General features: G+C 44.5%; 56 protein-coding genes, 2 pseudogenes and 1 other annotated feature (2 of these 59 only partly in view). Of the genes and pseudogenes, 4 read left to right on the top strand and 54 right to left on the bottom strand.

Going from position 1 to position 57,671, the window contains the following annotated elements; all coding sequences use genetic code 11:
* The 31 genes and pseudogenes from STRDD12_RS01885 to miaA form a co-directional block, all read right to left on the bottom strand.
* Positions 1 to 2,334: the 5' portion of a DNA polymerase III subunit alpha gene (locus STRDD12_RS01885; protein WP_066914407.1), read on the bottom strand. The gene continues 771 nt to the left of window position 1, outside the view; only the first 2,334 of its 3,105 coding nucleotides appear in the window; its start codon is at positions 2,332 to 2,334; its stop codon lies beyond the left edge, outside the window.
* 154 nt (positions 2,335 to 2,488) lie between these two features.
* Complete coding sequence (locus STRDD12_RS01880) at positions 2,489 to 3,184, bottom strand: LrgB family protein (protein WP_066914405.1); 696 nt, start codon at positions 3,182 to 3,184, stop codon at positions 2,489 to 2,491.
* Entirely contained in the window at positions 3,177 to 3,557 is a 381-nt protein-coding gene (locus tag STRDD12_RS01875) for a CidA/LrgA family protein (protein ID WP_066914403.1), read from the bottom strand. Before STRDD12_RS01875 ends, STRDD12_RS01880 begins: the two co-directional genes overlap by 8 nt.
* 94 nt (positions 3,558 to 3,651) lie before the next feature.
* Complete coding sequence (locus tag STRDD12_RS01870; protein WP_066914401.1) at positions 3,652 to 4,887, bottom strand: ABC transporter permease; 1,236 nt, start codon at positions 4,885 to 4,887, stop codon at positions 3,652 to 3,654.
* Positions 4,888 to 4,895: 8 nt separating this feature from the next.
* Positions 4,896 to 5,603 carry an ABC transporter ATP-binding protein gene (locus STRDD12_RS01865; RefSeq protein ID WP_066914399.1) on the bottom strand — a complete coding sequence of 236 codons (708 nt, stop codon included), beginning with the start codon at positions 5,601 to 5,603 and terminating at the stop codon, positions 4,896 to 4,898.
* A 2-nt stretch (positions 5,604 to 5,605) separates the two neighbouring features.
* Entirely contained in the window at positions 5,606 to 6,937 is a 1,332-nt protein-coding gene (locus tag STRDD12_RS01860; RefSeq protein ID WP_082753039.1) for an efflux RND transporter periplasmic adaptor subunit, read from the bottom strand.
* 201 nt (positions 6,938 to 7,138) lie between these two features.
* Entirely contained in the window at positions 7,139 to 10,318 is a 3,180-nt protein-coding gene (carB, locus tag STRDD12_RS01855) for a carbamoyl-phosphate synthase large subunit (RefSeq protein WP_066914397.1), read from the bottom strand.
* 64 nt (positions 10,319 to 10,382) lie between these two features.
* Complete coding sequence (locus tag STRDD12_RS01850; RefSeq protein WP_066914395.1) at positions 10,383 to 11,465, bottom strand: carbamoyl phosphate synthase small subunit; 1,083 nt, start codon at positions 11,463 to 11,465, stop codon at positions 10,383 to 10,385.
* A gap of 15 nt (positions 11,466 to 11,480) precedes the next feature.
* Entirely contained in the window at positions 11,481 to 12,425 is a 945-nt protein-coding gene (locus STRDD12_RS01845) for an aspartate carbamoyltransferase catalytic subunit (protein ID WP_066914393.1), read from the bottom strand.
* 13 nt (positions 12,426 to 12,438) lie between these two features.
* Positions 12,439 to 12,966, bottom strand: a complete 528-nt coding sequence (pyrR, locus tag STRDD12_RS01840; protein WP_066914391.1) for a bifunctional pyr operon transcriptional regulator/uracil phosphoribosyltransferase PyrR — start codon at positions 12,964 to 12,966, stop codon at positions 12,439 to 12,441.
* A 290-nt stretch (positions 12,967 to 13,256) separates the two neighbouring features.
* Positions 13,257 to 14,519: a uracil-xanthine permease family protein gene (locus STRDD12_RS01835; protein ID WP_066914389.1), complete on the bottom strand. Its 1,263-nt coding sequence runs from the start codon at positions 14,517 to 14,519 to the stop codon at positions 13,257 to 13,259.
* A gap of 160 nt (positions 14,520 to 14,679) precedes the next feature.
* Positions 14,680 to 15,585, bottom strand: a complete 906-nt coding sequence (locus tag STRDD12_RS01830; RefSeq protein ID WP_066914387.1) for an RluA family pseudouridine synthase — start codon at positions 15,583 to 15,585, stop codon at positions 14,680 to 14,682.
* The gene (gene lspA / locus STRDD12_RS01825) at positions 15,569 to 16,063 is read right to left on the bottom strand and encodes a signal peptidase II (protein ID WP_066914385.1); all 495 of its coding nucleotides are present in this window, start codon (positions 16,061 to 16,063) and stop codon (positions 15,569 to 15,571) included. The genes STRDD12_RS01830 and lspA overlap by 17 nt, the downstream gene beginning before the upstream one ends.
* Positions 16,047 to 16,952 (bottom strand): LysR family transcriptional regulator, encoded by a 906-nt coding sequence (locus STRDD12_RS01820; RefSeq protein ID WP_066914383.1) that lies wholly within the window; start codon positions 16,950 to 16,952, stop codon positions 16,047 to 16,049. The genes lspA and STRDD12_RS01820 overlap by 17 nt, the downstream gene beginning before the upstream one ends.
* A gap of 99 nt (positions 16,953 to 17,051) precedes the next feature.
* Positions 17,052 to 17,252 (bottom strand): annotated as a pseudogene (locus STRDD12_RS01815) (terminase); the annotation flags it as partial.
* 81 nt (positions 17,253 to 17,333) lie between these two features.
* The gene (locus STRDD12_RS01810) at positions 17,334 to 17,576 is read right to left on the bottom strand and encodes a hypothetical protein (protein WP_156471429.1); all 243 of its coding nucleotides are present in this window, start codon (positions 17,574 to 17,576) and stop codon (positions 17,334 to 17,336) included.
* A gap of 16 nt (positions 17,577 to 17,592) precedes the next feature.
* A complete protein-coding gene (locus STRDD12_RS01805; RefSeq protein WP_066914377.1) occupies positions 17,593 to 17,844 on the bottom strand; it encodes a hypothetical protein in 252 nt (83 codons plus the stop codon).
* An 87-nt stretch (positions 17,845 to 17,931) separates the two neighbouring features.
* Positions 17,932 to 18,129, bottom strand: a complete 198-nt coding sequence (locus tag STRDD12_RS01800) for a hypothetical protein (RefSeq protein ID WP_066914375.1) — start codon at positions 18,127 to 18,129, stop codon at positions 17,932 to 17,934.
* 148 nt (positions 18,130 to 18,277) lie between these two features.
* Entirely contained in the window at positions 18,278 to 18,457 is a 180-nt protein-coding gene (locus tag STRDD12_RS01795) for a CPCC family cysteine-rich protein (RefSeq protein ID WP_197456658.1), read from the bottom strand.
* 242 nt (positions 18,458 to 18,699) lie between these two features.
* Positions 18,700 to 18,888 (bottom strand): hypothetical protein, encoded by a 189-nt coding sequence (locus tag STRDD12_RS01790; RefSeq protein WP_066914373.1) that lies wholly within the window; start codon positions 18,886 to 18,888, stop codon positions 18,700 to 18,702.
* Positions 18,889 to 18,921: 33 nt separating this feature from the next.
* Positions 18,922 to 19,125 carry a CPCC family cysteine-rich protein gene (locus STRDD12_RS01785; RefSeq protein WP_156471452.1) on the bottom strand — a complete coding sequence of 68 codons (204 nt, stop codon included), beginning with the start codon at positions 19,123 to 19,125 and terminating at the stop codon, positions 18,922 to 18,924.
* Positions 19,094 to 19,414: pseudogene (locus STRDD12_RS08545) on the bottom strand (hypothetical protein); the annotation flags it as partial. The gene STRDD12_RS01785 and the pseudogene STRDD12_RS08545, both read right to left, overlap by 32 nt.
* Before the next feature lie 510 nt (positions 19,415 to 19,924).
* On the bottom strand, positions 19,925 to 20,488 hold the full coding sequence (locus STRDD12_RS01775) for a CdiA C-terminal domain-containing protein (RefSeq protein ID WP_156471428.1): 564 nt from the start codon (positions 20,486 to 20,488) through the stop codon (positions 19,925 to 19,927).
* 365 nt (positions 20,489 to 20,853) lie between these two features.
* The gene (locus tag STRDD12_RS01770) at positions 20,854 to 21,081 is read right to left on the bottom strand and encodes a hypothetical protein (protein WP_066914367.1); all 228 of its coding nucleotides are present in this window, start codon (positions 21,079 to 21,081) and stop codon (positions 20,854 to 20,856) included.
* Complete coding sequence (locus STRDD12_RS08160) at positions 21,068 to 21,223, bottom strand: hypothetical protein (protein WP_156471427.1); 156 nt, start codon at positions 21,221 to 21,223, stop codon at positions 21,068 to 21,070. Before STRDD12_RS08160 ends, STRDD12_RS01770 begins: the two co-directional genes overlap by 14 nt.
* A 57-nt stretch (positions 21,224 to 21,280) precedes the next feature.
* Positions 21,281 to 21,601: a hypothetical protein gene (locus tag STRDD12_RS01765; protein WP_066914365.1), complete on the bottom strand. Its 321-nt coding sequence runs from the start codon at positions 21,599 to 21,601 to the stop codon at positions 21,281 to 21,283.
* Between the two features lie 226 nt (positions 21,602 to 21,827).
* On the bottom strand, positions 21,828 to 22,787 hold the full coding sequence (locus STRDD12_RS01760) for a CdiA C-terminal domain-containing protein (protein WP_066914363.1): 960 nt from the start codon (positions 22,785 to 22,787) through the stop codon (positions 21,828 to 21,830).
* Positions 22,788 to 22,899: 112 nt separating this feature from the next.
* The gene (gene rpmA / locus STRDD12_RS01755) at positions 22,900 to 23,193 is read right to left on the bottom strand and encodes a 50S ribosomal protein L27 (RefSeq protein WP_066914361.1); all 294 of its coding nucleotides are present in this window, start codon (positions 23,191 to 23,193) and stop codon (positions 22,900 to 22,902) included.
* Between the two features lie 17 nt (positions 23,194 to 23,210).
* Positions 23,211 to 23,540: a ribosomal-processing cysteine protease Prp gene (locus tag STRDD12_RS01750; RefSeq protein ID WP_066914359.1), complete on the bottom strand. Its 330-nt coding sequence runs from the start codon at positions 23,538 to 23,540 to the stop codon at positions 23,211 to 23,213.
* A gap of 5 nt (positions 23,541 to 23,545) precedes the next feature.
* Positions 23,546 to 23,860, bottom strand: a complete 315-nt coding sequence (gene rplU / locus STRDD12_RS01745; RefSeq protein ID WP_066914357.1) for a 50S ribosomal protein L21 — start codon at positions 23,858 to 23,860, stop codon at positions 23,546 to 23,548.
* A 33-nt stretch (positions 23,861 to 23,893) separates the two neighbouring features.
* Positions 23,894 to 23,967 (bottom strand) — a sequence feature (ribosomal protein L21 leader region).
* A 31-nt stretch (positions 23,968 to 23,998) separates the two neighbouring features.
* Complete coding sequence (gene miaA, locus STRDD12_RS01740; RefSeq protein ID WP_066914355.1) at positions 23,999 to 24,892, bottom strand: tRNA (adenosine(37)-N6)-dimethylallyltransferase MiaA; 894 nt, start codon at positions 24,890 to 24,892, stop codon at positions 23,999 to 24,001.
* A gap of 70 nt (positions 24,893 to 24,962) precedes the next feature.
* Between miaA and STRDD12_RS08040 the strand changes: the two genes are divergently transcribed.
* Complete coding sequence (locus STRDD12_RS08040; protein WP_082753036.1) at positions 24,963 to 25,139, top strand: DUF3042 family protein; 177 nt, start codon at positions 24,963 to 24,965, stop codon at positions 25,137 to 25,139.
* Positions 25,140 to 25,256: 117 nt separating this feature from the next.
* Here the strand turns inward: STRDD12_RS08040 and addA are convergent, their stop codons facing one another.
* From addA to trpE, 12 genes are all read right to left on the bottom strand, one after another.
* Positions 25,257 to 28,931, bottom strand: coding sequence for a helicase-exonuclease AddAB subunit AddA (gene addA / locus STRDD12_RS01735; protein WP_066914353.1), 3,675 nt, complete (start codon positions 28,929 to 28,931; stop codon positions 25,257 to 25,259).
* A complete protein-coding gene (gene rexB / locus STRDD12_RS01730) occupies positions 28,924 to 32,145 on the bottom strand; it encodes an ATP-dependent nuclease subunit B (protein WP_066914351.1) in 3,222 nt (1,073 codons plus the stop codon). The genes addA and rexB overlap by 8 nt, the downstream gene beginning before the upstream one ends.
* Positions 32,146 to 32,225: 80 nt before the next feature.
* The gene (rpsU, locus tag STRDD12_RS01725; RefSeq protein WP_000048058.1) at positions 32,226 to 32,402 is read right to left on the bottom strand and encodes a 30S ribosomal protein S21; all 177 of its coding nucleotides are present in this window, start codon (positions 32,400 to 32,402) and stop codon (positions 32,226 to 32,228) included.
* 82 nt (positions 32,403 to 32,484) lie between these two features.
* Positions 32,485 to 33,327 carry a transporter substrate-binding domain-containing protein gene (locus STRDD12_RS01720; RefSeq protein WP_066914348.1) on the bottom strand — a complete coding sequence of 281 codons (843 nt, stop codon included), beginning with the start codon at positions 33,325 to 33,327 and terminating at the stop codon, positions 32,485 to 32,487.
* 57 nt (positions 33,328 to 33,384) lie between these two features.
* Positions 33,385 to 35,298, bottom strand: coding sequence for an ABC transporter ATP-binding protein (locus tag STRDD12_RS01715; protein ID WP_066914346.1), 1,914 nt, complete (start codon positions 35,296 to 35,298; stop codon positions 33,385 to 33,387).
* A gap of 224 nt (positions 35,299 to 35,522) precedes the next feature.
* A complete protein-coding gene (trpA, locus tag STRDD12_RS01710; RefSeq protein WP_066914344.1) occupies positions 35,523 to 36,305 on the bottom strand; it encodes a tryptophan synthase subunit alpha in 783 nt (260 codons plus the stop codon).
* Positions 36,302 to 37,513: a tryptophan synthase subunit beta gene (trpB, locus tag STRDD12_RS01705; RefSeq protein ID WP_066914342.1), complete on the bottom strand. Its 1,212-nt coding sequence runs from the start codon at positions 37,511 to 37,513 to the stop codon at positions 36,302 to 36,304. Before trpB ends, trpA begins: the two co-directional genes overlap by 4 nt.
* Positions 37,510 to 38,091 (bottom strand): phosphoribosylanthranilate isomerase, encoded by a 582-nt coding sequence (locus tag STRDD12_RS01700; RefSeq protein WP_066914340.1) that lies wholly within the window; start codon positions 38,089 to 38,091, stop codon positions 37,510 to 37,512. The genes trpB and STRDD12_RS01700 overlap by 4 nt, the downstream gene beginning before the upstream one ends.
* Positions 38,078 to 38,845: an indole-3-glycerol phosphate synthase TrpC gene (gene trpC / locus STRDD12_RS01695; RefSeq protein WP_066914339.1), complete on the bottom strand. Its 768-nt coding sequence runs from the start codon at positions 38,843 to 38,845 to the stop codon at positions 38,078 to 38,080. Before trpC ends, STRDD12_RS01700 begins: the two co-directional genes overlap by 14 nt.
* Complete coding sequence (gene trpD / locus STRDD12_RS01690) at positions 38,842 to 39,846, bottom strand: anthranilate phosphoribosyltransferase (protein ID WP_066914337.1); 1,005 nt, start codon at positions 39,844 to 39,846, stop codon at positions 38,842 to 38,844. Before trpD ends, trpC begins: the two co-directional genes overlap by 4 nt.
* Positions 39,843 to 40,421, bottom strand: coding sequence for an aminodeoxychorismate/anthranilate synthase component II (locus tag STRDD12_RS01685; protein ID WP_066914336.1), 579 nt, complete (start codon positions 40,419 to 40,421; stop codon positions 39,843 to 39,845). The genes trpD and STRDD12_RS01685 overlap by 4 nt, the downstream gene beginning before the upstream one ends.
* A complete protein-coding gene (gene trpE, locus STRDD12_RS01680) occupies positions 40,418 to 41,773 on the bottom strand; it encodes an anthranilate synthase component I (RefSeq protein WP_066914334.1) in 1,356 nt (451 codons plus the stop codon). Before trpE ends, STRDD12_RS01685 begins: the two co-directional genes overlap by 4 nt.
* Before the next feature lie 531 nt (positions 41,774 to 42,304).
* On the opposite strand from trpE, the gene STRDD12_RS01675 reads away from it, so the two are divergent.
* Positions 42,305 to 42,541, top strand: coding sequence for a GlsB/YeaQ/YmgE family stress response membrane protein (locus tag STRDD12_RS01675; RefSeq protein ID WP_066914332.1), 237 nt, complete (start codon positions 42,305 to 42,307; stop codon positions 42,539 to 42,541).
* A gap of 113 nt (positions 42,542 to 42,654) precedes the next feature.
* Here the strand turns inward: STRDD12_RS01675 and icd are convergent, their stop codons facing one another.
* From icd to STRDD12_RS01625, 10 genes are all read right to left on the bottom strand, one after another.
* Positions 42,655 to 43,830: an NADP-dependent isocitrate dehydrogenase gene (gene icd, locus STRDD12_RS01670; protein ID WP_066914330.1), complete on the bottom strand. Its 1,176-nt coding sequence runs from the start codon at positions 43,828 to 43,830 to the stop codon at positions 42,655 to 42,657.
* A gap of 13 nt (positions 43,831 to 43,843) precedes the next feature.
* A complete protein-coding gene (locus STRDD12_RS01665; RefSeq protein WP_066914328.1) occupies positions 43,844 to 44,968 on the bottom strand; it encodes a citrate synthase in 1,125 nt (374 codons plus the stop codon).
* Positions 44,965 to 47,634, bottom strand: a complete 2,670-nt coding sequence (acnA, locus tag STRDD12_RS01660) for an aconitate hydratase AcnA (protein WP_066914326.1) — start codon at positions 47,632 to 47,634, stop codon at positions 44,965 to 44,967. The genes STRDD12_RS01665 and acnA overlap by 4 nt, the downstream gene beginning before the upstream one ends.
* 219 nt (positions 47,635 to 47,853) lie before the next feature.
* Complete coding sequence (locus STRDD12_RS01655) at positions 47,854 to 49,092, bottom strand: NAD(P)H-dependent oxidoreductase (RefSeq protein WP_066914325.1); 1,239 nt, start codon at positions 49,090 to 49,092, stop codon at positions 47,854 to 47,856.
* Between the two features lie 16 nt (positions 49,093 to 49,108).
* Positions 49,109 to 49,714, bottom strand: coding sequence for an NADPH-dependent FMN reductase (locus STRDD12_RS01650; RefSeq protein WP_066914324.1), 606 nt, complete (start codon positions 49,712 to 49,714; stop codon positions 49,109 to 49,111).
* Positions 49,715 to 49,745: 31 nt separating this feature from the next.
* Positions 49,746 to 50,711, bottom strand: a complete 966-nt coding sequence (locus tag STRDD12_RS01645) for an FAD:protein FMN transferase (protein WP_066914323.1) — start codon at positions 50,709 to 50,711, stop codon at positions 49,746 to 49,748.
* Between the two features lie 96 nt (positions 50,712 to 50,807).
* Positions 50,808 to 51,407 carry a ribosome biogenesis GTP-binding protein YihA/YsxC gene (gene yihA, locus STRDD12_RS01640; protein ID WP_066914322.1) on the bottom strand — a complete coding sequence of 200 codons (600 nt, stop codon included), beginning with the start codon at positions 51,405 to 51,407 and terminating at the stop codon, positions 50,808 to 50,810.
* Complete coding sequence (gene clpX / locus STRDD12_RS01635) at positions 51,407 to 52,633, bottom strand: ATP-dependent Clp protease ATP-binding subunit ClpX (protein WP_066914321.1); 1,227 nt, start codon at positions 52,631 to 52,633, stop codon at positions 51,407 to 51,409. Before clpX ends, yihA begins: the two co-directional genes overlap by 1 nt.
* A 203-nt stretch (positions 52,634 to 52,836) precedes the next feature.
* Positions 52,837 to 53,346 (bottom strand): dihydrofolate reductase, encoded by a 510-nt coding sequence (locus tag STRDD12_RS01630; RefSeq protein WP_066914319.1) that lies wholly within the window; start codon positions 53,344 to 53,346, stop codon positions 52,837 to 52,839.
* Between the two features lie 68 nt (positions 53,347 to 53,414).
* A complete protein-coding gene (locus tag STRDD12_RS01625; RefSeq protein ID WP_066914317.1) occupies positions 53,415 to 54,254 on the bottom strand; it encodes a thymidylate synthase in 840 nt (279 codons plus the stop codon).
* A 160-nt stretch (positions 54,255 to 54,414) separates the two neighbouring features.
* Here STRDD12_RS01625 and STRDD12_RS01620 point away from each other — a divergent pair, with 160 nt between their 5' ends.
* Entirely contained in the window at positions 54,415 to 55,599 is a 1,185-nt protein-coding gene (locus tag STRDD12_RS01620) for a hydroxymethylglutaryl-CoA synthase (RefSeq protein WP_066914316.1), read from the top strand.
* On the top strand, positions 55,592 to 56,875 hold the full coding sequence (locus STRDD12_RS01615) for a hydroxymethylglutaryl-CoA reductase, degradative (protein ID WP_066914314.1): 1,284 nt from the start codon (positions 55,592 to 55,594) through the stop codon (positions 56,873 to 56,875). Before STRDD12_RS01620 ends, STRDD12_RS01615 begins: the two co-directional genes overlap by 8 nt.
* A 33-nt stretch (positions 56,876 to 56,908) precedes the next feature.
* On the opposite strand, the gene mmuM is transcribed toward STRDD12_RS01615, so the two are convergent.
* Positions 56,909 to 57,671, bottom strand: the 3' portion of a protein-coding gene (gene mmuM / locus STRDD12_RS01610; protein WP_066914311.1) for a homocysteine S-methyltransferase. 209 nt of this gene lie beyond the right edge of the window; 763 of the gene's 972 nt are visible here — the last part of the coding sequence; the start codon falls outside the window, past its right edge; the stop codon is at positions 56,909 to 56,911.

Here is a 57,671-nt window from a genome sequence, read left to right as displayed (position 1 = left end):
AAAGTCTTCTAAATTAGAAAAAGGCCTGTGGTCTATAATCCAAACTGCCAGGGCATTAGAGATACCATGGACCCGTCTTAAACCGAGGGATATGGTTTTGTCAGCAATTTTGTCATAATAAGACACACGATTGAGCGACAGTTTTTGAAGCTGGAACCCATTAGCCAAGGCATCTGATACATAGTCACCTGATGTCTCATTGAGCATGACAGCATAAAAGACAGCTGGATAATGAGCCTTGAAATAGGCCAGCTGAAAGGCTAAGGCAGAATAGGCATAAGCGTGACTGCGGTTAAAGCCGTAACCGGCAAATTTGGCCATCATCTTAAAGAGCCTTTGCGCTTTATTTGGGTCTCGCCCTAAAGTCTGTGCGCCAAGTAGAAAGTCCGCTTCCATTTCTTGCATTTTTTGGCCATCCTTCTTGGACATAGCCCGTCTAAGGAGATCGGCTTTTCCCAAACTAAAGCCAGCAAAAACCTGTGCAATTTGCATGACTTGTTCCTGGTAGAGCATAATCCCATAAGTCGGCTCCAAAATGGATGCCACGCTAGGGTCAACCAGATCAATGGCCTCTTGCCCATTTTTACGGCGGATAAAATTCTCTAGATAATCGCTGGCACCAGGTCGGTTCAAACTGGTTGTAGCGACGATTTCTTCGAAATGCTGAGGTTTGATGCGTCGCAGTAGGTTGATAGCACCTGTCGCCTCAAACTGGAAGATTCCTTTGGTATTACCACTTGCAAACAGGTCAAGTGTGGGTTTGTCTTCCAAGTTGATGGCAGCAATGTCAATGGCTGGCCCGCCTGCTGCAACTAAACTTTCCTGCATGAGTTGGAGATAAGTCAAATTGCGCAAACCCAGAAAGTCCATTTTTAAAAGCCCATTGGCTTCGACAGCTGGTGCATCATACTGGGTGACCATCATGTCTTCGCCTGCCTTGAGTGGAATATATTGTGTCAAAGGGGCATCACTCATGACGATACCCGCTGCATGAATGGAGGTCTGGCGGGGTTTCCCCTCTAGGGCTAGCGCAATGGCAAAGGCTTTTTCAAAGGCTGGTTTAGTCGTAATCAACTGGCGAAAATTGATATTATTGGCATAGACATCGCTAAGGCGGTCCTTAAAACCAATCCGTTTAGTCAGCTCGCTGAGCTCAAAATCTCTGGCCCCAAAGCGCTTAAAAACATCTCGTATGGCCTGTTTCGCTCCGAAGGTCGAAAAGGTCACAATTTGTGCCACATGGCCATTGCCATAACGATTTTGAACGTATCGCAAGAAGTCTGACCGATGACGGTCAGGCATATCGATATCAATATCTGGCATGCTGTAGCGTTCTTTGTTAAGAAACCGTTCAAACAAAAGCCCATTGGCGATAGGGTCGATTCCTGTAATGTCTAAGGCGAAGGCTACCAGACTACCTGCGGCAGACCCCCTACCCATCCCCATGTAGTAACCCTGTCGGCGACCAAAAGCGAGGATGTCCCAGACAATCAAAAAGTAATCGTCAAAGCCCATACTGTGAATGGTTTCAAGTTCCAGCGTCATTCGTTTAATATAGGAGGAGGTCCAAAGATTTTTAGCTTTTAAACCTGCTTCTACTTCTTGGCGTAACTGTTCATCTGCTGGTTGGCTACGGTTAAAGCGAGGCAACTTGAGCTCTGTGCTAAAATCATAGGAAACATGCTTAAGAACCGCTTCCATATGCGCTAAGGCCTGAGGGAAACGTTGTGCAAATAAAGCTTCAACGGTCGCTCTATCTTCAAAGCTTTCATCTTGAGAAGGGATGGCAACATCCTTTAACAAAACATTTTCACGGATAGCCGACAGAACCTGCAAGGTTTCCCTGTCTTTTTCCGCAAATTGACGGACTGTTTTTAAGGGAAAAAGCGGTCTATCCGTTTGAAAATGAGGCGTTGTCGGATTAACGCCAATACTGTAGTCAAAAGGAAAATCTTCCAAAAACGCCATGTGGCTGTGCGGAAAAATAATCTCTAATCCCGCTTGATTGTCTATCAGGTCTTGGAGCTGGATACCCGTAGACATCGCCAATGTCGATAGTTTGAGTAAATGGTGATAGCCTTTGGTTGTGACCGCAATCAAGTAGAGAGGCAATTGCTGGTCCTTCACTTGCAAGTGGGTCTCAAGGCCAATAATAGCCGTCAGCCCCTTTGCCTGCGCCAATTGATAAAAACGAAAAGCAGCGTATAAGTTGTCCTTATCCATGATACCAATTTGCTGATACCCCAATGACTTGGCGCGCTCAACATAGGTTTCTAGATCGATAGTGCTTTCTAAAAAACTATAAACACTTTTGGTGTTGACCTGTGCAAACATCTGCCCCCTCCTTTGACGCATAATACCTTTATTATACACTAAAAGTAAACGATAAAAAAACGAAACCCTTCGGCTTCGTCTCTCTTTCAGTTGAGGCTTGCTTATTAGTAGGTGACTTCTTGTGTCCTAAAAAAGAGCACATGCAGGTCTTGTATTAGCGGAGAATTAATTGCGCAACTATCGGACTGATGACGACATACATGACACCAGTAACCCCAATGGCTAAGCCAGCTAAAGCACCTTCTACTTGCCCATAGGTAAGGGCAGTCCCAGTACCAATAGCATGCCCTGTGCCACCCAATGATAAACCGATGGCGACAGGGTCATCAATGTGAAACAGTTTTAGCAAGGGTGGACCAAAAACACTGGTTAAAATTCCCGTTATGACAACAACAACCAGAGTCACTGTGGTCAGGCCTCCCATTTTGTCACTGATTCCCATGGCCATAGCAGTTGTCACCGATTTTGGAAATAGGGAAATGGCCAAAAAATATTTCATGCCAAAAAGTTTGGCCACTACTGCCGTATAAAGGGTGTTTAGTAAGGTAGCAGTCAAGGTGCCTAGTAGGATAGATCGCGCATGGTGGCGCATCAGGTGAAAAGTCCGATAGAGTGGAATACCCAGCACCACAGTAGAAGGGACAATCAAGGTGGTCAAGTAGGCCCCACCAACATTGTATGCCCGATAAGGAATCCCTGTCAGGGATAGAAAAAGGATTAATAGGACAGTGGCTACCAAAAGTGGCGTCGTCAGTGGGTGCGGGAAACGTCTAAAAACAAGGAGACCAATCAAATAGGCTAAAATGCTCAGCATGAGGCCAAACATCGGATTATTAAAAACGTCAGTCATCTTGCTTTCCTCCTGTCTCGTAATCCCCTTCGTAACGACGCTTGACCCACTGGACTACCCAACCAATCGTAAAGATATTCAGGACAAAAGCGCCGGCAACAATCAGGACAATGCCTAAAAGATTGGGAGCAACCACATCAAAATGATCCATAATGCCTACCGCTGCGGGTAAAAATAAAATCGTCATATTGGCTAAAAGGAACTGCCCGACTTGATTGATGTGCCGTAAGCGGATGACTTTAAATTGCAAGGCTAAAAAGAGCAAGATAAGGCCAATAATGCTTCCAGGAACTGGGAGATGCAAAAGACTAGACAGGGTCTCTCCAAGTACAGAAAAGACCAAAATAATCATCAACTGGACATAGATTTTCACAGCATTTCCTCCGAAACCAGTATACTCTTTCAAGAAAGAAAAAACCAGCCTTTCAGAAAATTTATCACATTTTCTGAAAAAACTAGTTCTCAAATTATTCGTAGCGTAGAGCTTCAATCGGATTGAGTTTGCTGGCTTTATTGGCCGGTAAGAGACCAAAAATCATTCCCACACTAGCTGAGAAAATCAAGCTGGTCACGACTACCGATAGGGAGATACTTGGCAGGATATTTTGGGTTTTTAGGATGGGCGTCAAGGCACTGACACCTAGACTAGCTATGAGTAAGCCAATCAAACCGCCTATCAAGGTTAAAACCATGGACTCAATAAGAAATTGTCCTAAAATCTTACCACGTGTCGCTCCCAGAGCCTTACGCAGACCGATTTCCCTAGTCCGCTCGGTCACAGAAACCAACATGATATTCATGACCCCAATCCCACCGACAAGAAGGGAAATACCGGCAATGACACCAAAAGCAATGGTATACATGCTGGCTAGCTCGTTGGCTTGGGCAATGACACTGTCCATATTGTAGTTTTCATAAAAACCATCAGTCGCACCTGAAAGTTTGGTCAAGGTTTGTCCGGCCTGTTTACCGATGCTATTAGCCTGAGAAACATCATCGATATGGAAATAGACCTGAGCCACTTCTTTAGCCCCAAACTCACTGGCAACTTGTGTATTCGTCATCATAGCCGAATATTGCCCTAAACTTGTCATTGCGAGGCTGTCATCAGCTTTGTAGACACCGACAACCAAATAGGTTTTCCCGCCCACATCAACTGACTGATTGAGGGCCAATTCAGGTTTTCTAAAAAGGAATTTAGCTGTTGCCTTGTCCAGAAGGACGACCCGATTAAACTTGGTGTAATCATCTGGCACAAAGGATCGTCCCGCAATAATCTTTATCTTTTGAATGCCAATATAGGTGCGGTTAACACCAGTAATGGTGACATTCTTTGCATTGCGTTTTCCAAAACTCACTTCTTGACTGCTGGTATTGGTCACATAATAGCCAGTCACGCCAGTAGTTTCCTTTGCAGCCTGCTCGACCCATTCTTCCTTTAAAGTGGGCTCATTGAGGAGGCTATCATCGGCGACATAGTTAGGATCTTCTTCTTCCATCTTTTTGTCTTGGGCAGATTTGTAGTAGACATTGAGATTTCGCTGAATCTTGGTAACTTGTGCGGTAATCCCGGTTTTGAGCCCTTGCCCCAAGGCCATAATCATGACCACAGACGCCACACCGATAATAATGCCTAACATGGTCAAAAACGACCGTAGCTTGTGCCCTAAAATCGAACCAATGGCAAATTTCCAGTTTTCCATAAATCCTCCTAGTCTATCCGAACACTAGCCGTGGTATCCCGTGTGATTTCACCATCTCGGATAACCAATTTGCGATGGGCATAATCTGCGATTTCAGGTTCGTGAGTAACCATGATGATGGTCTTTCCTTCAGCATTGAGCTGGGTCAAAAGAGCCATGATTTGCTTGCCGGTCTTGGTATCTAAAGCGCCTGTCGGTTCATCGGCTAGGATGATACTGGGATTGTTGACCAAGGCGCGTGCAATGGCAACCCGCTGCTTTTGCCCCCCAGATAGCTCGGACGGCAGATGGTGCATGCGTTCAGATAATTCCACCTTTTCAAGATAATCTTTTGAAAGTTGCTTGCGTTTTGTCCCGGAAACACCCGCGTAAATCAAAGGAAGTTCGACATTTTGCTGAGCATTGAGTTTGGAGAGGAGGAAAAACTGCTGAAAGACAAAACCAATCTTTTGATTTCGAACATAGGCTAGCTCTTTTTCTGTCAACTCTTCAACAGCCACCCCTTCTAAATCATAGCTTCCTGAACTTTGGCGGTCCAGAAGGCCTATGATATTCATGAGGGTAGATTTTCCTGAACCTGACGGCCCCATAATCGCCACAAACTCTCCCTCGTGGATAGTCAAATCAATCCCTTTTAAAACTTGTAACTCTTCATCACCATTTCGGAAACTCTTGCTAATGCCATTGAGATGCATTAATACCTTTTTGTCCGTCATGATTACTCTCCTTGTGCAGTTTCTTGGCTGTCACTTGCTTGGGGACTACTACTTTCAGTAGCATCCGAAGCGGAGGAGGCACTTGAGCTAGTTGCCGACTGAGCCGTCTCTTTTTGAGAGGTCACCAACTTTTTAGCAGCATCAGACAGGTTGATTTTTTCACCATCTTGAAGCTGGTTGGAAGCTTTAGATAGGACGAGAGTACCAGCATCGATCCCTGTAATGATTTGATTGGTCGCATCGGCACCACCTAGGCTAACCTCACGTTTTTTAACGGTTTGTGTTTTGGTATCATATACCCACACATAAGATTTATTGCCTTCACTTGTCACAGCTCCTACTGGCACGACCAAGCCTTGGCCTTCGTTGGCAACTTCTAGAGAAACATTAAAGCCTTGCTTAAGTTCACCGATGTCACTGGTAAAGGCCACAGTATAGTTATAGGCTGCACCTGTAGAGCTGTTATCTTGGCTATTGTTGCTAGAACTTGTATTATTGGTTTGATTTGGGTAGTCAGAGACAGCCGAGATGGTTCCCGTCCATTGTTTGTCGCTATAGACCTTACTCTTGATAGTAACGTTTTGTCCGACATGGACATTTGGCAAATCAAACTCCGTCAAAGTGCCTTTAACGTCATATTGCCCCTGACTGACAACGTGTACCATGACCTGACTCTCCTTAGAAGATGGGTCAACATTATTATTAACCTCAACGACTGTCCCGTTAACATCGCTAGTAACTAGCGTTTGGTTGAGCGCATCTTGTGTTTTTGCGACTTCGGATTGAGCATCTGCTAAACTGTCATTCAAATCTGCCAATTGTTGGTTGTAAGAGGCATTTTGTTGGGCTGATGGTTGAATGGTTTGAGTCGTTGTTTCCCCAGTTTCCTCGTTCGTTGACGTTTCAGTCGTTGGGAGGTTGCCGTAAGTTTTTAGATAGGTGATTTGACGACTGATTTTATTAACATTACGCACGGCAGTATCATAGGCCGCTTGTGCTGCGGTTGCATCATATTGAACCAAGCCTTGGCCAGCACTGACTTGGTCTCCTACGGCAACTTGCACGCTAGCGCTTGAGCCCTTAGTCGTGTCAAAGTAAACATATTGTTCTTGTTGGGCTTTGACTTGACCGCTTAGTAGCGTGGAGGAAGTCACCTTGCCTTCTTGCACTGCGGTTAGATCATAGGTCACTGCAGCTTCTTGACTACTGCCACCAGAAAAGAGAAAACGCCAAATGATGAATAAAAGCACGACACCGCCCCCAGCAAATCCTAATTTGCGTTTGAGCGACCATTGGGCTTTCTTTGTTTTCGTTTGTTGCCGTCTATGAAACATACTACATCTCCTTTGATTTTTTAAGTTTATTATAAGGTATCCAACAAATTCGGTCAACCAACCTTAATAATTTCTAAACCTATCTTAACAAATTAGAGGCCATAAAGAGCTTACACCTCCTTAGAAGTTTCTTACAAAATTGTAAGTTTTCAGCATTAACACATCAAAAGCAAACAAAAAAGACCCCAAGGGTCTCTTTTATTAAATGGCTTGGGTCACAAAACCACGGCTTTCTAGAACACGAACCATCGCTTCTGCTGTGTCTAAAGCAGTAAAGAGTGGGATACCCGCTTCAATGGCTGAGCTCCGAATGGTCTGTCCGTCTTCATCTGCTGTCCGTTTGGTGCCCACGGTATTCACGATAGCCTGAATGCGACCAGCGTGTACCAAAGCAGGAATGGCATTGGCATCATTTTCACCAATCTTATCGACTAGGCTAGTTTCCAAATCATGTTTGGCGAAGTAGTCAGCCGTTCCTTTCGTCGCAAAGATGCTGTAACCAATCGCCGCAAACCGTTTGGCGAGTGAGAGGGCCTCTTCCTTACTATCGTCTGAAATCGTGAAAATAATATTACCAAAGGCTGGCAGGTGGAGATTGCTCGCTTCAAAGGCCTTGTAGAGCGCTTTTTCTAAGGTCGCATCAGACCCCATCACCTCACCTGTAGACTTCATTTCAGGCCCTAAAAGGCTGTCAACTTTGGCAAGCTTGGTGAATGAAAAGACGGGAGCCTTGACGTGAACCATCGGACTCTCTGGGAAGAGACCATCTGCATAGCCCAAATCCTTAAGGCTTTGTCCCAAAATAATCTTAGTGGCAACTTGGGCCATTGGAATACCTGTGACTTTGGACAAGAAAGGTACCGTCCGACTTGCTCGAGGGTTTACCTCGATGACATAGACTTTTTCATCCTTGATAACAAATTGAATATTCATCATCCCATAGCAGTTGAGCCCTAAAGCCAAACGTTTGGTATAGTCCGCAATGGTATCTTGCACAGCTTGGGAAAGGGATTGAGGAGGATAAACAGCCATGGAGTCCCCTGAGTGGACACCAGCCCGCTCAATGTGTTCCATAATTCCCGGGATGAGAACATCTGTGCCATCTGAGATCGCATCCACTTCGCATTCTTGCCCCACAATGTAGGAGTCAACCAGGACTGGGTGATCTGGGCTGGCCTTAACAGCTGTCCGCATGTAGGCACGTAGGTCTGTTTCGTTTTCGACAATTTCCATGGCCCGGCCACCCAAGACGTAGGATGGACGAACCAGAACTGGAAAGCCGATTTGTCGTGCCGCATGAACAGCTTCTTCTTCATTTGTTGCGGTGTGGCCTGGTGGTTGCGGAATATCCAAATCTTTCAAAGCTTGTTCAAAGAGATCGCGGTCTTCTGCTCTGTCCAGGTCGGCGACTTGTGTTCCCAAGATTGTCACGCCAGCTTGAGAAAGCGGTTCAGCCAGATTGATAGCTGTTTGCCCACCAAATTGAACGATAACACCCTTAGGTTGCTCAAGATCAATCACATTCATGACATCTTCAAATGTCAAAGGTTCAAAGTAGAGTTTATCTGAGACAGAAAAGTCTGTGGATACCGTTTCCGGGTTAGAGTTCATGATAATGGCTTCATAGCCAGCCGCTTGAATAGCCTTAACCGAGTGAACGGTAGCATAGTCAAACTCAACCCCTTGCCCGATACGAATTGGCCCAGAACCCAGTACCAAGACTGATTCTTTAGCCGTCCGCACTGATTCGTTTTCCCAGGCATAAGTCGAGTAGAAATATGGGGTAGAGGATTCAAACTCAGCCGCACAGGTATCTACCATTTTATAGACAGGGACAATCTTATTTTCTAGACGGAGCTGACGAATGGCTTCTGCCGTTTGCCCCCAAAGTTCTGCAAGCTTACGATCTGAAAATCCGTTGATTTTTGCTTCTTTGAGGAGGTCTAAATCACCTGGATGGCTGGCTAGGTCTCGTTCAATTTCTACGATATGAAGTAACTTATCAAGGAAGAAAAGGTCAATCTTGGTCAGTTCAGCCAACTCGTCAATTGTATAGCCGCGACGAATGGCTTCTGCAAGGTAAAAGAGACGGTCGTCTTGCGCCTTGACAATTTTTTCAACCAGGGCATCATCTGTCACTTCAGCAAGTTCAGGCATTTCCACATGAGAAACGCCAATTTCTAGGGAGCGACAGGCCTTAAGCAGGGATTCTTCGATATTTCTACCGATTGCCATGACTTCCCCAGTGGCCTTCATCTGGGTACCAAGGCGACGTTCCCCTTTTTCAAACTTATCAAATGGGAAGCGAGGAATCTTGGCTACCACATAGTCCAATGATGGCTCAAACATGGCAAATGTCGTACCTGTCACGGGGTTTTTAATCTCATCCAAGGTTAGCCCTACCGCAATCTTAGCTGCCAGGTTGGCAATCGGGTAACCTGTTGCTTTTGAGGCCAATGCAGAAGACCGTGAAACCCGTGGATTAACTTCGATGACATAATACTTGAAGCTATGCGGGTCTAGCGCTAACTGCACATTACAGCCCCCTTCAATTTTCAGGGCTCGAATAATGCTCAGACTCGCATCACGCAAGAGTTGCACTTCAGTATCTGACAGGGTCTGTGTCGGCGCAAAGACAATGGAGTCCCCAGTATGAATACCGACAGGGTCAAAGTTTTCCATGTTGCAGACGACCAAAGCATTGTCTGCAGCGTCACGCATCACTTCGTACTCGATTTCCTTGAAGCCTGCGATTGACCGTTCAATCAAACACTGGGTTACTGGTGACAACTTGAGGCCGTTTTCAGCAATTTCACGCAATTCCTCTTCGTTGGCACACATCCCACCACCAGTACCACCAAGGGTAAAGGCTGGTCGCACAATGACTGGGTAACCAATGCTATCTGCGAAAGCGACGGCTTCTTCCACCGTGTTAACAATTTCAGACTCAGGAATAGGTTGCCCAAGATCTTCCATCAATTTCTTAAAGAGGTCACGGTCCTCTGCCTGGTCGATGGCTGACAATTTTGTCCCTAAGAGTTCAACGCCTAGTTCATCTAAAATTCCCGCTTTCGACAACTCCATGGCCATATTCAGACCCGTTTGTCCACCTAGGGTTGGCAAAAGCGCATCCGGACGCTCCTTGCGCAAAATACGGGTCACAAACTCAAGGGTAATCGGCTCGATGTAGACATGATCCGCAATTTCACGATCGGTCATGATTGTGGCTGGATTTGAGTTAACAAGCACAACCTCATAGCCTTCTTCTTTTAGTGCTAAACAGGCTTGTGTCCCAGCATAGTCAAACTCGGCAGCCTGACCAATGATAATAGGCCCTGACCCAATCACCATGATTTTTTTAATATCCGTACGTTTTGGCATGTTTCCTACCTTTCTTCTATTTGTCAGCTCTCAGACTGACTTTAAACAGGTCATTTGACAATTCTTAAGCTTGATTTTGCTGGAAGGCATCAATCATTTCTAAGAATTCATCAAAGAGATAATCCCCATCATGCGGACCAGGTGCTGCATCTGGGTGGTATTGAACAGAGAAGGCTGGATAGCGGCGATGGCGAACGCCTTCAACCGTCTTATCGTTAATCTCCTCATGTGTCACAATCAAGTCATCTGGTAAGGTGTCTCTGTCAACAGCATAACCGTGGTTTTGACTCGTGAAATCAATCCGACCAGTCGCGATTTCCCGCACAGCATGGTTAAAGCCACGGTGACCGAATTTTAATTTAAATGTCTTAGCACCATTTGCCAAGCTAAAGAGTTGATGCCCCATACAAATACCAAAAATTGGAATGCGTCCTTGAATACCACGAATCATCTCCAAAGCTTCTGGGACATCTTCTGGGTTACCAGGACCATTTGACAGCATCACGCCATCAGGATTCAGATGCAAAATTTCTTCGGCAGTCGTGTGATAAGGAACGACAGTCACATTGCAGTTGCGTTTTGAAAACTCCCGCAAAATGGAGTGTTTCAAACCAAAATCTACCAGAACAATGTTTTTGCCCACACCAGGTGCTGGGTAAGCGGTCTTAGTAGAAACTTGCTCGATATTGTTGGTTGGTAAAACGGTAGCTCTTAACTGGTCTTGCAGGTGTTGGATAGAATCTTTACTATCCGTCAAGGTCGCTTTCATCGTTCCATGTTGGCGAATGATTTTGGTCAAGGCCCGCGTGTCAACACCAGAAATACCTGGGATATGTTTGGCCTTTAAAAACTCATCCAAACTCATCTGATTACGCCAGTTGTTGGCCAAACGGGCATTTTCAGAAACGACAACCCCTTTACAGGTTGGTGTAATCGACTCATAATCGTCTCGGTTAATTCCGTAATTGCCCACCAAAGGGTAAGTGAAAGTTAAGATTTGACCATTGTAAGATTGGTCTGTGATAGATTCTTGGTAACCGGTCATCCCTGTTGAAAAAACCAGTTCTCCTGTCACAGCCACAGGGGCCCCAAAAGCCTTTCCTTCAAAAATAGTTCCATCTTCTAAAATTAGTAAACGTTTTGTCATGATTTCCCCCAATACTTAGTGCAGGTCCTTGCGGTAGCGTAGGATGGCTTCTAATATCGCCATGCGCGTATAAACGCCATTTCGCATTTGTTGGTAAATGCGTGATTTTGGACTTTCAACCAAAGAATCAGCAATTTCAACATCTCGATTGACGGGCGCTGGATGCATGATGATAGCTGAATCCTTCAAGCGTGCATAGCGCTCTTGTGTTAGGCCGTAATTGGCATGGTAGTCTTCTTTAGAAAAGGCCTCACTCCCGTCGTGGCGCTCATGTTGAACCCGCAAGAGCATCAGCACATCCACCTGGTCAATGAGTTCATCGTAGGGAAGGTAGAGGCCGTATGCATCACAAGTTGCCGCATCATACCACTCCTTGGGACCTGAAAAATACACCTGAGCTCCTAAGCGTTTCAGCACTTCCATATTAGACTTGGCCACCCGAGAATGGCTGATATCACCGACAATAGCCACTTTTAGACCGTCGAAATGGCCAAATTCTTGTGAAATGGTCACCAAATCTAAAAGACATTGCGATGGGTGTTGTCCAGAACCATCCCCGCCGTTGACCAAGGACACCGTCAGCTGGCCAGCTTCCAGAAGTTTTTTATAGTAGGCATCCTCCGAGTGGCGGATAACACACACCGAAACCCCTATGGCTTCCAAGGTTTTAACGGTATCGTAGAGCGTTTCCCCTTTATTGACCGAGCTGGTTTTAGCATCAAACTCAATGACTTCCAAACCCAAACGTTTTTCTGCCACTTCGAAGGACTTGTGGGTCCGGGTAGAAGGTTCAAAAAAGAGGTTTGCAACGAATGTTTGCTTTTTTAATGGAGAGCTTGCTGTCGAGGCCTGCTCTTTGAATTCTTTGGCCCGATGGACTAAAGCTAGGATTTCTTCATTTGTCAAATCTTCCATCGATAACAAATGAGGCAGTGCGACCTGATTCTCAAAAACTACCATGTCTTCCCCTTTTTTAGGCTTCGTTAGGACTTACAATGAGGACATCATCCGTTCCATCGATTTCAGCAACATGCACCACGATTTTCTCATCTGTACTGGTTGGAATGTTCTTTCCAACATAGTCCGCTCGAAAAGGCAACTCACGGTGCCCGCGGTCAACTAAAACAGCCAAGCTCACGGTAGCTGGTCGGCCAACACTGACCAAATTATCAATGGCCGCGCGAATTGTCCGCCCTGTATACAGAACATCATCCACCAAAATGACATCACGGTCAGTGATATCTACTGGCACGGTTGAGGTATCCCCTTGAGCTTTGACATCATCTCGAAATGGTTTGGTATCGATTTCTGCCAAAGGCACGTCTAGGTTTTCCAATTGTTTGAGGCGTTCTTGAATCCGTTTGGCAATAGGGACACCACGGGTTTTAATCCCAGCTAGCACAATTCTCTCCAAGTCTTTATTGCGCTCGATAATTTCATAAGTGATGCGTGTGATGGCACGTTTCATGGTCACACTATCAACAACTTCCTTGCTTTTCATAAGTTTTCCTTTCCCAACAAAAAAGAATCTCCTCATGTCCAAGGAGATTCCCCAAATAAGGGTAGCACAAACTCCCCTCTTGACCGTCTCCTTGTCTGCCTCACGGGACAGAGTTAAAGGATTTATTTAGTTGTACTAATACTACCAAAAATTACTGGAGATTTCAAGTTAGAGCTGTAAATTGCCTAAGGCAGTCTAGCAGACCTTCCAGGCTTTCTTCTCACAAAAAAAGGGCTTGAAATCAAGCACCTTTTCAATCCATAAAATCATCTGTTTGGCTCTATCAAGTTTCACTGCTCATCCGGTAAAATTTGATACAAGAGAATACCGATAATCGTTGAGGTTGCCACTCCTGTGATAGCTAAACCTTGCACTTGCAAAATCAAACCACCGATACCTGTCACAAGGATGATACTTGAAACGAGGAGATTCTTTTTCTTATCAAAATCAATTTGATTTTCCACCAAAATTTTCAAACCGCTAGCAGCAATGACCCCAAAAAGCGCAATCGAAATACCACCGATAACAGGTGTCGGAATAGATTGCAAGAGGGCAGAAACCTTTCCAATGAAGCTCATGCCAACAGCAATGACAGCTGCACCAGCAATGACGTAAACACTGTAAATCTTATTGAGGGCCATCACACCGATATTTTCACCATAAGACGTAACTGGTGGGGCACCAAAAATCCCTGCAATCACTTGGGCAACACCATCCCCTGCCAATGTGTGGTCCAAACCAGGGTCTTTAAAGAAGTCCCGCCCTGTTAGGCTATTGAGGACCATGACATGACCAAAATGTTCCGTCATCGTTACAAAAGCAATCGGTGCCATGGTTAAAATGGCAGAAGGGTAAAGCTTGAAGGAATAATCCAAGAAGATAATATCCCAATCTGGCACCTGCAACCAAGGTGCAGAGACCACACCAGAAAAATCAACAATTTGATAACCAGTTACCGCACCAATCGCTACAGCAACGAGATAACCCACAATCAACCCCAGTAAAATTGGAATGACCGCCACAATCTTCTTACCAAAAATGTTAAACAAAACGACAGAAAAAAGGGTGACCAAACCAACGACAAGATAGGCCGTATTGTATTGGCCATTTTTATACATGACATCGTTGACCGCAGTTGTCGCCAAACTCAGTCCAATCACGATGATAATAGGACCGACCACAATAGGTGGTAAAACCTTATCAATCCAAGCATTACCCGCAAACCTAACAATAAGGGCTACAACCAAGTATACCAAACCACCAGCAATTGCCCCTTGGGCTACAGCCGCAATCCCGTCTGACTTCATCAGACTTTGCATGGCAGCGATATAGGCAAAACTCGACCCCATATAGGCTGGAATTTTATACCGTGTCACCGTCAGATGGGCCAGTGTTCCTAGACCACTCGAAAAAAGGGCAATCGCAGGATTGATACCAACCAGAATGGGCACCAAAACGGTTGAACCAAACATGGCGAACAAGTGTTGGAACGATAGTCCAAACAGCATGCCAGGTTTTGGCATATCCGATACATCATATTTTACGTCTTCCACAAAGACCTCCTCAAATAAAAAACGCTCTCCCTTAGGAGACCGTTAGAGGATAACACTCAGGTATCGTTTAACGGCCTCCTGTCACTCGTTTTAGTGACCTTAAAGGAACCTCAAACATTATACCATATCTCTTGACCTTGGCAAGCGCCGTTTACACCACTTAGCTCTTTTGCTTGGCGCGCAGACTTTCCAAGGTCTTTTGGAAAACATCGGGAATGGGACAAGTGAACAACAAGGCTTCTCCCGTACTTGGGTGAGTAAAGCCCAAGCTTTGTGCATGGAGAAATTGCCCATGACCTTTGAGTGTTTTCTTTGGCCCATACAAAGGGTCGCCTGCTAAAGGGTGACCGATATAAGCCAAATGGACCCGAATTTGGTGCGTGCGTCCTGTTTCCAACTGACATTCCACCAAAGTATAGTCACCAAAACGCTCAAGAACCTTAAATCGGGTCAGGGCAGGCTTGCCATTGGCGACAACCGCCTGTTTTTTGCGGTCTTTGGGACTTCGGCCAATTGGCGCCTCAATCACCCCACGGTCATTTGGAATATTGCCGTGAACCAAGGCCAGATAGTGGCGCTGAGATTTTTTTTCTTTAAGTTCTTGTGCCAGAGCTTGATGGGCTTGGTCGTTTTTGGCTACCATCAAGAGCCCAGAAGTATCTTTATCAATCCGGTGAACAATACCGGGCCGAACAACGCCATTTATCGATGATAAATCCTTGACCCGATAGAGCAAGGCATTGACCAAAGTGCCTGTCGGATGGCCCGCTGACGGGTGCACTACCATCCCCTGAGGTTTATTGACCACGACCAGGTCCTCGTCCTCATAGCGGATATCTAAGGGAATGTCCTCAGCAGTCACAGACAGTTCCGTCACCTCTGGTTCGACACATGTGATAAGATCCCCCACTTGTGTCTTGTATTTGGCTTTTTGGACCTGACCGTTGACCGTGACGTCTCCTTGAGCAATGGCTTCTTTGGCTTGTGTCCGACTGAGGGAGGTCAAATCTGCCAAAGCCTTATCTAAACGTAGTCCAACAGACTGACTGTCAATTCTTACTTCCACTTTCTTCCCTCCATAGACTGATAAATAAAAGCGCAACACCCACACTAAGACAAGCATCAGCGATATTAAAAACGGCAAACTGGATAAACTCTGGTTCAATCATATCCACCACATAGCCCTGTCTCACGCGGTCGATAAAATTGCCCAAACCACCAGCAATAATCAAGGACAGACTTAAGCCATACCACCAAGATTTGCTCAGATAAGCTAACAAGTAGTAACCAGCAACCAAGATTACCAGTAAGGTTAAAACCGCAAAAAGTCCCTGTTGATTTTGCAGAATGGAAAAAGCTGCGCCACGATTTTGCAAATAGGTGAGGCGAATAATGCCCGGAAAAAGCTTCTTAGACTCCCCCAAAGTCAAATGGTTAACCACCCAAAACTTACTCCATTGGTCTAAGCCAATCATCCCCACCATGGCCAATATAAACAAGGACAGCTTGGTCGTGTGGTTTTTGATATTAGACAGGATAATCATCAAAATACCTCGTCATCACAGCGATAAAGCGCTCTGCACACTCAGACAAATTGCTTCCCAAGCGCTTGACATAAACCATTTCATTATCCATTTTGTCCTCCAAAGGAATCACGGTAATGCCGTTAACACTCTCGCTATCTAAAAAGCCTGAACCAGTCGCATAAGCGTCAGTACGCTCTAAAATACCGTTTAGGGTTGCGCGGTCTGTGACATTAAAGAGTTGGGAGCTATCCGTTGTATCCACTAAATTCTCTGAATAATAGAGGTACTCGTCTTTTTCTTGCGTAAAACGAACCGTCGGCAGACCTACCAAATCCTCAATCTGCAAGCGTTCCTTATGCGCCAAGGGATGCCCCTTTCGCAGGTAGATATGCGTCTTAAAAGGAATCAAGCTGACGTATTCCAAATCAAGCTTTTCCATTTTCTGCATGATTCCCTTGTAGTTGGTCTTGTTGAGGTAGATAATCCCTATCTCACTGTGCCCTTTGGATACTTCGTCAAGAATTTCTACTGTGGTGCTTTCATAGAGCCGCACATCTTGGTAATCCGGATATTGCTGGTTGAAGGAAATCACAATAGGGGGTAAAAAGTCATAATGCTGACTGGCAATTGAAAACTGCTGTTTTTCAGTGGTGGGGTTGGTGTACTGATTTTCAAAACTATCAAAACTACGAACAACCTCGAGAGCCTTTTCATAAAAGCGCATCCCTTTTGTCGTGAGGACCGTCCCAGTTGTCGTACGATTGAATAATTGAAAACCCAGTTCTTCTTCTAAGTCCTTGACAGAGACAGAAAGACTCGGTTGAGAAACAAAGAGCTTGGCTGCCGCCTCTCGAAAGGTTCCCGAATTGGCAACGGCAACCACATAACGCAATTGTTGAATATTCATAGGGAATTTCTTACACTTCTTCCAAAAAAATTTACTGCCCTTAATTATACCAAAAAAGCTGAATTTCATCAGGAATCATCCATCAAAGCAGATAGACTAGCCAAACTTCTGATGCACCCAAAGCCCCTTCTTATCCACAGCCATGACGGCATTCAGCAAGTTAACCTGCCAGGAATAACAAGACAAGCCCGTCCGCTCATAGATGGACACAGCCTCGTGCGATTTTGACTTCTTCTTTGTATATGGAAGAATTACCGATTGAGTAGGCTTCTGATTGCCAAGTTTTCTTCCGCTTGCCATATCACATTCCTTTCAATCTTACTGCCTAGTTTAATGTCGTACGACAGGGCATAAGAAAAGCACCTAGAAGTTTCTAAGTGCTTAATACCAAACGAAAGTTTTTTCGTTTGGCAACTCTCCTTTATCCCACATTTGCTTCACTGCTCCACGGGCCTTGTTCGCATAGTACGGATAACCTAATTCTTCATCATAGCTTGACTTAATGGCAACTGTGACTTCCCCAGATTGCTCATCAATCTCAATCATTCCAGGATCGCGATTTTCAGGAATATACCAATACCCCTTGCTCTTAGAATTAAAAATTTTAATTAATTTCAGCATCATAGGTCTCCTTTCTACTTCATCCAAGCAACCCAAGCTTTTTATAATCGTATTTCTGATTAGTTAACTTATGAGCCTCATTATAATTCATTCCTTTTTTCATGAAATTATATTCCATGAGTTCATGGTGTAACATCACAAGGTCATGACGTTGAACGTGCTGACCACCAACTTCTGAGAGCCTCCGCCAACTTTCAGCCATATCATAGCTTGGGTCAAATCGCTTAGGACCTCCCTCTAAATCATGCTCATTAAAGAAAATGTGATTCATTATCTTTTCAACATCCGACCGTGAAAATCCACTATTTTTAGCTACCTTGACTATCTCATACTGCTTATTGCGATTTCTGACAGCATTTTAAAACGTTTGAGCATGACGGTCACGCTCTTTATTATATGGATCATTTCTGTCGTTCCAAGCACCATACACAGCACCGCTACTCTTTTCAGCCCTATTATAGCGCTTCATTTTTTGCTCGTCAACAGATTCTAGACCGATTGTTTTTCTATGGTCAACTCTGGCCTTCTTCTCATCACCCCATTTTTTAGAATGCACATTCTGCCTACGTCCACTAGACGGATGATAAGCCACAGTACACCGACAGTTCTATGGAAGAATTACCAATTGAGTAAGCTTCTGATTGCCAAGTTTATTGCCATACGACAGGGCATAAAAAAAGCACCTAGAAGTTTCTAAGTGTTTTTTATTTGATAGGCTCACCTTTAGCATAGGCCTCTTTAGCTTCTGCTAACGTCATTTTATTAGGACCTCCGTCAATATTCGTTTCACCAGTGTTTTGCCAGTGACAGGTGTCGCAGATATCAAAGGTTTCTACTAGATTGTTACAAACAGGACAGTGAACGAACTCCCACCCATCAATCATTACGATATTCTCTTTTGAAGTCATTATGATAATAATCCTCCCCGTTATCTGGTTTAAACATAGTTGTCGAGCGACTTCTTTTGTTATCGCCAAGTGCAAAAATTTTATTCTCTAAATCATACATTACACGGCGGTACTCAGTATCATACCCAAGAATCTTATCACTAATCGACTCAGCCAGAAGCGACTGACCTTGTTTCAGATATTGCGTTTGTGTAATACTTCCAAACTCATCGGCATACTTACACTACTTCAATATTCTTTATTTCATATTCAAATAACCTTGTCCATCGAAGGCCGGTCTTGACCGATAAAGCGTCAAACTCTTCGTCAAAGGTATCCTTATCTTCAAAAAGACAAATTCCCTCAACAATAAGGTTGTCAGTATCTGTGACCCTTACAACCTTATTGTTGAATGTTCCTAGCTCCATCAGTCTTTCCTTACTTCAAACTTAGTTAAGTGCTTACTTGATAGGTTCACCTTTAGCATAGGCCTCTTTAGCTTCTGCCAACGTCATTTTATTAGGACCGCCATCGATATTTATAATACCTGTGTTTTGCCAATGGCAGACATCACAGATATCATAGTCCATAACTTCATTTCCGCAAACAGGACAATGTAGCCATAGTTCTCCGTCAATTTCCCATGTCTTTTTTGAATTCTTCATCATAATACTCCTTTCCTAGGTCTGGCTTAAACATTGTTTTGATTTTGAATGTTTTTGGATTACCCAAAACATAGATATTATTATCGATATCATAGCGCACTCGTCTATGTTCCGTCAGATAACCTAATATCTTGTCCGAGGTCGGTTTTGATAACAATTCAGAGGCCATTTTTTGATATTCTTCAATGGTTATATCGCCGAACTCTATACCATGATCTTCGAAATGCCCGTTTAAAGATTTCTCGGTAGGAAATTTGGATTTTGTCCATCTTATACGGTCTTTTAACGAATTGTATCCTTCGCCATCATTATACTTCAAATCCTGAAACTTTGCTAGGGAAATGGGGGAGTTCTCAGCACCGAGTATGGCCACTACTTCTTTGTACTCTCTGATGTCTGCCTTTCGGTTGTTATCTCGAACATCAAGGTCCTGCTGCTTACGCCTTTCCATCGCCTTGGAGCTTTCCTTGGTCCATTTCTTAGACCAAGCGTTTTGCTTCTTCCCATCTCCCGGGTGATAATCCACAACACACCGACAGTTCTATGGAAGAATTACCGATTGAGTAGGCTTCTGATTGCCAAGTTTTCTTCCTCTTGCCATATCACATTCCTTTCAATCGTTCTCGCATGATAACCCTATCGCTGGGAGAAAGTAGATCACCTCCTAAACTAGTTATCCAAAAGTGCAATCATTCTTTTTCTTCTCCTTTCCTTGCTTTTTAAGCAAAATTGTTGTATACTTAACTTAATTAAGGAAGTAATCCTGTTCCCCTTGTCCACTATGTGGTCGGAATGACGGTTACTTCCTTTTTTGTACTATATCAATCAAGCTATTGCCACGTTTCATGATAACAGTATCAACATCTCTCCTGCCGCTTCTGTAGATTATTTCCAACTGCTGTAACACTTCTTTTGTGCTAATATTAGATTTTTCTAGTTCAAGCACAAAATTATTTGCTTGTCTTTTTGATTTTCGCATATTGTTATCAACAACATTTTTACCAACTCCCTCAATCTCTTTTAAGTCAAATCGTTCGCCATTGACCAAATAATCAGGAGTCGGAACTTTTAGCGGATAATTTACTTTTGGTACAATCTGGACTTTAACACCAAATTTCTTGGCTAGCCACTCTGCAACCTCTTTTTCTTTTTGTGAATAATCTAAGACAACATACTTCCCGTCAACGTGGTACTTGACCCCCTCAAGATCCCAGTAGCCCATTTCGGCAACAGAACCTTTCCCTGAGTGCTTTAGCCACTCTTTTTTTATGCTCTGATAAGGTTTACTGCCCTGCTGTTGTCCAATCATCTTTCTGCGCTTGATAGCAGTTTTCTTCTCATCACTCCATTTTTTAGAGTGCACATTCTGCCTACGTCCACTAGACGGGCGATAATCTACAGTACACCGACAATTCTATGGAAGAATTACCGATTGAGTAGGCTTCTGATTGCCAAGCTTTCTTCCTCTTGCCATATCACATTCCTTTCAATCGTTCTTGCATGATAACCCTATCGCTGGGAGAAATTGAATCACCACACAATCTATATTTTATTAGTTATCTTTCCGCATTTTTTGCAAACTGCCATTGAATGTGCCCCGAATCCCGTCCATTCGTATTCGTGGTTACATAAAATAGTTTTCATAAACCATTTTTTCAATTTAAAAAGTTGATACACATTCTACTCCTTAAAAAAGTATAATAAAAACACCTAGAAGTTCCTAAGTGCTTAATACCAAGCAACTTGCCCTGATTCTTTCAAGCTACCATCTTCATTATTTAGATTTACAATACATTTTGACACATAATCAAAACCGTATTTCAGGGGGACATTTCGTTTTACCTCACGGGTAGAAGGATTAAGTTCAAAAACCTCCCTCCTACTCACATCGCCTTCAGGAAAGACCTCGTAACGGTAAAAACCATTCACAACTTCAATCAAATTAAATTTTACCATTATTTTTCCTTTCCAAATATCGTGTCAAAGCTTTACCATAATTATAGGTTTCATCTGTTTTAGCATGAGCAGTATCATAATCCATATTCCCTCTGACGTACATATAATCATGCTCTAAACGCTCATCAAGATTATTTATCATGACTTTATCCTTTCAAAAGTAATCCAACTACTAGATGTAAGAACTCAGGATCATCAGTTATTTTTTTATGATTGGATGGTGATTTTCCAGTCCTTTGGTGAATTTACTAGAAGTAAACAATCCTTCTAGTCCCATCGTAAAAACTTCAGCTGCATCTTTATAACATTTTCCTATGTAAGGATCAATGAAGTTATCTCTCTTTACAGTTTCGTGAGCACTATAAGCCGTTTCAAGTTTTAGACTTTTTACAAAGTCATTCCATTCTGCATCTATCTCAGCGATCGTTCTGTCTTTGTTCCGTTCGTGAGCTTCCTTCAGCAATTCATCCAGATTGTCATCTTCTGCTTCAGACCATTTATAATTAAATTCTTTAACCATATCAATCAATCCTTCCGAATTTGAAATCGAACAATTCAGAAAAAACTTTAAGAGCTTTTTCCTGTGCTACAACCTCATTATATCCCAATTTCTTGAATTTTTCTCTATTCATGTTTCCTCTTGTTTTTCTTGTAAAAAATTAAAGAAAGAGTTATAATTTAGGCAGTGAGAGTTACTACCTCCTACATTAAAGGCTTCAGCTGTGGGGGGTGTGTGCTCTCTTTTTTTATTTTCTTTCAAAAATATCAATTATTTCCATATCTTTTACCAAAATGATATTTTCAAGCCAATCCCTGTGTCGGTTAAAGTAAATTCTATCAATTTTAGAGTATATCTCATCAATACCCATAAGTGTTTTAGTGACATCAATAATGAACGACCCTGCTTGTTCTTTTTTATTTACAATAGCATTGTCAATTTTATTTTTGCCTGTTTTTTCAATCTCTTTCAAATCCCAACGGACTTCGTCAATTAGATAATCTGGAGTCTTTAAAGAATTTAGATTATGGACTTCTGGAACTTGAATTACATGTTTACCAAGTGTCTTAGAGAGGATTTCTGCTACCTCAATCTCTCTATCGATAGGTTTGAAAATGACATTTCTACCGTCAATGTGGTACTTGTTTCCATCGTGCTCCCAATAGTATTGCTCGCTTACTTTCGCCTTTGATAAATCAGCAGCTGTTAGCCACTTGTCTTTCACAGAATTATAAGCGTGATGAGGAATTTGTTTCTGTCGGTTTCCTGATGTCTGCTTCACCTCCTCAGCTTGCTCTACATCTTGATTCAAAGTCGTCTCTCGGTCTAGCGTGCTACCGCCTGCCTTGTACCTCATCTCTATATGACCGTATAAAGAACAGCGACAATTCGGGTGCATCGGGTACATGTTGATACCTTTTTCTAATTCAGAAACCGGTATAGCCTTTCCATCAAGTGGCCCACAAATATCACAAGCACCAGGTTCGGCCACGAATATCATGTGAGTGAACTTATTTTCCTTGAGCATGGCCAGTTGCGTGTCAGCGTTAATCCTGGCTATTTCCGTCTTGAGCAAACGTTGAGCATTCTTCTCACTGGTACCACCATCAAGGAAACCCAAGAAAGATTGGGACACGAGAATATCCAAACAACTATGGACATCTATGCTAACGTTACCCCAAAATGCCAAAAATGAAGTGGCTAACAAGTTCGCTTCCTACATTGGTTTTTAAAATATGGGTACCACGGTGGGTACCAAAACAAAAAAAATAGGCTTTCCGATAATCTCGGAAAGCCTTATTTCATGCGGTTTCACCACATTATTTAGCAATTGGGTAAACAGAAACTTGTTTCTTGTCACGACCTTTACGCTCGAAACGTACCACACCTTCAACTTTTGCAAAAAGGGTGTCATCTCCACCACGTCCTACGTTAGCACCTGGGTAGATATGAGTTCCGCGTTGACGGTAAAGGATAGAACCGCCTGAAACAGTTTGTCCGTCAGCAGCTTTTGCGCCAAGACGTTTCGCTTGTGAGTCACGTCCATTTGACGTAGAACCCCCACCTTTTTTGTGGGCGAATAATTGCAAGTTAGTCAGATTTAATTGTAACATATGATTGTCCTCTCTTATCAGTCTGTAATGACCTGGCAACTGACAAAATCTGAAGCATTGTCAGCTAAATTAGTCATCCCCAGAAGAAATGCCTCCATCAAGAGTTGGCTTTTTTCTTCCTGAGTATCAGCCAAGGAAACTTGAATAAAGCCTCCTTCATCTTCGTTAATGGCAAAGTCAAAATTGACAGGCGTCAATAGTTCTAAGCTATTAACCGTGTTCAAAGCTAAGCTACTCGTTGCAGCACAAACGATGTCTTGGCCATAGGGACCACTGTCAGCATGACCAGTTAACTGCGCTGAAACAAGTTGGCCACTCGCCTGACGCTTAAATTGTGCTGTAATCATGTGCCTTAAGCGTTGATGGCTTTAATAACAACCTTCGTGTAAGGTTGACGGTGACCTTGTTTACGGTGGCTACCTTTTTTAGGTTTGTACTTGTAAGTCACAACCTTCTTTTGTTTTCCTTGTTTTTCAACAGTTCCAACAACAGTTGCGCCTTCAACAAGTGGTTTACCTACAACAGTTTTGTCGCCACCGACCAAGACAACTTGATCAAATGTAACTTCTGAACCAGCTTCAACGTCAATCTTTTCGACATAGATGGCTTGCTCAACTTCAACTTTAACTTGTTTACCACCAGTTTTGATGATTGCATATGTGCTCATGATGCACCTCCTGAAAAAATAATGTGAGGAAAATCCTCAGTGAAGACTCGCCTAGCATCGTGAGCTTGCGCTACTTAGAAACGATGGTCGTGCGGTTGCACCAGAATGTGCATAAGTCAACTCACATAGTATACCATATCAACTATCTCTTGACAAGAGAAAATCAGAAACCTCACTAAAAAGAGCTTCTTGCCAACCATCAGCTTGAATATCATAAAAATCAACTGCCATTCGGTTACGAAACCAAGTCAGTTGGCGTTTGGCAAAACGGCGGCTGTTGCGCTTGAGTAAATCTGTGGCTTCCTGCAAGGAAACTTGACCCTTCAGATAAGGAAAAAGCTCCTTATAACCGATAGCTCGTGCTGCTTGGGCATCAGGGAAGTTGTCGTAAAGCCAACGCGCCTCCGCCAAAAGTCCCGCATCCATCATGGCGTCCACCCGTTGGTTGATCCGTTGATAGAGTTGCTCCCGATCGGTTGTTAAACCAAGTATGAGTGGCTGGTAATCTGGTCTCGAATTTTGTTGATGAACCGCAAATTGAGCCAACTCCAAAGCCCGAATGTAACGACGCCGATTCGGTTCTTTGATGCTTATACCCGCAGTTGAAACTTTTTGCGCAAGCACTTCATCTGATAACTGCTCTAACTCACTGCGATAGGCCAATACTTGCTTTTGGTCAACCTCACCACCCAGATGATAGCCTTCCAATAGACTCTGGATATAGAGACCCGTGCCTCCCACTAGAATAGGCAATTTACCTTTCTGACAGATGGCTTCAATCGCAGCCTTGGCTTCACTGACAAAGTCATAAACCGAATAAGTCTCCCAAACATGTCGTCTGTCAATCAAATGGTGCTTGGCTTGTGCTTGTTCTTTGGGGGTGGCCTTGGCAGTCCCAATCGCTAATTCGGTATAAATCTGCTGACTATCTCCAGAGATAATCTCGCCATCAAAAGCCTGGGCCAGGGCAATCCCTAGTGCGGTTTTTCCCACCGCAGTGGGTCCAACAATAACAATTAGTGGTGTGTTCATATTTTTCCTTGAAAGCGTAATTGATTTTGCTATAATGTTTATTATACCATATAAAAAAGGAGACCTCATTATGGCAAAAAAACATGGATTTATCAAAGGTTTGGCAACAGGTGTCGCTGGCTCAGCTGCTTTGGTAGCTGGTGCTGTTTACACCATTCAAAAGAAATTCATTGAACCTGAAGAAAAAAAAGCAGCCTTCATTGAAGAAAACCGTAAAAAAGCGGCTCGCCGTCGCGTGGCTCGCTAAAAAAATAAAAAACTGGTGCTGACACCAGTTTTTTTATTTGCCTAAAAGATTTGTTAAAAAGTCGCTAGAAGGCAAGGGACTTTTAGAGAGGGCTCCTATCTCAGAATGGCGATTGCTTTAGGTTTGAATCACCCTAATTTGGTCTCCACCTAATAAAATCAAATAAGATTCCACAGGTTTGTTTTCATATGACCGTTGCAGGGCCTCACTGTAGAGAGCCATCTGACCTCTGTAGCGCTCAGCTATTTCTTGTGGGTCGCTATAACGGTCGGTTTTATAATCAAAAAGAATCAGACGGTCCTCTAAAACCAGATAGCCATCGACAATCCCCCGCACCACATATTGCTCGGTAGAAACAGGATCTGTTGCCAACATGGCAAAGGGCGCTTCACGGTGTATGTGTTGATACTGTTCTTGAATAAGTTGCCCCAGAGGGGTTTGTTCAAAAAAGTTAGCAATCATATCGATTCGAACCTTATCTTTGACGACTTGTGGCGCATCCACGCGCTCTAGTGCTTCTTGCACATTAAACAAGGTCACTTGTGAAGACAACCTCACCCGTTGCATCAATTCGTGCGTGGCAGAACCGACTGCTGCTGGAGTCGCCTGCTGGCTGGAGGACAGCTCTGGTAGGCTAAAACGGAGTTTTTCTTGAGCTTTTTGGGGCTGAATAGCATCTAACACGACACCATCGGTTTCCATAATCGGTTCATAATACTTTTTGACCTGACTGGGCGTTCGCACAGAAGGAAGTTCGATGGCAGCTTGATAGGTCTGATTGTGTTTTTCGACCGCATCAAGCCGTTTGAGGGCTTGCGAAATGTCATCTGATTGGCGATTGTTAGAAAGAGAATCTTTCACGACAAACGCTGCCGGTTCTTTTAATGGACTTAGACCAACTAAGTCTTCATCGGTGACAAATGTCAGGTCAAAGGCCAAGCCCTGACTAGCAAAAACAGTGGCCACAGCAAGTATCCAAGACTGAAAATTCTGGCTCGTTTGACGCAAATCGAGTGGCAAGACGCCTGCTTCTGCTTTGGCTTCAATTGGCTCCTGCAACTTATCTTTACTGCCTTTACCGACCAGATAGAGGCGTTTTTCAGCCCGGGTCATGGCCACATAAAGCAACCGCATCTGCTCAGACAAGTAGGCCAATTTTTCTTCTTCTTGAAACATGCGATAAGGTAGCGTCATTATCTCGACAGGGACACTCACCAGAGGGCTATCTGGGAACTCAGACTTGAGGTCAGCTGTATATTTAATCCCAATGCCCTGGTCACGATTGAGCACCAGAGCACTCTTTTGGTCGGTTTGATTAAACCGTTTTTCCGTATTGAGCACAAAGACATAAGGAAACTCTAAACCTTTACTGCTATGGATAGTCATCAAGGTCACGGCATTCTCAGGTGGGGTAACCGTTACAACGTCCAAGTCGTTTTGATTGGCAATCACCTTATCAATCATGCTGATAAAACGAGGCAGTCCCTTAAATCCTGAATTTTCATATTGTTGGGCCCGTTGAGCAAGGGCACTAAGGTTGGCTTGCCTTTGCGCGTAGTTGGGAAGACTTAAGACTGTGTCAAAATAAAACCGATCGTTGTAAATGGTCCAAATCAACTCATAGAGACTGTGATTTAAGGTATAGCTCCGCCATTTTTGAAAAGTCTGCTCAAAGGTCTGCAGTTTCTCTTTGAGCGCTTGGGTAATCAGCTGTTGCTGGTGGCCGCGACCTTGAAGCGCCCTTTGCAATTTAACATAAAAACGCCCGCCGTCCTTTTTATCTCCTTGAAGGGCAATCCTAGCCAACTGGTCTTCATCGAAAGCAAACATGGCTGATTTAAGCAAGGCAACCAGTGCATAGTCTTGCAAGGGATTATCAATCGCTCGTAAGGTATCTAGCATAACCATGACTTCGACAGACTCTAAGTAGCTACCTGACCCGCTATCAGTGACCAGAGGAATGCCTAATCGATCAAAGGTTCGACTAATACTTTCATTGCTCGAACGTGTTGGAACCAGTAAGGTAATCTCTGAAAAGGCAACTCCCTCTTCCTTGTGCAGGCGCATGATTTCCTTGGCAACCATCAGAAATTGCCCTGGTTCGGCAGTTGTGTTTGCCAGTGAGTCCTCTTGCACCGATTCGCTTGAATCGTCATAAACCAATACCTTGGTTCGGTTTTCGACTTGTTCCATTTTTTGCTCGGGACTGCCCGCAACCAGCTCGTGTCCCCCTTTATAGGCGACATCACCAATTCTTTCGTCCATAAGGTGGCAAAATAGGTCGTTGGTACTGTCTAACACCTCTTTTTGACTTCGGAAATTTTCTTTCAAGACAATCAGGCAACCTTCTTCGGGGTCTTCTTGGAAACGTTTGAAGGTTTGGTTGAAAATTTGCGGATCCGCTTGTCGAAAACGGTAGATAGACTGCTTGATATCACCAACCATAAACCGATTGTGGCCATTTGATAACAGCTCCAGCATTTTTTCTTGCGTATGGTTATTATCCTGATACTCATCGACCATGACCTCGACATAGCGCTCTTGATACAGTTGGCGAATTTCGGGATGCTCTTCTAAAATTTGAATGGCAAAGTGACTAATGTCTGAAAAGTCAAAGGCGCCTTCTTGACGCTTTTGCGCTAAATAAGCCTTAGAAAAATCTTGGACAAAACCTTGAAGGACTTTCAGCAGGGGAAGAGCTTCTTTTTGGTAAGTTTTAATCACCGAAAACGTGAAAAAATTCTGCTTAGCCTCTCCTAATTTGGCCATCCATTGGTTTTTTTCACTGTTATAACTTTCTTTAAAAAACTTAAGTTCAGGATCTTTGGGCCTTTTCTGGTTGGTTAACGCCTTCCCTCTCTCTGACTTGCCTAAGGTATAAACCCTGTCAATAACTTGGGCAAGCGTAGTGGCATCTGTGAAAGGGGTAATCGGCTCTAATAAGCTGACAAGGTCTGAAACATTGGCCAAGTAAGCCACTGGTTTTTTGTCACTAGCATATAAAGCAGTCGCTTCTTCGAGATGATGTCTAAAAAATTCACGCGCCTCTATCACCGTTGACCGAGCCTCTTCCACATGGTTCTGCAGGTAGGCTTCCTGAGCCTCTTCATCCTCAGCACCTTTCAAAAAATGCTGGGCCAACCAAGTCTTTGGGGAGGCTGTTGACTGGCTAAAGTCATAGATGGCAAATACCTGTTGGCGGAAATTTGTGGCATCCTTGCGATTGGTCGAAAAATTGTTAACCAAGCGCAGAAAATCTTCCTTATCTTCTGCCGCCATATAGCGGTCAAAGGTCTTCTCAAAAGCCCCTTGTTTGAGTAATTCTCGCTCACTGCTGGCTTCTAAAATACGAAAATGTGGCGCGATACCAATGGTGTAACCGTAGCGGTTAACAAACTGTTTGGTAAAGGCATCCATGGTACCAATATCTGCCGTCTGTATCAGGTTAGCTTGTTGGGCCAGAAAACTTCGCAGGTCCTGGTCTTGGGTCTGACTGATGACCTGACCTAATTTCTTTTCCAAGCGTTCTTTGAGTTCACGGGCTGCCTTAACCGTGAAGGTGGAGATAAAGAGGCGGTCGATACCGACTCCCCGACAAATCATGTCAATAATGCGCTCAACCATGACGAAGGTTTTCCCTGAACCGGCCGAGGCTGACACCAGAATGTTAGTCCCGTGGCGATAGATGGCTGCGATCTGTTCGGGTGTTCGTTTTTGAGAAAGATCCGATTGGGCTTCTTGAATTTGCAACTTTTCAATTTCTTGGTCTGTCAAAAAACGACCATTAGTCATGTCCTAACTCCTCTCTAATACGTTCGAAAAAGGCTTCTTTGGGTTTTCTAGGAATGGTTAACCACCGACGCGCTTGTGAAAAATGATGGTTGGCTTCAAAGTGGGTAATGGCCTTGAGTTGCGTTCCAGCTACCACTTTCCCATCCTCAGTGTAGGGATTAATCGCAAAGTGTCCTTGGCGTATGGTCGCTTCGGCCCTTTCAAACAAGTGACGATTGTAGGCTAGTAAGGTTTCGATTTCAGCCTCTTCAAAGGTGCTTTTTGAACTAATGGCATAGGGGCCCGACGTCAAATAGGGACTGGCCTCCTTTAAGAAAATACCTTGATAAAGCATATCCTTTTGCAACTCTGAAACAGCATCAGACAACTGGGATACATCCTGCAGGGCAACTTTTGGCTCCTGCATCTGCAGATACATGGCCCCAAAAACCTTGTCTAATCGCGCTTCCTCTTGAAGCAAGGCTTGAATATAAGTCACCAATTGGGGGCTTAAGCCATTGTAAAATTTCTGAATATCAAATGCTTGTTTACTGGACTTGTAATCCACAATTCCCGACCGCTCTTGGTCTTTTAGCACATCTATACGGTCAATAATCCCAGAAACAGACAAATGCTCAGACAAAGGTAAGACGAATTGTTTTTCTTCTGCCTGAGACAAAACAAAGTGGTCCTCTGCCACAACAGAACCCGTTGCACGTGCGATGGTCTCAAGCCGAGACAAACTGTATTGGCCCGACCAATCTCCCTGATAGGCATCAACAAAGGCAACTTCTTGGTTGGTGGAAGAAATCGCTTTTTCCATTTTTTGGTCAAAAGGTATTCCGCTATGGTCTTGTAAGACACGCTCAAAAACACGATGCAGGTAAACGCCGTGTTGGCGCGCATCAGGGTGAATACTGGCTCTTTCTTCTAGACCAAGCACGTACTGGAGAAAATACCTATACTGGTTATCGTAAAAGGTTGTCAAGGCTGATGCTGACAACCGCAACGGTTCATTTTCAGGGAAACGTAACCGCATCACCTCTTGACTGACTGGCTTGGTTGTCAGTTGCCCATCAAAGGCAGGGAGATGCAACTGTGCTTTTTCCAAATAACGCCTCAAATAGCGACCGGCAACTGTCCAGAAGGTCTCTTGTTCTTGACTATTTGGAACAGCCAGCTGATAATGAGCCAAGACGCGTGACAAGAGGGACTTAGCATTTCCAATATCACTCGGTTGAAGCCGTGTGAGCGACTGGGATTTATTTTGCATGGAAAGTCCAAAATCAAGCAACTCTTGCACATAGGGGGAGAGAGTTTGTTCTTCTTCTTGCTTGAAGCGTGGCTGCGAGAGCACAAGTTTTTCAGTCGCTGCATGAAAAACAGACAGGGCTGTATAGAGATTCTTTTGATTATTTTCTTGACTAGGTAGGTCTAAGCGTTTGTCACTATCAGTGCTTTCGTTAATCAACTGGCGTTCTTCGTCAGATAGCAAGCTGTCATTTTGGGCAATCTTTGGAAAGTTTTGCGCTGACATGCCCAGGGCAAAAACCAGGCGATTGGCATGCGGTTCGACCAAATCATAGGACTGCACGGTCACCGTGTCAACGGTCGCAGGGATGGTGCGATAGGTACTGTTTAACATAGCTGAGGCCAGTAGGTCCAGCAATTGTGTCATCGAAATGCTTTCTTCTGAAAACAAGAGCTGAGCCTGAGCTAAGATATCTGAAAAACTTTTAAAGACCTCTTGTGTCTTTAAAACTTCCTCTTCATCTTCACTAGCCACCATCTGATTAAGATTAGCTTCTAAGTGGCTATCCGCAAAAAAGGCCACCAATCGCTGTAAATGGCCAAGGCCATTAGAGCTTTCCTTATCATGTAACAGTTTAGCCAAGGGTTGCATGAGCTTCTCACGAATCGCATTTAACTGTTTCAGATTGTAATTTTCTTTTTTGCCAGCCGTAAACGCTTTAAAAAAAGCATCCCCCTGAATATCCGCATAGCGGACATAATCATCCCAAATATCCAAGTCCTCTTGACTTATCTGACCATACAAACCCGATTTAATGAGATTGCGCACATCATCCTGACGCAAATGGTAGCGGAAAATCCGCGAAAGGCTGTCTAAAACATGCACTAAAGGATGACTGCTCATCTTATGCGCATAAGAGAGATGATAAGGGATTTCATACTTGTCAAAGATTTGCCCCAAGCTTTGCCGGTAGGCTTCCACATCTCCTAAAAGGACGGTTATATCCTTGTAGCGGTAACCTTGATAAATATAATCACGAATGGCTGTCGCCACTCCCTCGATTTCTTCTTGTAGACTAGGCATAGTCCATAACTCAAGCGCCTGGTGCTCACTTTCTGTTAGCTTGAGGTCAGTCTGCGTGAAGGCATGCTTGGCTTCAAAGAGATGAGACAAGCGGCTAAAGGCTTCTGGGTAAGTAAGACTTGAGGTCAGGTATTCTGCTTTTACCTCAAAACGATGCGCTAAATCCTGGATAAACTGAAAACTCGCTTGGTAAACATTGCCCTCAATAAAAGAAGAACGCATCGCATCTTGACTCAGGTAAGTACCGATAACAATTTCAGCCCCCATGTCGTGCATGAGACTGACAAGGCTATCTTCTTGGGCAGAAAAACGGGTAAAGCCATCAATAATGACCGTTACAGCACTTAAGTCCTGCTCCCATGTCTTTGAGCGCATCGCTGTCAGTAGCTGACCTATCTGAGTTTCTTGTTGGTAAGCGTAGTTGGCTAGGATATCATCAACAGCAGCAAAGATTTTTTCCAAATCTGCCTGTTTTTCAGGAGGATTGAGCCCTTCTAAATCAGCCACAGTCATCTGGGCCACTTGCAGTTCTTGATACAAGGAAACCAGCTGGGCGATAAAGCCAGCCTCCAAGCGTAAACGCCCAAAAATACGAAGGTCGTCATCGGATAATTGCATCAAGGCACGGTAAAAGACCATGACTAAACCAGAGTCATCTAGCTGTTTTTGCCCTTGCACACTATCCAACACAAAGTAACGAGCCATCTGGCTAAAACGAGTCACTGTCACAGCAAAAGAAGCCTGCCCTTTAAGATGGCTCAAAACCGCTCGCTCTTTATCAAAAGACAGGGAATTTGGGGCAATATAAAAAACACGTCGCCCGTGATCTGCTGACTTCTGGGCGATCTGCGCTAAAATCTCCGTCAAATCCTCTTGTAAATCTGTATAGACCAGTCGCATGCGCTTCTCCTTATCAGTTCTTTCTGCTATTTTAGCACAATTAAGGCAATAAAAAAATAAACGGCTAATGCCGCTTATCCTTAGAATTTTTTACGTTTACGAGCTGCTTCTGATTTACGTTTACGTTTTACAGAAGGCTTTTCATAGAATTCGCGTTTACGTGATTCTTGAAGAGTACCAGCTTTAGTAACAGAACGTTTGAAGCGACGCAAAGCATCGTCCAATGATTCGTTTTTACGAACAACTGTTTTTGACATGATTTCACCTCCTCAAGAAATAGAATAACGTTTTTACGTCCCAAACTATGTTACCAAAGAGTCTTGCTCACGTCAAGACTTTTTATTCATTTTCAGCAATAGTTTTTGATGCTTCGTCGATATAGGCTTTATATTTGCCCTCTTTGACCAATTTCTTAATGACTTTATCAATGGTTTTCTTTAGGCGTTCGCTCTTTTTCCCTTTTGGCATGGCCACAACGTTTGAGCTGGTGTCACCGCTTGATTTTAAGCTCACTGAGGAAATGGCCAAATCGCTATTTTGGGCCACATAACCTGCCGCAATAGGGTATTCTGTCACAATGCCATTGAGTTTTCCAGACTTCAACTCATTGACCAACTCACTGGTAGAGGTTAGTGCAACCAGATTAGCCTGAGGCATCTGTTCTTGGGCCTGAGTATTTTGAATGGTTCCTTTTTGAGCCCCGATGGGTTGGTTGTCGAAACTCGCTATGCTTGTGTAGGTTGCAGCCTTGTCTTTTTTGACCAATAAAACGGTGGTCGCTTCATAGTAAGGTGTCGAGAACCGATAGTGTTCTGCCCGCTCAGGTGTCGCTGACAGGCCAGAAATCGCCAAATCAGCCTTACCAGAATTCAGACTATTGAGGACATTGTCAAAGGTGGTGGCTGAAATGACCAACTGAACACCTAACTCATCTGCTAAAGCTTGGGCCAACTTTATGTCTGACCCCACTACCGTATCACGACCATTAATCATGGTTCGGAATTCATAAGGGGCATAATCAGGGCTCATGGCAATCACTAACTTCCCTGATTTTTGAATAGCCGTTTGCATATCTTCATCTGAGTCACTTTTACCAGTCAAACCGATAGTTGCAAAAACGATAAGCGCTAGGACTGCTAGTGTTCCTAAAGTCCACTTCCATTGTGTTACTAATTGTTTCATAAGCTTATTTTAGTCTAAAAATTCATAAAAGTCAAGAATAATTGAATAAAAATACGATTATTCTTCAAGACTTTGCGCCAAGGTCTCCCACTCTTCCAACACAGTCATTTGTTCATCTTCGTGTTGACTCAGTTCTTCTTGAAGAGCCATAAGTTCTGCGCTATCATTGGTTGCCATCATTTGTTCGGACACTTGACTGATTAAAGTTTCCAAGGTCTCCAAACGGTTTTCAAGGTCATCTAGCTGGCGACGGAGTTTGCGGGCTTCCCTTTGATTGGCTTTTTGGGCTTGGTAGTCTTGGGCTTGAGACTCGTCTGCTTGACTAGCTTCTATAGTCTCCTCTTCCTTAGCCCTTGCTAGCGCCTCTTCTTCCGCTTTTTTACGCAGGTAATAATCATAATCTCCCAGATAGAGTTTGGCACCATCTGGTCGTATTTCCAGCACTTTGGTAGCCACACGATTGATAAAGTAACGGTCATGACTAACAAACAAGAGCGTTCCAGCGTAGTCAATCAGAGCATTTTCCAAAACTTCCTTACTATCAATGTCCAAGTGGTTGGTCGGCTCATCCAGGATGAGGTAATTGTCCCCTTGCATGGACAATTTAGCCAAAAGCAAGCGGGCACGTTCACCCCCTGACAGCATGGCAACGGTCTTTTTGACCTCATCGCCTGAAAAGAGAAAGGCCCCCAAACGGTTACGAATGTCTAGCTCAGGCAAGGTCGGAAAGGCCGACCAGAGCTCCTCCAGTACGGTTTGACGTTCAGAGAGAGTTGACTGCGACTGGTCATAGTAACCAATGCTGACTTTAGCCCCTAAACGGACACTTCCCGTTAAGGCAGGTAGGCGACCAATCACCGTTTTCACAAAGGTTGATTTCCCAATCCCATTAGGGCCTACAATGGCAATGGCATCTTCTTTGGTGACTTCTAAGTCGATAGGGCCGGCTAACTTTTCATGGTCATAGCCTATCACCAAATTCTCCACTTGCATGACTTGGTTGCCGGACGTTTCCGTGATGGCAAAGGCCATGTGCGCTGATTTCTCATCACCTTTGGGCTTGTCCAAGCGGTCCATTTTTTCCAGTTGCTTGCGACGGGCTTGGGCACGTTTGGTCGTCGACGCCCTCACGATATTTCGGTTGACAAAGTCTTCTAACTTAGCAATTTCCTTTTGTTGTTTGTCATATTGTTGCCAAAGAGAGGCCATTTTTTGCGCTTTTTGGTCGACAAATTGACTGTAATTTCCCACATAACGCTCTAAGGCATGAGGGGTCAAATCATAGGTAATAGTGGTCACTTTATCGAGGAAATAGCGGTCATGGCTAACGATAATAAGGGCACCTTGGTAATTGGATAGATAACCTTCCAACCAAGAAATGGTCTCGATATCCAAGTGGTTGGTCGGTTCGTCCAAGACAAGTAAGTCTGGCTTTTGTAAGAGCATCCGCGCCAAAGCTAAACGCGTATTTTGGCCACCAGACAGACTGGAAATTGGCATATCCCACATGCTCTCATCAAATTTAAAAGCATTCAAAATCGCCTTAATGTCCGCTTCATAGGTGAAACCGCCTAACTGACGAAAGCGCTCAGACAGCTTATCGTACTGGCTCATGATGGTTTCTAAGTCACTTGCTGAAGCTTGCCCCATTTTTGCTTCTAAGTCTCTTAGCGTCTTTTCCATATCGCGTAAGGATTGAAAAATCGCCAGCATCTCCGCCATGATGGTCTGGTCTGAATCAAACCGACTATCTTGAGCCAAATAGGCTAAGGAAACATCTTTTTTGAGAAAAACATCCCCCTGGGTGGGGGCTTCTTCGCCTACAAGGATTTTCAAGAGGGTTGATTTCCCAGCACCGTTACGCCCCACCAAGGCAATCCGATCACGGTCATTGACCTGCATGTTTATCTGATCAAAGAGCACGTCCCCAGAGAAAGACCGCTCAATAGCATTTGCTTGCAAAATTATCATTGTCTTTTCCTAACTTTTTGGCCATTAAAGACCGTCTAATCTAGTATTATAGCATAGATTAGGCACTTTGGTTGGTCGTCTTTTCCTAAAGCCTTAAAAACAGTTTTAGGCCTGCCAGCCATACCAGTTTAAAGTCCTGACCGCTGGAGTCGTCTGCCACAGAAAAAGAAGGTTAAAAACCTTCCTTTGCATCATTTTTTTAAGTGGGCTAGGCTTTAGTCCCCTTATTTTTCAATTTGGCTAGCTACCTGTGCCAAGTCTGCGACGGTCTGCTTATCGCCTTCATGAAGGGACTTGACGATTTTCGTTCCGATGATAACCCCATCAGAAACGCGATTAAAACGGACAATATCTTCAGGCGTTGACACGCCAAATCCTGTTAAGACTGGAATAGTCATTTCATCTACCAAGCGTTTTAAGTGTTCATCCAAACCGTCTCGGTAGTTCCCTGATTTACCTGTAACACCATTAACAGCAACAGCATAGATAAAGCCTTCTGCTCCCTCAGTAATCGTTTTTTGGCGCTGGACACCCGTCGTCAGACTCACTAAGGGAACCAAAGCGATATCAGAGTCAGCTAGAGCCGGACGCAGGAGGTCAGACATCTCAAAAGGCAGGTCAGGAACGATTAAGCCTTTGACGTCGGTAGAGGCCAAATCGGCCACAAAGCGCTCAATACCGTATTGGTAGATAGGGTTAATGTATGACATTATCACCAGAGGAACCGGACTATCAATCCTTTGTAGGGTTTCAATAACGGCAGTCAAGCTAGTCCCTTTGGCCAAACTTCTTTGACCAGCTAATTCAATGACGGGTCCATCAGCAACAGGGTCTGACCAAGGAATCCCCACCTCAATCGCTGAAGCGCCGTTTTCTGCCAAAAAGGTCACGGTATCTGCTAAACCTGCCAGACCATCCTCATGGTCTCCTGCCATGATGTAGGGCACAAAAATGCCTTTTTTTGCCTCTTTAATGGCTTGCAACTGTTGGGTCAACGTTTTTGTCATGCTTGTTCTCCTTTTTCTGCCTCCAAATGCGCCTTCACCTGGTTGACATCCTTGTCCCCACGACCAGACAGACAAATAATCATAGACTGGTCCTTGTCCATCGTTTTCGCCACTTTTTGCGCTAAAGCGATGGCATGACTGGATTCTAAAGCAGGGATAATACCTTCGAGTCGAGACAAGAGTTGGAAAGCTTCTAGCGCTTCTTGGTCAGTAATCGCATCATAGCTTGCCCGTCCGATACTGTTAAAGAAGGAATGTTCAGGACCGATACCCGGGTAGTCCAGACCGGCTGAAATCGAGAAGGCCTCCATGATTTGACCGTGTTGGTCTTGCAGGACATCCATTAAAGCACCGTGCAAAATTCCAGGCCGTCCCTTAGCAAAGGTAGCCGCATGTTTATCAGTGTCTAAGCCTAAACCAGCTGCCTCTGCGCCATACATAGCAACACTCTCATCTTCGACGAAAGGGTAAAAGAGGCCGATGGCATTAGAGCCCCCACCAATACAAGCCAAGACAGCGTCTGGCAAGGCCCCATCAGTTAGTTGGGCAAACTGTTGCTTGGCTTCACGACCAATCACTGATTGAAAATCGCGCACAATTTCTGGAAAAGGGGCAGGCCCTAAGGCAGAACCCATAATGTAATGGGTGTCATCAATATTGGCTACCCAAGCACGTAGGGCAGCATTGACCGCATCCTTCAACACGCGCGAACCATCCGTGACGGCATGGACTTTAGCGCCTAAGAGCTCCATGCGAAAGACATTGAGGGCTTGCCGTTTGACATCTTCTTCCCCCATATAAATGGTACATTCCATATCAAACAAGGCTGCCGCAGTGGCTGTCGCTACCCCGTGCTGCCCTGCCCCTGTCTCAGCAATAATCTTTTTCTTGCCCATGCGACGAGCCAGTAAGACTTGCCCTAAAGCATTATTGATTTTATGGGCACCCGTGTGATTAAGGTCCTCACGTTTGAGGTAGATTTTAGCCCCACCGATATAGTCTGTCAACCTCTTAGCAAAATAGAGCGGTGTCTCACGTCCGACATAATTTTTCAGCAAGTCATCTAACTCCGCTTGGAAAGTTGGGTCTTCCTTGGCCTCGCGATAAGCTTTATCGAGTTCGATGACAGCTGTCATTAAGGTTTCAGGGACAAATTGCCCTCCATATTCCCCAAAAAAGCCACGTTGATCTGGTTGTTGATAGGTCATGCTTTCACTCTTTCTATAAATGTTTTAATTTTCGTCACGTCTTTTTCACCTGCTGTTTCAACCCCTGACGAAACATCGACAGCATAGGGCGAAAAGGTTGCAATCGCTTCTTGGACATTAGCTACGGTCAAACCACCTGCGATAAAAACAGGTTGAGAAATCTGAGTCAGGTCAACCGCTTGCCAATCAAAGGTTTTCCCTGAACCAGCCTGTGGTGCATCAAACAAGACATAAGGCAACTTTTCACTTGGTGGTGTCAGCCCACCTGCCACCTGAATGGCACCTATCACAGGAACGTCAAGCGCTTCTACCATAGACTCATCCCAATCGCCATGGATTTGTACCATATCTAAGGGAACCGCAAGAATGTGTTCTTTCAGGCTGTCTAAGCTAGGATTTACAAAGACACCCACCGTTTTGACAGAAGCTGGTAGTCCTTTGACCAGCTCTTTTGCTTTAGCGATGCTGATTTGACGGCGACTCGGTGCAAAAACAAAACCGAGGTAATCTGCACCTGCCGCCACAGCAGCCTGAACCGCTTCTGGGGTTTGTAAGCCGCAAATTTTAACTTTTGTCAACTTGTAACTCCTTTATGGTGGATGCAACATCTGTGCTTTGCATAAGTGCTGTTCCAACCAAAATCGCCGAAACATAAGGAGCCACCTGATGCGCATCGTGACTGCTAAAGATACCTGATTCAGACACATAGACCCTATCGGCTTCAAACAAAGGCGCCATAGCCTTGGTATGTTCGAGAGAGACGTCAAATGTTGTCAAATTTCGGTTATTGACACCGATAATTTCCGCCCCAATTCGATGGGCAATGGCCAACTCTTCAGCTGTATGTGTTTCTACCAAGACCTCTAACCCCAAACCAGTTGCAAAGTCAAAAAGTTCTTTGAGACGGTCTTGGGTCAGAGCAGCCACTATCAATAAGATAACCGTTGCACCGGCATTGAAGCTTCGAACAATCTGTTTTTCGTCGATGATAAAATCCTTAGCCAAGGTCGGAACAGAAACAGCCTTAGAGACTTCTCGCAGGTATGAGAGATCCCCCTTGAAAAAAAGGCGGTCTGTCAAAACAGAAATCATACAAGCCCCATTAGCCTCATAGGTCTTTGCTTGCTGGATGATGTCAACATCTAGGTTAATATCTCCCATACTTGGACTCGCTTTTTTAACTTCTGCAATGACCTGCAAGCGGTCTTTTTGCGCCTTAAGGTAGTCAAAAAGACGATAGGACTTTCTCCCTTCTCCAACCGTTTCGAGAGCTAAGTCTGCCACTTCGATGGCTTTTTCTTGAAGAATTTTAGGCAAAAAAGTTTGACTCATACTTGCACCTCTTGCAATTGGTGTAATTTTTCAAGGGCTAAACCATCAGCAATGACTTGGCGAGCCAAAGCAATCCCAGCCGGTAGGTCGTCTACTTTGCCATGGGCAAAAAATCCCAAACCAGCATTTAGAACCGTTGTTTCGAGATAAGGACTGGCTTCATTGTTGAGAACGCTCAAGAGGATTTGCGCATTTTCCTGGGCATCTCCCCCACGAATGGCCTCTAGTGGCACCTCAGCCATTCCCAATTCCTGATAGGTGAACTGGTGCTGGCTAATGTGGCCATCTTGTAGCAAGGTATAGGTATTCACTCCGTAAAGCGCGGCTTCATCCATATTATCAGGGCCTGTAATCACTAAGCCACGTTTTCTGCCTAATTTTTGCATAACTTGGGCTACCGATGTTTGCAATTCTAATCGGTACAGCCCCATCATTTGACTCTTCAAATCAACTGGGTTAGCCAAAGGGCCGACAAGATTCATAATGGTCGGAATCCCTAGCGCCCGTCTAGCTGGTCCAATAAATCGCATGGCAGGGTGCATGGTTTGCGCAAAGATAAAGGCCAGACCTACTTCCTTTAGAGCGCGTGCTAAAACTTCTGGACTAGCGGAAATATTGATTCCCAATGCTTCTAAGACATCAGCCGAGCCAGATTTCGAAGAAATCGAGCGATTTCCCGCCTTTGCGACCCGAACCCCGCCTGCAGCTAAAACAAAACTGACTGTCGTTGAGATGTTAAAACTAAAGGAACGGTCGCCACCAGTTCCACAGTTGTCCATGGCATCCAAGAAAGGCTCTGGCAAGGTCACAGCGTGCGCTTTTAAAGAGGTGACGACACCAGCAATTTCATCAGGTGTTTCCCCCTTAACCGCTAAACCCATGAGCAAGGCCGCAATTTGACTCTCACTCACACCACCTTGTAAAATCGCATCAAAAACAGCAGCGACCTCTTTTTGGCTTAAGTCTTCTCTAGCGACTAACGCTTGATAAATCTCTTTCATCCTATCTCCTTTTTAGGCACCAAGGCCACAAAATTACGAATCATTTCCAAGCCTTCTGGGCTACCGATAGATTCTGGGTGATACTGTAAACCGTAGATTTGGAGTTCCTTATTTTGAATGGCCATAATCTCTTGGTCATCCTTTGTTCTGGCTACAACTTCAAAGCCCTCTGGCATCTCGTCCACTACAATAGAGTGGTAGCGCATGATGGTTAACGTTTGCGCTAGCCCATCAAATAGTGGCGAAGCCACTTCTTGAGTCATTTGGCTTTGCTTGCCGTGCATAACTTGACCAGCTAGCCCGAGTTTACCACCAAAGGTTTCCGCAATGGCCTGATGCCCTAAACAGACCCCTAAAATGGGCTTTTTACCTGCAAAATCACGAATGACATCTTCGAGACGTCCCGCATCAGCTGGCCAGCCTGGTCCTGGTGACAAGACGATGCCATCAGCCTGGCTTACCTTGTCATATAAATCAGTCGCGTCATTTCTGACAACTTCAACTTGGGTGAAGGTCCCTAAGTACTGAGCCAGATTATACGTAAAGGAATCATAGTTATCCACTAAACAAATCATTGCACATCTCCAATCCGTGTCATAGCCTTGGCCTTATTAATCGTCTCATAAAATTCATTTTCAGGCACACTGTCGTAGACGATTCCAGCTCCTGCTTGGACATAGGCCTTTTGATTTTTGAGAATCATGGTCCGTATGGCTATAGCAAAGTCCATATCCCCTGTCGCAGACAGATAGCCAATTGCCCCCGCGTAGATACCACGTTTTTCTTGCTCCAATTCGTAGATGCGTCGCATGGCACGAATCTTAGGCGCACCTGAAACTGTACCAGCTGGTAAGGTTGATTTTAGCGCATCCAAAGCAGTCAAATGGGGCAGGAGTTCTCCCTTGACCACACTGGTCAGGTGCATAACATACCGGAAATATTCAACTTCCATATACTTGGTAACGGCTACCGTGCCATTCTTGGCAATCTTTCCAATATCATTGCGCCCTAAGTCAACCAGCATGCGGTGCTCCGCTGTTTCCTTAATATCGTTCGCCAATTCATCAGCCAAAGCAACGTCCTCAGCGTCATTGGCCCCTCGAGGACGTGTTCCAGCGATGGGGTTAGTGACCACTTCGCCATTTTTGACAGATACCAGACTCTCTGGACTCGCTCCGATGACCTGGTAATCGCCAAAATCAAAAAAGTAGAGATAGTTTGAAGGGTTGGTGACTCGCAAATTGCGGTAATAGTCCAAAGGATCTCCCTCAAAATTCGCAGAGAAGCGCTGACTCAGCACACATTGAAACATATCCCCTTCACGAATGAGCTTTTTGGCTTTAGCCACCATATCCATAAAGACTTCCTTTTCGATATGGTTTGAAAATTGCAAGGCTTGCAGAGCTTGAGGAGTAAATTCGTTTGGCGCTTGCGTCTGCAGATCTGTCACCACTTGGCCCAGAGCCTGACGAACCGCATCGTTGTCACGCCCCGAGTAAATATTGTCTTCAACCACATAGACTTTTTCCTTTTTATGGTCAAAAATCAAGTAGGACTCATAGATGAAGAAGTGCATATCCGGTGTTCCAATGGTATCCTCTGGAATGTCACCAATCGTTTCATAGAGGCCAATCATATCATAACCGGCAAAACCAATGGCCCCCCCAGCAAAAGGTAAATCTGACTGAATCCCTTTTACCGTAACCTTATCCAAATACTCAAACGGGTCTTGATCAATTACCACCCCATTTTCATACAAAGTCCCTTCTTTAAAGGTCACTTCAAAGACAGGGTTATAAGCAACGATAGAAAAACGGGCGTTCTCCTTTTCACGCGGGATAGATTCAAGGATCACCTTGTGTTCTCCCTGAACACGCATGTAAGCCAAAATCGGCGTCAAGGTATCAGCTGGTAAAATTTTTCTCATGATACTTCCTTTCCATATGCTGTCTCGTTATCTCTACTCATTTTTGAAGATAGGTCTAAAAATAAACAAAAAACCTCACAGAGAAAAACTCTGTGAGGGCATTAAATCTAGTTTAACACGGTACCACCTCAGTTAATGGCCTAAAACGACAATCCGGCCATCATCTCACTCTCCTCTAACAAGGAGCTGCACGGTAAGGGGTGCCCACCGAGAAGGTTATGTCTTCCCTTCTCATCTCTTCTCATCAGCCCAATGTTCACTAGCCTTGACTGCCTGTTCGCAACACCCACAGGCTCCCTGAAAATCACTGACCAGTTACTTTCTGATTTACTTGTTATTCTACTCCTTTTTTCATAAAAGTCAAGAATTTTCTGTTAATTTCATCAAAAAGCCTCTTGAACAAATCGATCGCCTTATTTCGTAAACTCTTTCTCAGCACTGAGCCTATTCACCTGAACACAAACGTCATCATCTCTTTACGGTTTCGTTATAGTCTTGTGCTATACTGATGATCAAGCTAGGAGGTGTTTTATGATTTGGTCCTTATGTGTCGGTTTTTTTATCGGTTCGATTGCAGGTGCTTTTTTTGATTCCAACGAGCGACCTGGCTGTTTCATCACTGCCCTCGTCGGGCTTTTGGGATCAGTTATTGGGCAATTATTTTTGGGGAATTGGGGGCCTCATCTGGCTGATATGGCGCTTATTCCTTCTATTTTAGGAGCGATTCTCCTCATCGCTATCTTTGGTCGCTACCTCTACAAACACTAAATCATGTTTCAGTCAAGTAGCCAATAAGGAAAAGCATTCCTTTTTGAGGAAGGTTTTCGCAAAGTAAATACATCTAACAAGAAAATATTCTGCTACAAGAGCAGAATATTTTTTTAGAGATTTTCTAAAACCTGCCGTGAAAAAGCACTGGTGCTGTAGGCTTTTCGCTCCCCAGCCAAGTCCGCTGTGAAGATTCCGGTGGCGAAGGTCCGTTCAAGGGCTCTTGTGATAGCCTTTGCCACCTCGTGCCATCCGATATATTCTAGCATCATACAGCCCGACAAGAGCATAGAACAAGGATTTGCTTGGTTTTTATCGGCGATATCAGGGGCCGTTCCATGTGTCGCTTCAAAGACGGCATGACCTGTTTGGTAGTTGATATTAGCACCAGGTGCAATTCCGATACCCCCAACCTGTGCCGCCAAAGCATCACTGGCATAATCCCCATTTAGGTTGGTTAGGGCAACCACGTCGAATTGTTCCGGTTTTAGCAAAATTTGCTGTAAAAAGTTATCGGCAATGCAATCCGTTATTTCTAAACGTCCCATTTTGATAGCATCCCCATACTCCTTCTGAGCCAGTTCATAACCCCATTTCCGAAAACCACCTTCGGTAAATTTTTGGATATTCCCTTTATGCACCAAAGTCACGCGCTTCAAGTCATGCTTTAAGGCATAGTCAATAGCCGCCCGAATGAGGCGCCTACTCCCCTCCTTAGAAATCGGTTTAATGCCGATACTTGAAGAACTCGGAAATCGTATGTTTTTAACGGCCATCTGGTCTTGCAGAAAGGCAATCACGCGCTTGACGTCACGGCTACCTGCTTCCCACTCAATACCGGCATAGATATCTTCTGTGTTTTCTCTAAAGATGGTTATATCCGTCTTTTCAGGCGCCTTAAGCGGACTTAGCACGCCATTAAAATAGCGGACAGGTCGCACACAAGCATAGAGGTCTAACTCCTGACGCAGGGCCACATTAAGGGAGCGAATGCCACCGCCCACAGGTGTTTCAAGCGGCCCCTTAATCGCAACAAGGTTCTCTCGAATCCCTTCAATGGTTGCCGCTGGGAGCCATTCCCCAGTTTGGTCAAATGCTTTCTTGCCGGCTAAAAGCTCCTGCCAGATGATACGTCTACCGCCACCATAAGTTTTCTCCACCGCACTATCAATGAGCAGACGGACATTTTTCCAGATATCACGCCCAACCCCGTCACCTTCTATATAAGAAATGATCGGTTGGTGACTGACTTGTAAGCGACCATTTGTCATGCGAATTTTTTCTGTCATAAAACACCTCCCATTACCGTTTATCCAAAGGCATATAAGTTCTATGTCTTTGACCAATGTACTGAGACCTTGGACGTATTAACTTATTATGCTTTTGTTGCTCTTGGATATGCGCAATCCAACCGGATACACGGCTCATCGCAAAAATCAAGGTGAAAATGTCACTATCAATCCCTAGGGCATGATAAACCGTTGCTGAATAAAAATCAACATTGGGAATTAAGCCCTTCTTTTCTTTCATAAATGCTTCAATGTCTTGAGACATTCGGAAATATTGCTCGTTTTCTGTGCCTTTTGTTAGCGTCTCAGCCATGTCCCTCAGATAAATCTCACGGGGATCTTGTGTCTGATAAACCCGATGCCCAAAACCCATAATCTTTTCGTTAGAATCTAGCTTTTCTTGTAGATAACCTTGAATATCTCCACATTGCTGGATATCACACAACATATCAAAAACCCGCTCATTGGCACCACCATGAAGGGGTCCCTTTAGGGCTCCGATTGCAGCCGTCACACAAGAATAAATATCCGCTAAGGTTGACGCACAAACACGAGCTGCAAATGTCGAGGCGTTTAATTCATGATCAGCATGGAGAATAAGCGCCTTATTCATGACGTCAACTTGAAGTGCTGTAGGCTCTTCACCCGATAACATATAAAGAAAGTTAGCCGCGAGATTCATATCTTCCCTTGGTTTAATAGGGAGTTTACCTTTACGTAATCGGGCAAAACTAGCGACAATGGTTGGTAGCTTGGCCATCAACTCAATACTTTGTTGATAAGTCGCTGCCAAGGTTCGTTCCTCGGCCTTGACATTGTATACCCCCAAAAGCGAAACGGTCGAGCGCAAGACACTCATGGGGTGTAAATGCGGTCTAGATTGGATAAGGATACATTGTTCTACCGCGTCGGAAATTTCATAATTTTTTCGCAAGTCTGCTTCAAAATTTTTTAAAGCTAGCTGTTTGGGTAAATGCCCATGCCACAAAAGATAGATGATTTCTTCAAAAGAAGCCTCATTCTCCATAAATTCGGAGATATTGTAGCCAGCATAGGATAATTCATCATCTGCAATTGCTGAGATACCTGTATCGCAAGCAATCGTATCTTTAAGACCATTCGTGTCAATTTGTGTCATACCAGACTTCCTTCCAATTTCTTTCTGACCACCATCGGTAAGATGCCACCATTTTTATAGTAACGAATGTCAGCATCCGCATCAAAACGTACCAAAACCTGGAAAGTTTTTACCTGCGAAGCCGATTTTGCCGTCACAGTGATAACATCATGCACCTGAGGTTCTTCTGCCAGTGCAAAGCTAAAGGTCTCATCTCCCTTTAAGCCCAAGCTTTCCGCATTTTCACCCGGCATAAACTGGACAGGCAGTATCCCCATCATCACGAGATTTGAGCGATGGATACGTTCAAAACTTTCCGCCAAAACAACTTTAACCCCCAAAAGGTTGGTTCCTTTTGCAGCCCAATCACGACTAGAGCCCATACCATAGTCCTTACCGGCAATAATGACGGTAGACTGACCTGCCTTCTTATAAGCCATGGCAGCATCATAAATCGGGAGAATCTCTCCTTTATATTTTGTGTAGCCACCAATCTTTCCATCGGCGAGTTCATTTTTGATTCGAATATTTGCAAAAGTCCCCCGCATCATGACCTCGTGATTGCCACGACGGCTACCATAGGAGTTAAATTCTTGATAATCGATGCCATTGTCCATCAAATACAAGGCTGCTGGGCTGTTTCTCGCGATATTTCCTGCTGGTGAGATATGGTCAGTCGTCACCGTATCCCCTAACTTGGCTAGCACAGGCAAATCGTCTAGGGGCTTGATTGTCAAGTCGGTCCCAAGGTCTTCAAAGTAAGGTGGGTTCTGGATATAAGTAGACGCCTCATTCCATTGGTAATTTTGCCTATTTTCCGTTGCAATAGCATTCCATTTTTGACTATCTGTAAAGACATTTGCATATTCTTTTTGAAAGAGGTCACGCGTCACATAACGTTCCACATAAGTGGTAATCTCTTCGCGGCTCGGCATCAGGTCTTCCAAATAAACAGCCTGCCCTGCTTTATCAAAGCCAATAGCTTCTGTGGTCAAATCAATATTGGTAGTACCTGCAAGGGCATAGGCAACAACCAAAGGAGGACTCGCTAAGAAATTTGCCTTGACCAGAGGGTTTACGCGTCCTTCAAAGTTCCGATTGCCTGATAAAACCGCACTGGCTAACAAATCCCTATCCGTGATTGCCTTAGCAACTTCCGGTCTGAGACTACCCGAATTCCCGATACAAGTGGTACAACCATAGCCGACTACTTGAAAACCTAATTGGTCAAGATAAGTTTGAAGACCAGATGCCTGAAGATAAGCTGTGACTACTTTAGACCCTGGTGCCAAAGAGGTTTTGACACTAGCTGACACACGCAGGCCCTTTTCGACCGCTCTTTTTGCTAAAAGCCCCGCTGCCATTAGGACATAGGGATTAGACGTATTGGTACAGCTGGTAATGGCAGCAATCGCAACATGCCCCGTTTTGATCGTTTCCTTATAATGACCATAGTCAACTGTCGCAGTTTTGTCGACTTCATCCCCATCTAAACCGAACCCACGTACGCCTGTTTCTCTCACCAAGGCAGCTTGAAATTCTTCTTTAGCGCAAGACAAAGGGATTAAATCTTGAGGGCGTTTAGGCCCTGAGATGGATGGTTGAATCGTCGATAGGTCAATTTCTATCACCTTATGATAAATCGGTTCGATATTAGGATTGTAAAATAAGTGATTGGCTTGGCTATAAGCCTTTGTCAGCTGAATCTGTTCTGCCGACCGATTGGTCAGTCGCATATAATTCAGTGTTTCATCGTCGATAGGAAAATACCCACAAGTTGCCCCATATTCTGGTGCCATATTGGCTACCGTTGCCCGTTCAGCAAGTGATAAGTGTTCAAGACCTGAGCCAAAGTATTCTACAAATTTACCAACGACATTTTCTGACCGCAAAACCTGCGTAATCGTCAATGCTAAATCAGTTGCCGTAGCAATTTTTGGCAATTTTCCAACTAAACGAACGCCGATGACTTCAGGAATGGGAAAATAGGAAGCCTCCCCCAGCATAGCGGCCTCTGCTTCAATGCCACCAACTCCCCAGCCCAGTACACCGATTCCATTGATCATAGTCGTATGGCTATCTGTCCCAAACATGGAATCTGGGTAAAGAATACCATCTTTTTCAATGACGACATCGCTTAAAAACTCGATGTTGACTTGGTGGATAATGCCAGTAGCAGGTGGAACAGCTCGATAGTTGTCAAAAGACTGTTCTGCCCATTTCAAAAAGGCATAACGCTCATTATTACGTTGAAATTCGATAGAAATATTGTCTTCAAGGGCCGTGTCACAAGCGTAACTATCTACCTGAACAGAATGGTCAATCACAAGGTCAACTGGAATTTCAGGGTTAATCAAACTCGCCTTTCCCCCATTGGCCACAATAGCGTCCCGCATAGAAGCCAAATCAACCACTACAGGAACACCTGTAAAATCTTGCAGAATGACCCGGCTAGGTTTGAAGGGGATTTCGGATACTGACGCACTATTTGGAAAATTCAGAATATTTTTGATGTGCTTAGGCGTAATCGTCACACCATCTTCTTTACGAAGCAGACTCTCTAATAATATCCGTATAGTGTATGGTAGTTTTTCTACCATAACATTTTCTTGATCTGCCGCTTTCTTGATGTCATAATAAGAATAACTTTTAGATTCAAGGCTGAATTTTGAATAAAATTGTGTCATAAGCGAGTTCCCTTCTGCAATTGATGCTTTATTTTACCACTTAATTTATAAACATGCAATACCTTTTCGTGTTTTTATGTTATATTATATAACATCTAAATCAGAAAAAATAAATCTATCTACTATTCTTAGGCACTTTTTCTCATATGCATCTGGTCAAGGAGAATAAAAAAGGAAGTTGAGACAATGTCTCAACTTCTTTTTTTACTGAGGTTAACTTTAATGACTTGATGCTCCAGATGTGGCATCAGCACTTCCGCTATCAGCTGCCTGTCCACCAGCTGCGGATGCACCTGATGTGGCATCTGCTCCACCGTGACCAGCTGGAGCGGCTGAGCCTGCACCACCGACAAGACGCTGACCTGTTGTTTGCAAATACCAGTCTAACCATGGTTTGAAATCAAAAACGATTTCGTTAATACCAGCGTAAGAACCGTCTGGGTAATACATGGCTTGGTAATTGTGGGTATTCAAGACCTCTGTCGAACCAGGAATCAGAGTACGAATGTACTCTTCGTTCCCATTGCGGAGGCTACCAACTACCCACTCTACGTTTTTCATGCGCCCAGCAGGCAGGGAGTTGTGAACCGTTGATAAGCGGTTCCCTGACTGTTCAGGAACCCGTTTAGCCAACATGGTTTCTGGATCTTGATGGGCATTGTTATAGTAGAGGAATTGGTTGTTATCATCCGCATATGTTAACTCAAATGGCATCGCTTTGAGGAACATATTAATCTGATCAACGGTTAAGATACCATGGTCCAGCTTGACATAGGTATCGCCTGATACAGCGCCCGTTAATTCAGCGACTTTTTCTACCCAGTCTGGATCATCTGGGTCAACTTCTGTGATGGTTGTTGGCAATACGCCAGTAGCGTCCAGATCCTCTGGAGCAATAGGTTTTGGTTTTTGCAAGGGTTTTGTCACCTTCACATATTGTACAAAGTTAGCGATACAAGTTTCTAAGAAAGCAACTGTACCAGCATCTGAGATATTGCCTTTATCGTCAAAAGCTTCTTTGGCTTTACCAAGTAAGAATTCATTTCCTGGCAAGACAAAGGCATTCACACCAGGAGCATCCAAGATTTTTCTTAAGTGCACTTGTGCACGAGACGTTCCTTGGTCATAATAAGATGCCCCAACAATCATCACGGGCTTTTCTTGAAAAGGATGGACTTGATAAGATAGCCATTCTAGAACACTCTTGAGCCCTACTGAAAGCGTGTGGTTATGCTCTGGAGTAGCAATAATAACACCATCTGCGCGGGTGATTTTGTTATTTAGCAAGCGTAATTGGAAACTTTCTTCCCAATTTTGGTCTTGATTAAATAGGGGTACTTCGTCGATTTCCAATACTTCCATCTCAAACTGCGTTTTGAAATGGCGACGAATAAAAGCTAAAAGTTTACGGTTATACGAATCTTCGTAATTAGCGCCAACTAGTCCTACAAGTTTCATGCACTATCTCCCTTTCCTATAATTGTTCCCAATCAAAATTCTCTGCTTCTTTACGCAACAAAGCTTGTGCTCCTGAAACCTTGTTGGCCAAGGTCACAAAGATGCGGAAATCAGCAAATAAAGCATCCAACTTGGCTACAATATCTGGATCAACAAGGTCGCCATGGTCATCAAAAGCTTGCAGAGAGTGAGAAAGTAAAAACTCAGAACCTGGCATAACAGCGGCCTTTAGTTCAGGGGCATCCAAAATTTGACGGAGCTGCAATTGCGCCCGAGAGGAACCTAAGGTTCCGTATGAGGCCCCTGTAATCATAACAGGTTTGTTGAGCATGGGATAGATACCATAGGATAGCCAGGCTAAGGCATTCATCAAAACAGCTGGAATGGCATGGTCATACTCAGGTGTACCAATAATCACACCATCTGCAGCGTCGATCTTATCAGCAATAGCTTTCACGCTATCGGGAATACGGCGGTCCTTGGGCTTATTAAAAATGGGGAGATCAGCAATTTCGACTAATTCAATCTCTGCTTGATCCTTAAAATGTTTTTGCATATAAGCTAAGAGACGCCGGTTGGTGGACTGTTTAGAATTCGTGCCCACAATAGCAATTAACTTCATAAGTAACCCCTTTCACGAGTGCTTATCTTGATTATAGCATTTTTTTCCAGGCTTCGCTATCTGATTTTGGTAACAAAAAGTTTGCAAGTCCAGAACTTTGCGCCACGTCTCCTGATTGCGTTTGGACAAAGGTTTCTAGATTGGCCTCTTCTTCGATACGAGCAACCACCTCATCTGGATGATAGCCAAACAAGCGACTGGTCCAGACTTCGCCTTGCACAGACAAGGGGGAGACAATCGTTAGACTGGTCACCTCAGAAGCCATTGGGTAACCTGTCTGCGGATCTAAGATGTGGTGAAAAGTTTTATCCCCTACTTGTAAACGTCGCTCATAAACACCTGACGTCACCACAGAAGCATCTGTCAGAGCCAGCATGCGCCGATGCTGTCCTCTTTCGTGGTTCGGCCGCTGAATGCCTACCCGCCAAAGCTGATCGGGATGGTGAAAAGCAGGACCAAAGACCAAGACATTTCCCCCAAGGTTAATGAATCCCGAAGGCACATGCACCGACTTAAAAAAGTCGACAATTCGGTCGGCAATATAACCTTTAGCCAAGGCCCCTAAATCAAGTTTCATGCCTGCTTGGGTAAGAAAGACACTTTGTCGGCGATCATCTAGACAAATATTTTGGGGATTGGTCAACAACCGTAAGGTTTGAATCCTTTCATCCTCAGGGACCCGTGCATCCGGAAAGCCAATCCGCCAAGCTTGGACCAAAGGGCCGATACTAATATTCAAGCGACTCCCTGCTGCGCAAGAATGGTGCTTTCCAAGACGAATCAAGTCATACAAGTCCTTGGGGACCCAAACCGCCCTTTTCCCTGCAGCCTGATTGATAGCAGCCAGCTCGGAATCATCACGATTGGCTGAGAAGCGCGCTTCGTATTGGCGCAATAAGCGCTCAGCTTCCGCTAAAATAGGTTCTGGCATCTCATGGTAAATCTGCAGATCAATCACAGTTCCCATCAGTTTAACCTGATGTCCTTGCCTTTTCATTGATTTCCTTTCTCATCTAACGCATTTTCCAAATTGGAGACCTACTCTAAAAAAGGAAGATCTCACCGATCCTCCTTTGCTTTTCTCAAAAGCTTTTTACAAACTTTCTAAAATGCTATCCCAGGCTTCATCAAAACCTTCCTTGCTAACAGAAGAAAAGAGAATAAAAGCATCTTGTGGATCAAAGTCTAGTTTCTTTTTAATCAAACTGGTTTGTTTGTTCCATTTCCCTTTGGGGATTTTGTCAGCCTTAGTTGCCACCAAAATCACTGGGATGTCATAGTACTTTAGAAATTGGTACATCTGCACATCATCAGCCGTTGGCTCATGACGCATATCGACCAGACTAACAACGCTCCGGAGATTGTCACGAGAAACCAGATATTCCTCAATCATCTTACCCCAACGTTCTCTTTCCTTTTTCGACACTTTCGCATAGCCATAGCCAGGAACATCGACAAACCGTAACTTATCATCGATATTATAGAAATTCAACAACTGGGTCTTCCCCGGTTTGCTAGATGTCCGAGCCAGATTTTTACGCCCCAATAAGGTATTGATAAAACTCGACTTACCAACATTTGAGCGACCTGCCAAAGCAACTTCTGGAAGATCGTCTTGTGGGTAATGGCTCTGATTAGCGGCGCTCAGAAGCAAGTCGGCATTGTGCGTGTTTAAATAAGCCACTTCTGTCATTAGGATGCTGTCTCAAGCACAGGCGCTTGAGTCCCTTCTACTGCTTCTTTGGTAATGCGTACCTTGGTCACATCATCTTGACTAGGCACCTCAAACATAACATCCATCATGGTTTCTTCAATGATAGATCGCAAGCCACGAGCCCCTGTCTTTCGTTCGATGGCTTTTTTGGCTACAGCTTCTAAAGCCTCTTCATCAAACTCCAGACTAACCCCGTCATAGGCCAAGAGGGTCTGGTATTGCTTGACAATGGCATTGCGAGGTTCGGTTAAGATATTGACCAAGTCCTCAACGGTCAGCTGTTCTAGCGCCGTAATAACCGGCAAACGTCCGATAAATTCAGGAATAAGTCCAAATTTCTGGATATCCTCTGAGATAATCTCCTGCATATAAGAACTCTTGTCCTCTAGTGCCTTGTTGTTTTGACCGAAACCGATAATTTTTTCGCCCAGTCTTTGTTTGACAATATCTTCAATGCCATCAAAAGCACCTCCGACGATAAAGAGGATATTTTTAGTATCAATTTGAATCATTTCTTGCTGAGGGTGCTTGCGGCCACCTTGTGGTGGAACGCTGGCAACAGTCCCTTCGATGATTTTCAAGAGGGCTTGTTGCACACCTTCACCCGAGACATCCCGTGTGATGGAGACATTTTCCCCTTTTTTGGCAATCTTATCAATCTCATCGACATAAATAATGCCTCGCTCAGCTCGTTCAATATTGTAATCGGCTGCTTGAATCAGTTTGAGCAAGATATTTTCAACATCTTCGCCCACATAGCCTGCTTCGGTTAAGGCCGTTGCATCAGCGATGGCGAAAGGCACATTCAGGCTTTTTGCCAAGGTTTGGGCCAAAAAAGTCTTTCCGGAACCGGTTGGGCCAATCATCAAAATATTAGATTTTTGCAGGTCAACATCATTATTTTCACGACTTTCTGAGAAACTAATGCGTTTGTAGTGGTTGTAGACCGCAACAGCCAAGGCCCGCTTGGCACGTTCTTGTCCCACGACATAATTGTCTAATATGTCCAAGAGTTCCTTTGGTTTTGGCACTTCTGCCAAATCAGCAAGTACTTCTTCGGTTAATTCCTCATCGATAATTTCTTGCGACAAGGCAACACACTCATTACATATGTAAACATTGTTTCCGGCAATGATTTTTTTCACTTCATCCTGTGTCTTTCCACAGAAGGAACATTGCACGATAAAATCTGAATTTCCAGTCATAATTTCCTCTATTTATTCTGAGATCTTAATGTTAAAATAAGGTGCCTGAAAAGGCGTGAATGGTATTTACCAAGTTAGTAAAGGCATTTAACAAGCAAAAAATACCTAAGCCATACCGTCTTTTTTGAAAGGCAGGCCAAGCTATTAATAAGCAAAGAAGGCCCAAACACAAGGTAAAAACACCAAATAAACTCCGCTGCACGCTAGCCCTCCTTTTTCTCTTTTGTCAGTTGATAAACGCTAAATGCGTAGGGGTTTTGGGCATCTGATGGATGATGCCATAAGGTTTTTTCCGAAAAACCTGACCAATCTATCTGGGGAAAATACCGATCTCCCTCAAAGGCCCCGTGCACCTGAGTCCGATAAGCTTGGTCATAGTAATCCGCAAAAGCTTGATAAACTGCTGCCCCACCTGTTATAAAGAGGTGTTTATCCTGCTGTTCAAACCAAGCGAGAACCTCAGCCACCGAATGAAAGACCAAAGCACCAGGCGCTTGATAGTCTGTATCGTGCGTAAGAATGAGGGACTGACGGTTGGGCAACAAACGTTTGTTCATCCCCTCAAAGGTCACACGCCCCATCAAAATAGCATGGCCTGTTGTCGTCTCCTTAAAGTGCTTGAGTTCTGCTGGCAAGTGCCAGGGCATATGCCCGTCTTTCCCAATCAATCCCTGATCATCTTGTGCCCAAATAGCAATGATTTTTTTCGTCATTTGCACTCCCCATTCTTCGTGATATTCATTGTAACAAAATTGTGCCTGCTTGACTTGAAAAAAACTGCTCAGATTGCCAGATCAAATTTGAGCTGAGGTTTAACAGGGTCATAGTCGACTAATTTGAAATCTTCGGCCCGAATATCATAAAAGTTTGTCCCGTCTGGAACATCAAGGATGAGTTTGGGCTGACAGTCCGATGGTTCACGCGCTAGCAATTCCTGTGCCTGTTCAAATTGATTGTCATAAATATGAAGGTTGTTGACAAAATAGAAAAATTTTCCAACTTTCCAGCCAAAGTGCTTAGCGACCATCATCTGCAAGGCCACATACTGCATCGCGTTAATGTGGTGGGCTACCAGCATGTCATTGGACCGTTGCGTCAAGGTCGCATCCAAATAAATGTCTCCGTCCACACGGCGCACATCAAACATGGTTTGAAAGGCACAAGGCAAGAGCCCAGGACTCTCTTCAAAGGCTTCATAATCCCATAAAGAAATCACATTCCGGCGGTTCCAAGGGTTTTCCGACAGCTGTTTGAGAATCTTGTTCATGATATCATGCCGTTTCACAATAGCCCCATAGCGTTCCCCAATCGTTCTAGTGCCAGCCACTTCCCAGTCATTCCAATAGTGAACCTGGTACTTGTCTTCAAGCACATCCAAGCTATTGGTTTGGTCCTGATAAATCCAAAGCACCTCTTTAATAGCGGATTTAATCGCAATCGGGCGCAAGGTCGTGATAGGGAATTCCCCCTGGCTCAAATCATAGCTAGCAAAGGAGCCTGTAATATACTTAGAATTCGCCACTAAGCCATTTTTGTATTTGGGCCGGGCCTGTTCGCTAAAGACACCTTCGTCTAAGATGCGACGAATGTTATCTTTGAAAATGGTATCTGCTTTTGTCATACTTCCTCCCGAATCTCTACTCCATATTTTAGCAAATTTCACAAAAGAATACCGAATTTTAAACTCCCTGTCCTTTCTTGCCCTCTAAAGTTTTCAAGGGCCTTTTTGGGCAAAATATGATAGAATTTCTAAAGAATTACATTTTAAAAAGGACATTATCATGACTGTTGGAATTGACAAAATTGGTTTTGCGACAAGCCAATACCAGCTGGCGATGGCGGACTTGGCTCAGGCTAGAGGTGAGGACCCGCAAAAATATGCTCAAGGGCTCCTGCTTGATGCAATCAGCATCGCACCAGTTACCGAGGATATTGTAACGCTAGCTTGTGATGCCGCACAAAGTATTCTAACACCTGACGACAAAGAAGCTATTGACCTCGTTATTGTCGCCACCGAATCCAGCGTTGACCAGAGTAAAGCTGCTGCTATTTGGGTACACCAACTGCTTGGTCTGAAAGAAAACGTCAGAGCTATCGAAATGAAAGAAGCTTGCTATGCGGCGACAGCTGCATTGGATTATGCCAAACTTCATGTTCAAGCCCATCCTGACAAAAAAGCCCTGGTGATTGCCAGTGACATCGCCAAATACGGCATTGGAAGTTCAGGAGAACCCACCCAGGGTGCCGGTAGCATTGCCCTTTTAGTCAGTCAAGAGCCACGGTTACTGGCCTTTTCAGATGACAACGCTTATCAGACACGGAGCATCAATGATTTTTGGCGTCCCAACTATAGCCAGACCCCCTTTGTTCAAGGCATGTATTCCACCAAGCAGTATTTGGACAGCCTAAAAGCCACTTGGCGTATTTTCCAAGAACAAGGTGGCAGCCCTTTAGATCAGTTTGCTGCGGTTTGCTTTCACTTGCCTTACCCAAAATTGGCCCTTAAAGGCCTGAAAAAACTCATCACAAAAGAAACGTCTGCCCAAGTCAGCCAGCGACTACAAAAGCACTTCGACGACAGCATTCGCTACAGCCAAAAGGTGGGTAACATCTATACAGGTTCCCTCTATCTCGGGCTTTTATCCCTCCTAGAGCAGGCCAAAGATTTGGCTGCAGGCGATCGCATTCTCTGCTACAGCTACGGGAGTGGCGCTGTCTCAGAAATGTTTTCCATGACCCTACAGGACGGTTTTAGAAACTTCTTAAGCACAGACAGAGAGGCCCTGCTGACGCAACGCCACCAACTGTCTGTCGCTGATTACGAAGCCCTTTTCTTTGAAGATATCTCCTACGATGCAGAGGGAAATGCCAGCTTAGCTACCTATAAAACTGGACCTTTTACGCTAAAAGAAATTTCCCAGCACGAACGCATCTACGGTCTTAGCGAGGACACCCCTCATGGCTAAATCTCCTTGGAAACGTTTTGCAAAAAAGAGCTTAGAAGAACGCTTAGCACTCATCCACCAATTAGGCCTGCTATCTCCAAAAGAATGGGAGGATTTAGCGCAAAACCAGACCCTACCCGTTTCAACAGCCAATCAAATGAGTGAGAACGTCCTAGGGACACTAGCGCTACCTTTTGCTATCCTACCTGAACTATTGGTTGACGGGAGGACCTATACTGTCCCGATGGCCATTGAGGAACCCTCTGTTGTCGCAGCAGCCACCTATGCCGCTTCCTTATTCAACCGTTCTGGTGGCTGCCACACAAACATCCACAACCGCCTCATGCTGGGGCACATCACCTTGACAGACGTGAAGGAACCTCAAACAGTCGTCGCCATCTTAGAAGACCACCAAGAGGAACTCCTCACTTTGGCTAATGCTGCTTACCCTTCTATTGTCAAACGTGGGGGAGGGGCAAGAGCCATTACCGTCAAATCACTCGGCGAGGGATTTGTCTCTCTCTACCTCTATGTTGATACGCAAGAGGCTATGGGGGCCAATATGCTCAATACGATGCTTGAGGCACTCACGCCTCAAGTTGAATCTCTGACTGGCTATAAGTCCCTCATGGCCATTCTGTCAAACTACGCCTTAGAGAGCTTGGTGACAGCAACTATCGAACTCGATTGGCGTTTTCTCAGTCGTAACACGCAAGAGGCAGAGGCCATGGCAAACCGTATCTGTCAAGCCAGTCAGCTGGCGCAAATTGACCCTTACCGTGCCGTTACCCATAACAAAGGAATCTTTAATGGACTTGATGCCCTTTTGCTTGCAACAGGCAATGATTGGCGAGCTATCGAAGCAGGTGCGCATGCCTATGCCAGCCAATCCGGCAGTTACCGTGGTTTAACACAATGGCGTAACCACAAGACCAAGCAAAAACTCATCGGGCACATTACGCTTCCTCTCCCCCTTGCAACGAAAGGCGGGTCAATTGGACTTAACCCGACAGTGACTGCCGCTCACACACTTTTAGGCCAACCCACGGCAAAAGAACTAATGGCCGTCGCTGCCAGTCTTTGCTTGGCTCAAAACTTTGCTGCGATGAAGGCCTTGGTGACTGACGGTATTCAAAAAGGACACATGAACTTACAACTGCGCTCCTTGGCACTCTTAGCAGGCGCAAAGGAGCATGAGGTCGATGATTTAGTTTCTTCCCTCAAGGCCCATCAACCCGCCAACTTGGCATTGGCACAAGCATTACTTAAGCAAAAGCGAAAAGCACATAACAAATAGCCTAAGATAGTAATCTTAGGCTATTTTTGCGACTTATTTTCCCGAAAAAGTCTTTAATTGACCGCTCAGTTTTTCACTTAAGGCAGCGATATCAGCTGGACGCGTACGGCAGCAACCTCCGACAATTTGAGCACCATTAGCCTGCCAATCAGTCACCTGCTGAGCCAGAGTCACCGATGACAAATGCCCCTTCTGCCAAGACTGTGTCGCACCATCGTATGACTCACCAGAATTTGGATAGGCAACTAAAGGTTTTGAGCTGGACTGTGCTAATTGCTCCAATCCATTAGACAAATGGTCAGGTTGCGAACAATTTATCCCAAGTGCAAGAATTTGCTGTGAATCTTCAACAAGCTGAGCAACTTCTGCCAATTCATGACCATCACTAAGATGAAAACCATCTTGGGTAGTGACCGAAAGATAGGCGCGACTTTCTGGAAATTCTTGCTCTAGTAAGTCACTTAAAGCCTTGATTTCAGCCAGATTTGGCATGGTCTCCAAGGCCAACAAATCTACCCCTTCCTCCAAAAGCCAAGTAATGCGTGGCCGGTGAAAATCCTTAAAATCGGTAGCCGACAAGTCATAGGCGCCTGTGTATTCTGACCCGTCAGCCAAATAAGCAGCGTAGGGGCCGACATCGCCGCTGATTAGAGGCAAAATTCGTGATGTTTTTTGACTTTCAGGCAGGTATTGCCAAACTCGGTCAATGGCTTCCTTAGCTAATTGGACACTCTTACGTATGGTCGCTTGCGCTTCTTCTTCAGACTGTCCCGCATCAAGTAAGCCCTGTAGACTC

It is taken from the genome of Streptococcus sp. DD12, from assembly GCF_001578885.1.
Lineage (GTDB): Bacteria > Bacillota > Bacilli > Lactobacillales > Streptococcaceae > Streptococcus.
The sequence above is the reverse complement of the archived record's forward strand: the minus strand, read 5'-3'. Positions and strand labels throughout refer to the sequence as shown.

What these genes read in the sequence shown, in the direction of transcription:
- STRDD12_RS01620 (WP_066914316.1), top strand. Translation starts at nt 54,415, where the DNA reads ATGACTGTTGGAATTGACAAAATTGGTTTTGCGACAAGCCAATACCAG.
- STRDD12_RS01770 (WP_066914367.1), bottom strand. Translation starts at nt 21,081, where the DNA reads ATGGTAAAATTTAATTTGATTGAAGTTGTGAATGGTTTTTACCGTTAC.
- pyrR (WP_066914391.1), bottom strand. Translation starts at nt 12,966, where the DNA reads ATGAAAAGCAAGGAAGTTGTTGATAGTGTGACCATGAAACGTGCCATC.
- carB (WP_066914397.1), bottom strand. Translation starts at nt 10,318, where the DNA reads ATGCCAAAACGTACGGATATTAAAAAAATCATGGTGATTGGGTCAGGG.
- lspA (WP_066914385.1), bottom strand. Translation starts at nt 16,063, where the DNA reads ATGATTATCCTGTCTAATATCAAAAACCACACGACCAAGCTGTCCTTG.
- STRDD12_RS01805 (WP_066914377.1), bottom strand. Translation starts at nt 17,844, where the DNA reads ATGAATCACATTTTCTTTAATGAGCATGATTTAGAGGGAGGTCCTAAG.
- STRDD12_RS01615 (WP_066914314.1), top strand. Translation starts at nt 55,592, where the DNA reads ATGGCTAAATCTCCTTGGAAACGTTTTGCAAAAAAGAGCTTAGAAGAA.
- icd (WP_066914330.1), bottom strand. Translation starts at nt 43,830, where the DNA reads ATGACAGAAAAAATTCGCATGACAAATGGTCGCTTACAAGTCAGTCAC.
- STRDD12_RS08160 (WP_156471427.1), bottom strand. Translation starts at nt 21,223, where the DNA reads ATGATAAATAATCTTGATGAGCGTTTAGAGCATGATTATATGTACGTC.
- STRDD12_RS01650 (WP_066914324.1), bottom strand. Translation starts at nt 49,714, where the DNA reads ATGAAGTTAATTGCTATTGTGGGCACGAATTCTAAACAGTCCACCAAC.
- STRDD12_RS01685 (WP_066914336.1), bottom strand. Translation starts at nt 40,421, where the DNA reads ATGATTTGTTTAGTGGATAACTATGATTCCTTTACGTATAATCTGGCT.
- rplU (WP_066914357.1), bottom strand. Translation starts at nt 23,860, where the DNA reads ATGAGCACATATGCAATCATCAAAACTGGTGGTAAACAAGTTAAAGTT.
- trpB (WP_066914342.1), bottom strand. Translation starts at nt 37,513, where the DNA reads ATGACCTATCAACAACCAGATCAACGTGGCTTTTTTGGGGAATATGGA.
- STRDD12_RS01675 (WP_066914332.1), top strand. Translation starts at nt 42,305, where the DNA reads ATGATTTGGTCCTTATGTGTCGGTTTTTTTATCGGTTCGATTGCAGGT.
- STRDD12_RS01720 (WP_066914348.1), bottom strand. Translation starts at nt 33,327, where the DNA reads ATGAAACAATTAGTAACACAATGGAAGTGGACTTTAGGAACACTAGCA.
- STRDD12_RS01645 (WP_066914323.1), bottom strand. Translation starts at nt 50,711, where the DNA reads ATGAAAAGGCAAGGACATCAGGTTAAACTGATGGGAACTGTGATTGAT.
- rexB (WP_066914351.1), bottom strand. Translation starts at nt 32,145, where the DNA reads ATGCGACTGGTCTATACAGATTTACAAGAGGATTTGACGGAGATTTTA.
- STRDD12_RS01625 (WP_066914317.1), bottom strand. Translation starts at nt 54,254, where the DNA reads ATGACAAAAGCAGATACCATTTTCAAAGATAACATTCGTCGCATCTTA.
- STRDD12_RS01655 (WP_066914325.1), bottom strand. Translation starts at nt 49,092, where the DNA reads ATGAAACTTGTAGGACTAGTTGGCGCTAATTACGAAGATTCGTATAAC.
- rpsU (WP_000048058.1), bottom strand. Translation starts at nt 32,402, where the DNA reads ATGTCAAAAACAGTTGTTCGTAAAAACGAATCATTGGACGATGCTTTG.
- trpC (WP_066914339.1), bottom strand. Translation starts at nt 38,845, where the DNA reads ATGAGTCAAACTTTTTTGCCTAAAATTCTTCAAGAAAAAGCCATCGAA.
- trpE (WP_066914334.1), bottom strand. Translation starts at nt 41,773, where the DNA reads ATGAGAAAAATTTTACCAGCTGATACCTTGACGCCGATTTTGGCTTAC.
- STRDD12_RS01810 (WP_156471429.1), bottom strand. Translation starts at nt 17,576, where the DNA reads ATGATGCTGAAATTAATTAAAATTTTTAATTCTAAGAGCAAGGGGTAT.
- STRDD12_RS01765 (WP_066914365.1), bottom strand. Translation starts at nt 21,601, where the DNA reads ATGGTTAAAGAATTTAATTATAAATGGTCTGAAGCAGAAGATGACAAT.
- STRDD12_RS01715 (WP_066914346.1), bottom strand. Translation starts at nt 35,298, where the DNA reads ATGATAATTTTGCAAGCAAATGCTATTGAGCGGTCTTTCTCTGGGGAC.
- STRDD12_RS01880 (WP_066914405.1), bottom strand. Translation starts at nt 3,184, where the DNA reads ATGACTGACGTTTTTAATAATCCGATGTTTGGCCTCATGCTGAGCATT.
- STRDD12_RS08040 (WP_082753036.1), top strand. Translation starts at nt 24,963, where the DNA reads ATGGCAAAAAAACATGGATTTATCAAAGGTTTGGCAACAGGTGTCGCT.
- rpmA (WP_066914361.1), bottom strand. Translation starts at nt 23,193, where the DNA reads ATGTTACAATTAAATCTGACTAACTTGCAATTATTCGCCCACAAAAAA.
- clpX (WP_066914321.1), bottom strand. Translation starts at nt 52,633, where the DNA reads ATGACTGGAAATTCAGATTTTATCGTGCAATGTTCCTTCTGTGGAAAG.
- yihA (WP_066914322.1), bottom strand. Translation starts at nt 51,407, where the DNA reads ATGACAGAAGTGGCTTATTTAAACACGCACAATGCCGACTTGCTTCTG.
- miaA (WP_066914355.1), bottom strand. Translation starts at nt 24,892, where the DNA reads ATGAACACACCACTAATTGTTATTGTTGGACCCACTGCGGTGGGAAAA.
- STRDD12_RS01865 (WP_066914399.1), bottom strand. Translation starts at nt 5,603, where the DNA reads ATGACGGACAAAAAGGTATTAATGCATCTCAATGGCATTAGCAAGAGT.
- acnA (WP_066914326.1), bottom strand. Translation starts at nt 47,634, where the DNA reads ATGACACAATTTTATTCAAAATTCAGCCTTGAATCTAAAAGTTATTCT.
- STRDD12_RS01750 (WP_066914359.1), bottom strand. Translation starts at nt 23,540, where the DNA reads ATGATTACAGCACAATTTAAGCGTCAGGCGAGTGGCCAACTTGTTTCA.
- trpA (WP_066914344.1), bottom strand. Translation starts at nt 36,305, where the DNA reads ATGACAAAAACGTTGACCCAACAGTTGCAAGCCATTAAAGAGGCAAAA.
- STRDD12_RS01820 (WP_066914383.1), bottom strand. Translation starts at nt 16,952, where the DNA reads ATGAATATTCAACAATTGCGTTATGTGGTTGCCGTTGCCAATTCGGGA.
- STRDD12_RS01790 (WP_066914373.1), bottom strand. Translation starts at nt 18,888, where the DNA reads ATGGAGCTAGGAACATTCAACAATAAGGTTGTAAGGGTCACAGATACT.
- trpD (WP_066914337.1), bottom strand. Translation starts at nt 39,846, where the DNA reads ATGAAAGAGATTTATCAAGCGTTAGTCGCTAGAGAAGACTTAAGCCAA.
- STRDD12_RS01870 (WP_066914401.1), bottom strand. Translation starts at nt 4,887, where the DNA reads ATGGAAAACTGGAAATTTGCCATTGGTTCGATTTTAGGGCACAAGCTA.
- STRDD12_RS01850 (WP_066914395.1), bottom strand. Translation starts at nt 11,465, where the DNA reads ATGACAAAACGTTTACTAATTTTAGAAGATGGAACTATTTTTGAAGGA.
- STRDD12_RS01795 (WP_197456658.1), bottom strand. Translation starts at nt 18,457, where the DNA reads ATGATTGATGGGTGGGAGTTCGTTCACTGTCCTGTTTGTAACAATCTA.
- STRDD12_RS01860 (WP_082753039.1), bottom strand. Translation starts at nt 6,937, where the DNA reads ATGTTTCATAGACGGCAACAAACGAAAACAAAGAAAGCCCAATGGTCG.
- STRDD12_RS01665 (WP_066914328.1), bottom strand. Translation starts at nt 44,968, where the DNA reads ATGACACAAATTGACACGAATGGTCTTAAAGATACGATTGCTTGCGAT.
- STRDD12_RS01785 (WP_156471452.1), bottom strand. Translation starts at nt 19,125, where the DNA reads ATGAAGAATTCAAAAAAGACATGGGAAATTGACGGAGAACTATGGCTA.
- STRDD12_RS01845 (WP_066914393.1), bottom strand. Translation starts at nt 12,425, where the DNA reads ATGGTAGTTTTTGAGAATCAGGTCGCACTGCCTCATTTGTTATCGATG.
- STRDD12_RS01630 (WP_066914319.1), bottom strand. Translation starts at nt 53,346, where the DNA reads ATGACGAAAAAAATCATTGCTATTTGGGCACAAGATGATCAGGGATTG.
- addA (WP_066914353.1), bottom strand. Translation starts at nt 28,931, where the DNA reads ATGACTAATGGTCGTTTTTTGACAGACCAAGAAATTGAAAAGTTGCAA.